48 protein-coding genes, 1 pseudogene and 1 riboswitch (1 of these 50 running past the window's edge) are annotated in these 57,671 nt (G+C 57.3%); of the genes and pseudogenes, 20 read left to right on the top strand and 29 right to left on the bottom strand.

Annotated elements, in window-relative coordinates; translation table 11 throughout:
- The 5 genes in view from parE to nudF are tightly spaced (at most 54 nt apart) and all read right to left on the bottom strand, a layout consistent with a single transcriptional unit that may run on beyond the window.
- A protein-coding gene (gene parE, locus ABEH87_RS15850) for a DNA topoisomerase IV subunit B (RefSeq protein WP_346577613.1) crosses the window boundary here: on the bottom strand, positions 1 to 1,361 show its 5' portion. The gene continues 535 nt to the left of window position 1, outside the view; the window shows 1,361 of its 1,896 coding nt (coding positions 1-1,361); it begins with the start codon at positions 1,359 to 1,361; the stop codon falls past the left edge of the window.
- A 54-nt stretch (positions 1,362 to 1,415) separates the two neighbouring features.
- Positions 1,416 to 1,994, bottom strand: coding sequence for an esterase YqiA (gene yqiA, locus ABEH87_RS15845; protein WP_346577611.1), 579 nt, complete (start codon positions 1,992 to 1,994; stop codon positions 1,416 to 1,418).
- 3 nt (positions 1,995 to 1,997) lie between these two features.
- A complete protein-coding gene (gene cpdA / locus ABEH87_RS15840) occupies positions 1,998 to 2,825 on the bottom strand; it encodes a 3',5'-cyclic-AMP phosphodiesterase (protein ID WP_346577609.1) in 828 nt (275 codons plus the stop codon).
- Positions 2,826 to 2,865: 40 nt separating this feature from the next.
- Positions 2,866 to 3,285 carry a DUF1249 family protein gene (locus tag ABEH87_RS15835; protein ID WP_346577608.1) on the bottom strand — a complete coding sequence of 140 codons (420 nt, stop codon included), beginning with the start codon at positions 3,283 to 3,285 and terminating at the stop codon, positions 2,866 to 2,868.
- The gene (nudF, locus tag ABEH87_RS15830; RefSeq protein WP_346577606.1) at positions 3,285 to 3,920 is read right to left on the bottom strand and encodes an ADP-ribose diphosphatase; all 636 of its coding nucleotides are present in this window, start codon (positions 3,918 to 3,920) and stop codon (positions 3,285 to 3,287) included. The genes ABEH87_RS15835 and nudF overlap by 1 nt, the downstream gene beginning before the upstream one ends.
- Positions 3,921 to 4,130: 210 nt before the next feature.
- Between nudF and tolC the strand changes: the two genes are divergently transcribed.
- The 3 genes from tolC (at position 4,131) to ABEH87_RS15815 (ending at position 7,573) form a co-directional block, all read left to right on the top strand.
- A complete protein-coding gene (gene tolC, locus ABEH87_RS15825; RefSeq protein ID WP_346577605.1) occupies positions 4,131 to 5,600 on the top strand; it encodes an outer membrane channel protein TolC in 1,470 nt (489 codons plus the stop codon).
- A gap of 143 nt (positions 5,601 to 5,743) precedes the next feature.
- Positions 5,744 to 6,406, top strand: a complete 663-nt coding sequence (locus tag ABEH87_RS15820; RefSeq protein ID WP_346577603.1) for a DUF1190 family protein — start codon at positions 5,744 to 5,746, stop codon at positions 6,404 to 6,406.
- Positions 6,407 to 6,412: 6 nt separating this feature from the next.
- Positions 6,413 to 7,573 carry a glutathionylspermidine synthase family protein gene (locus ABEH87_RS15815; RefSeq protein WP_346577601.1) on the top strand — a complete coding sequence of 387 codons (1,161 nt, stop codon included), beginning with the start codon at positions 6,413 to 6,415 and terminating at the stop codon, positions 7,571 to 7,573.
- 91 nt (positions 7,574 to 7,664) lie between these two features.
- Here ABEH87_RS15815 and ygiD read toward each other — a convergent pair whose 3' ends face one another.
- Both ygiD and ribB read right to left on the bottom strand, forming a co-directional pair.
- Positions 7,665 to 8,450: a 4,5-DOPA dioxygenase extradiol gene (ygiD, locus tag ABEH87_RS15810; protein WP_346577599.1), complete on the bottom strand. Its 786-nt coding sequence runs from the start codon at positions 8,448 to 8,450 to the stop codon at positions 7,665 to 7,667.
- 189 nt (positions 8,451 to 8,639) lie between these two features.
- A complete protein-coding gene (gene ribB, locus ABEH87_RS15805) occupies positions 8,640 to 9,296 on the bottom strand; it encodes a 3,4-dihydroxy-2-butanone-4-phosphate synthase (protein WP_346577597.1) in 657 nt (218 codons plus the stop codon).
- A gap of 108 nt (positions 9,297 to 9,404) precedes the next feature.
- Positions 9,405 to 9,555: riboswitch (FMN riboswitch) on the bottom strand.
- 161 nt (positions 9,556 to 9,716) lie between these two features.
- On the opposite strand from ribB, the gene ABEH87_RS15800 reads away from it, so the two are divergent.
- Positions 9,717 to 10,004, top strand: a complete 288-nt coding sequence (locus ABEH87_RS15800; protein ID WP_346577595.1) for an accessory factor UbiK family protein — start codon at positions 9,717 to 9,719, stop codon at positions 10,002 to 10,004.
- 44 nt (positions 10,005 to 10,048) lie between these two features.
- Here ABEH87_RS15800 and hldE read toward each other — a convergent pair whose 3' ends face one another.
- From hldE to ABEH87_RS15785, 3 genes are all read right to left on the bottom strand, one after another.
- Positions 10,049 to 11,485 (bottom strand): bifunctional D-glycero-beta-D-manno-heptose-7-phosphate kinase/D-glycero-beta-D-manno-heptose 1-phosphate adenylyltransferase HldE, encoded by a 1,437-nt coding sequence (gene hldE, locus ABEH87_RS15795; protein WP_346577593.1) that lies wholly within the window; start codon positions 11,483 to 11,485, stop codon positions 10,049 to 10,051.
- Between the two features lie 88 nt (positions 11,486 to 11,573).
- Positions 11,574 to 14,408 (bottom strand): bifunctional [glutamate--ammonia ligase]-adenylyl-L-tyrosine phosphorylase/[glutamate--ammonia-ligase] adenylyltransferase, encoded by a 2,835-nt coding sequence (gene glnE, locus ABEH87_RS15790; protein WP_346577592.1) that lies wholly within the window; start codon positions 14,406 to 14,408, stop codon positions 11,574 to 11,576.
- A gap of 35 nt (positions 14,409 to 14,443) precedes the next feature.
- Entirely contained in the window at positions 14,444 to 15,748 is a 1,305-nt protein-coding gene (locus tag ABEH87_RS15785) for an inorganic triphosphatase (RefSeq protein ID WP_346577590.1), read from the bottom strand.
- A 255-nt stretch (positions 15,749 to 16,003) separates the two neighbouring features.
- Between ABEH87_RS15785 and ABEH87_RS15780 the strand changes: the two genes are divergently transcribed.
- Positions 16,004 to 16,624, top strand: coding sequence for a TIGR04211 family SH3 domain-containing protein (locus ABEH87_RS15780; RefSeq protein WP_346577588.1), 621 nt, complete (start codon positions 16,004 to 16,006; stop codon positions 16,622 to 16,624).
- Between the two features lie 139 nt (positions 16,625 to 16,763).
- Positions 16,764 to 17,984 (top strand): multifunctional CCA addition/repair protein, encoded by a 1,221-nt coding sequence (locus tag ABEH87_RS15775; protein ID WP_346577586.1) that lies wholly within the window; start codon positions 16,764 to 16,766, stop codon positions 17,982 to 17,984.
- Between the two features lie 76 nt (positions 17,985 to 18,060).
- On the opposite strand, the gene bacA is transcribed toward ABEH87_RS15775, so the two are convergent.
- Together bacA and folB are read right to left on the bottom strand one after the other, a co-directional pair.
- The gene (gene bacA, locus ABEH87_RS15770) at positions 18,061 to 18,882 is read right to left on the bottom strand and encodes an undecaprenyl-diphosphate phosphatase (RefSeq protein WP_346577584.1); all 822 of its coding nucleotides are present in this window, start codon (positions 18,880 to 18,882) and stop codon (positions 18,061 to 18,063) included.
- Positions 18,883 to 19,024: 142 nt separating this feature from the next.
- Positions 19,025 to 19,384: a bifunctional dihydroneopterin aldolase/7,8-dihydroneopterin epimerase gene (folB, locus tag ABEH87_RS15765; RefSeq protein WP_346577583.1), complete on the bottom strand. Its 360-nt coding sequence runs from the start codon at positions 19,382 to 19,384 to the stop codon at positions 19,025 to 19,027.
- Positions 19,385 to 19,491: 107 nt separating this feature from the next.
- On the opposite strand from folB, the gene plsY reads away from it, so the two are divergent.
- Complete coding sequence (gene plsY / locus ABEH87_RS15760) at positions 19,492 to 20,097, top strand: glycerol-3-phosphate 1-O-acyltransferase PlsY (protein ID WP_346577581.1); 606 nt, start codon at positions 19,492 to 19,494, stop codon at positions 20,095 to 20,097.
- Between the two features lie 84 nt (positions 20,098 to 20,181).
- Here plsY and tsaD read toward each other — a convergent pair whose 3' ends face one another.
- Positions 20,182 to 21,195 carry a tRNA (adenosine(37)-N6)-threonylcarbamoyltransferase complex transferase subunit TsaD gene (gene tsaD, locus ABEH87_RS15755; RefSeq protein ID WP_346577579.1) on the bottom strand — a complete coding sequence of 338 codons (1,014 nt, stop codon included), beginning with the start codon at positions 21,193 to 21,195 and terminating at the stop codon, positions 20,182 to 20,184.
- A 304-nt stretch (positions 21,196 to 21,499) separates the two neighbouring features.
- Here tsaD and rpsU point away from each other — a divergent pair, with 304 nt between their 5' ends.
- From rpsU to rpoD, 3 genes are all read left to right on the top strand, one after another.
- Positions 21,500 to 21,715, top strand: coding sequence for a 30S ribosomal protein S21 (gene rpsU / locus ABEH87_RS15750; RefSeq protein ID WP_001144069.1), 216 nt, complete (start codon positions 21,500 to 21,502; stop codon positions 21,713 to 21,715).
- Between the two features lie 110 nt (positions 21,716 to 21,825).
- Positions 21,826 to 23,571, top strand: a complete 1,746-nt coding sequence (dnaG, locus tag ABEH87_RS15745) for a DNA primase (RefSeq protein ID WP_346577577.1) — start codon at positions 21,826 to 21,828, stop codon at positions 23,569 to 23,571.
- Between the two features lie 374 nt (positions 23,572 to 23,945).
- Positions 23,946 to 25,787 carry an RNA polymerase sigma factor RpoD gene (gene rpoD, locus ABEH87_RS15740; protein WP_346577575.1) on the top strand — a complete coding sequence of 614 codons (1,842 nt, stop codon included), beginning with the start codon at positions 23,946 to 23,948 and terminating at the stop codon, positions 25,785 to 25,787.
- 50 nt (positions 25,788 to 25,837) lie between these two features.
- On the opposite strand, the gene mug is transcribed toward rpoD, so the two are convergent.
- The 4 genes from mug to ABEH87_RS15720 form a co-directional block, all read right to left on the bottom strand.
- The gene (gene mug, locus ABEH87_RS15735) at positions 25,838 to 26,356 is read right to left on the bottom strand and encodes a G/U mismatch-specific DNA glycosylase (protein WP_346577573.1); all 519 of its coding nucleotides are present in this window, start codon (positions 26,354 to 26,356) and stop codon (positions 25,838 to 25,840) included.
- 53 nt (positions 26,357 to 26,409) lie between these two features.
- Positions 26,410 to 27,444, bottom strand: a complete 1,035-nt coding sequence (locus ABEH87_RS15730) for a tartrate dehydrogenase (protein WP_346577571.1) — start codon at positions 27,442 to 27,444, stop codon at positions 26,410 to 26,412.
- A 133-nt stretch (positions 27,445 to 27,577) separates the two neighbouring features.
- On the bottom strand, positions 27,578 to 29,122 hold the full coding sequence (locus ABEH87_RS15725) for a methyl-accepting chemotaxis protein (protein WP_346577570.1): 1,545 nt from the start codon (positions 29,120 to 29,122) through the stop codon (positions 27,578 to 27,580).
- Between the two features lie 124 nt (positions 29,123 to 29,246).
- Positions 29,247 to 30,167, bottom strand: a complete 921-nt coding sequence (locus ABEH87_RS15720) for a LysR family transcriptional regulator (RefSeq protein WP_346577568.1) — start codon at positions 30,165 to 30,167, stop codon at positions 29,247 to 29,249.
- A gap of 150 nt (positions 30,168 to 30,317) precedes the next feature.
- Between ABEH87_RS15720 and ABEH87_RS15715 the strand changes: the two genes are divergently transcribed.
- Positions 30,318 to 30,707 (top strand): tautomerase family protein, encoded by a 390-nt coding sequence (locus ABEH87_RS15715; RefSeq protein WP_346577566.1) that lies wholly within the window; start codon positions 30,318 to 30,320, stop codon positions 30,705 to 30,707.
- A gap of 57 nt (positions 30,708 to 30,764) precedes the next feature.
- Here the strand turns inward: ABEH87_RS15715 and ABEH87_RS15710 are convergent, their stop codons facing one another.
- Positions 30,765 to 31,916 carry an autotransporter domain-containing protein gene (locus ABEH87_RS15710; protein WP_346577565.1) on the bottom strand — a complete coding sequence of 384 codons (1,152 nt, stop codon included), beginning with the start codon at positions 31,914 to 31,916 and terminating at the stop codon, positions 30,765 to 30,767.
- 548 nt (positions 31,917 to 32,464) lie between these two features.
- Between ABEH87_RS15710 and opgB the strand changes: the two genes are divergently transcribed.
- Both opgB and ampH read left to right on the top strand, forming a co-directional pair.
- Complete coding sequence (gene opgB / locus ABEH87_RS15705; RefSeq protein WP_346577563.1) at positions 32,465 to 34,759, top strand: phosphatidylglycerol--membrane-oligosaccharide glycerophosphotransferase; 2,295 nt, start codon at positions 32,465 to 32,467, stop codon at positions 34,757 to 34,759.
- Positions 34,760 to 34,855: 96 nt separating this feature from the next.
- Complete coding sequence (ampH, locus tag ABEH87_RS15700; protein ID WP_346577561.1) at positions 34,856 to 36,031, top strand: D-alanyl-D-alanine-carboxypeptidase/endopeptidase AmpH; 1,176 nt, start codon at positions 34,856 to 34,858, stop codon at positions 36,029 to 36,031.
- Positions 36,032 to 36,083: 52 nt separating this feature from the next.
- Here ampH and ABEH87_RS15695 read toward each other — a convergent pair whose 3' ends face one another.
- Positions 36,084 to 36,398: a helix-turn-helix transcriptional regulator gene (locus ABEH87_RS15695; protein ID WP_346577560.1), complete on the bottom strand. Its 315-nt coding sequence runs from the start codon at positions 36,396 to 36,398 to the stop codon at positions 36,084 to 36,086.
- Positions 36,399 to 36,517: 119 nt separating this feature from the next.
- Here ABEH87_RS15695 and ABEH87_RS15690 point away from each other — a divergent pair, with 119 nt between their 5' ends.
- Both ABEH87_RS15690 and nlpA read left to right on the top strand, forming a co-directional pair.
- Positions 36,518 to 36,775: a helix-turn-helix transcriptional regulator gene (locus ABEH87_RS15690; protein ID WP_346577558.1), complete on the top strand. Its 258-nt coding sequence runs from the start codon at positions 36,518 to 36,520 to the stop codon at positions 36,773 to 36,775.
- Between the two features lie 138 nt (positions 36,776 to 36,913).
- Positions 36,914 to 37,723 (top strand): lipoprotein NlpA, encoded by an 810-nt coding sequence (nlpA, locus tag ABEH87_RS15685; protein WP_346577893.1) that lies wholly within the window; start codon positions 36,914 to 36,916, stop codon positions 37,721 to 37,723.
- 47 nt (positions 37,724 to 37,770) lie between these two features.
- Here the strand turns inward: nlpA and ABEH87_RS15680 are convergent, their stop codons facing one another.
- The 3 genes from ABEH87_RS15680 to ABEH87_RS15670 form a co-directional block, all read right to left on the bottom strand.
- The gene (locus ABEH87_RS15680; RefSeq protein ID WP_346577556.1) at positions 37,771 to 38,328 is read right to left on the bottom strand and encodes a YecA family protein; all 558 of its coding nucleotides are present in this window, start codon (positions 38,326 to 38,328) and stop codon (positions 37,771 to 37,773) included.
- Positions 38,329 to 38,534: 206 nt separating this feature from the next.
- A complete protein-coding gene (locus ABEH87_RS15675; RefSeq protein WP_346577554.1) occupies positions 38,535 to 39,026 on the bottom strand; it encodes a type II toxin-antitoxin system YhaV family toxin in 492 nt (163 codons plus the stop codon).
- Positions 39,027 to 39,039: 13 nt separating this feature from the next.
- The gene (locus ABEH87_RS15670; protein ID WP_346577553.1) at positions 39,040 to 39,384 is read right to left on the bottom strand and encodes a type II toxin-antitoxin system PrlF family antitoxin; all 345 of its coding nucleotides are present in this window, start codon (positions 39,382 to 39,384) and stop codon (positions 39,040 to 39,042) included.
- Positions 39,385 to 39,596: 212 nt separating this feature from the next.
- On the opposite strand from ABEH87_RS15670, the gene ABEH87_RS15665 reads away from it, so the two are divergent.
- Complete coding sequence (locus tag ABEH87_RS15665) at positions 39,597 to 40,415, top strand: GNAT family N-acetyltransferase (RefSeq protein ID WP_346577551.1); 819 nt, start codon at positions 39,597 to 39,599, stop codon at positions 40,413 to 40,415.
- Positions 40,416 to 40,466: 51 nt separating this feature from the next.
- Here ABEH87_RS15665 and malM read toward each other — a convergent pair whose 3' ends face one another.
- The 3 genes from malM to malK all read right to left on the bottom strand — a co-directional run bounded on the left by malM (position 40,467) and on the right by malK (position 44,005).
- Positions 40,467 to 41,360 carry a maltose operon protein MalM gene (malM, locus tag ABEH87_RS15660; protein ID WP_346577549.1) on the bottom strand — a complete coding sequence of 298 codons (894 nt, stop codon included), beginning with the start codon at positions 41,358 to 41,360 and terminating at the stop codon, positions 40,467 to 40,469.
- A 210-nt stretch (positions 41,361 to 41,570) separates the two neighbouring features.
- The gene (locus ABEH87_RS15655; RefSeq protein ID WP_346577891.1) at positions 41,571 to 42,866 is read right to left on the bottom strand and encodes a maltoporin; all 1,296 of its coding nucleotides are present in this window, start codon (positions 42,864 to 42,866) and stop codon (positions 41,571 to 41,573) included.
- 29 nt (positions 42,867 to 42,895) lie between these two features.
- Positions 42,896 to 44,005, bottom strand: coding sequence for a maltose/maltodextrin ABC transporter ATP-binding protein MalK (gene malK, locus ABEH87_RS15650; protein ID WP_346577548.1), 1,110 nt, complete (start codon positions 44,003 to 44,005; stop codon positions 42,896 to 42,898).
- 375 nt (positions 44,006 to 44,380) lie between these two features.
- On the opposite strand from malK, the gene malE reads away from it, so the two are divergent.
- The 3 genes from malE (at position 44,381) to malG (ending at position 48,153) form a co-directional block, all read left to right on the top strand.
- On the top strand, positions 44,381 to 45,595 hold the full coding sequence (gene malE / locus ABEH87_RS15645) for a maltose/maltodextrin ABC transporter substrate-binding protein MalE (protein ID WP_346577546.1): 1,215 nt from the start codon (positions 44,381 to 44,383) through the stop codon (positions 45,593 to 45,595).
- Between the two features lie 89 nt (positions 45,596 to 45,684).
- Complete coding sequence (malF, locus tag ABEH87_RS15640; protein ID WP_346577544.1) at positions 45,685 to 47,250, top strand: maltose ABC transporter permease MalF; 1,566 nt, start codon at positions 45,685 to 45,687, stop codon at positions 47,248 to 47,250.
- Between the two features lie 12 nt (positions 47,251 to 47,262).
- The gene (gene malG, locus ABEH87_RS15635) at positions 47,263 to 48,153 is read left to right on the top strand and encodes a maltose ABC transporter permease MalG (RefSeq protein ID WP_346577543.1); all 891 of its coding nucleotides are present in this window, start codon (positions 47,263 to 47,265) and stop codon (positions 48,151 to 48,153) included.
- Between the two features lie 585 nt (positions 48,154 to 48,738).
- Here the strand turns inward: malG and malQ are convergent.
- A complete protein-coding gene (malQ, locus tag ABEH87_RS15630; RefSeq protein WP_346577541.1) occupies positions 48,739 to 50,826 on the bottom strand; it encodes a 4-alpha-glucanotransferase in 2,088 nt (695 codons plus the stop codon).
- 9 nt (positions 50,827 to 50,835) lie between these two features.
- Positions 50,836 to 53,238, bottom strand: a complete 2,403-nt coding sequence (gene malP, locus ABEH87_RS15625; protein WP_346577539.1) for a maltodextrin phosphorylase — start codon at positions 53,236 to 53,238, stop codon at positions 50,836 to 50,838.
- Between the two features lie 322 nt (positions 53,239 to 53,560).
- Here malP and malT point away from each other — a divergent pair, with 322 nt between their 5' ends.
- Positions 53,561 to 56,287: an HTH-type transcriptional regulator MalT gene (gene malT, locus ABEH87_RS15620; RefSeq protein ID WP_346577537.1), complete on the top strand. Its 2,727-nt coding sequence runs from the start codon at positions 53,561 to 53,563 to the stop codon at positions 56,285 to 56,287.
- Positions 56,288 to 56,661: 374 nt separating this feature from the next.
- On the opposite strand, the gene ABEH87_RS15615 is transcribed toward malT, so the two are convergent.
- Positions 56,662 to 57,204, bottom strand: a complete 543-nt coding sequence (locus ABEH87_RS15615) for a hypothetical protein (protein WP_346577535.1) — start codon at positions 57,202 to 57,204, stop codon at positions 56,662 to 56,664.
- Positions 57,201 to 57,494: pseudogene (locus tag ABEH87_RS15610) on the bottom strand (tlde1 domain-containing protein); the annotation flags it as partial. The pseudogene ABEH87_RS15610 and the gene ABEH87_RS15615, both read right to left, overlap by 4 nt.
- Between the last annotated feature and the right edge of the window lie 177 nt (positions 57,495 to 57,671).

The following is a 57,671-nucleotide window of genomic DNA, read 5'->3' as shown; positions in this document are numbered from 1 at the left end:
TCAGAGGAGACTTCCCAGGTATTGAGGATCTTCCCCTTCAGCGGCATGATCGCCTGATATTCACGATCGCGCGCCTGCTTGGCCGAACCGCCTGCCGAGTCCCCTTCCACCAGAAACAGTTCAGTACGGGCAAGATCCTGCGCTGAACAGTCCGCCAGTTTGCCCGGCAGCGCCGGTCCGCTGGTCAGTTTTTTACGCACCACTTTTTTCGCCGCACGCAGGCGACGCTGGGCGCTGGAAATGGCCAGTTCCGCCAGCATTTCGGCGGCCTGCACGTTCTGGTTCAGCCACAGGCTGAAGGCATCTTTTACCACGCCGGAGACGAAGGCCGCGCACTGACGCGACGACAGACGCTCTTTGGTCTGCCCGGCAAACTGCGGGTCCTGCATTTTCACCGACAGCACGTAAGCACAGCGGTCCCAGATATCTTCCGCCGACAGCTTCACGCCGCGCGGCAGGATATTGCGGTATTCACAGAACTCGCGCATCGCGTCGAGCAACCCCTGACGCAGCCCGTTAACGTGGGTGCCGCCCTGCATGGTCGGGATCAGGTTAACGTAGCTTTCCGTCAGCAGCTCGCCGCCTTCCGGCAGCCACAGCAGCGCCCAGTCCACGGCCTCGACATCCCCGGCAAACGCGCCGACAAAGGCTTTTTCCGGCAGCGTTGGCAGGCCGTTGACCGCTTCCATCAGGTAATCGGTCAGACCGTCGGCGTAGCACCAGGTCTGCTCGGTATTATTCAGTTTGTCTTTGAAGACAATTTCGACGCCGGGGCACAGCACCGCTTTGGCTTTCAGCAGGTGGCTGAGACGCGAGACGGAAAAGCGCGGGCTGTCGAAGAAAGATTCATCCGGCCAGAACTGGACGCGAGTCCCGGTATTACGTTTGCCTACGGTGCCGGTGACCGTCAGGTCCTGCACCTTATCGCCGTTCTCAAACGCCATTTCGTACACTTCGCCGTTACGGCGAACGGTGACTTCCACGCGGCGCGACAGGGCATTAACCACAGAGATCCCCACGCCGTGCAGGCCGCCTGAGAACTGGTAGTTTTTATTGGAAAATTTGCCCCCGGCATGCAGACGGCAGAAAATCAGCTCAACGGCTGGCACCCCCTCTTCAGGGTGAATATCCACCGGCATGCCGCGGCCGTCGTCGATCACTTCCAGCGACTGGTCAGCGTGCAGAATCACTTCCACGCGTTTGGCGTGACCGGCCAGCGCTTCATCCACGCTGTTATCGATCACTTCCTGCCCTAAGTGGTTAGGACGCACGGTATCGGTGTACATGCCCGGACGGCGACGCACGGGTTCAAGGCCGCTGAGAACCTCAATGGAGTCAGCGTTGTAGCTGGATTGAGTCATCGTAACAATCTGATTGGTAGTGGCTAAAAATGATTGCCCAGACTCCGGCTTATCTCACTCCTGAAAACCTAAGAAGTCGAGCATCGCGGAGAAATGGCGTTCGAATCCGATAAAAGCATGATTTCCGCCCTCTTCTACCGTCTGGCGGCAGGCGCTGTAGTAGTCCAGGGCCTGACGGTAGTCGAGCACTTCATCGCCCGTTTGTTGCAGTAACCAGAGCAAATCCGGCGACTCTAACGGGTCAATCTGCATCACTTTTAGATCGTAAATATGGCGTGACTCTAACACATATTGCTGACCGGTGTACGGGTTCTCGTTGTGGCCAAGATAATCCGCCAGCAGCTCAAACGGACGGACGGCCGGGTTGACCACCACGGCCGGCAGCGTGAAACACTGGGACAGCCAGGTGGCATAATAGCCCCCCAGCGAGGAGCCGATAATCCCCAGCTGTTCACCCGCTGACTGCATGACAAAAGTTTCCAGCAGCGCGGCAGCCTCGGAGGGAAACGCCGGAAGCTGCGGCACGTGCAGCGTGATGTCCGGACGGTGTTCTGCCAGCCAGCGTTTGAACTGCGTTGCCTTCGCCGACTGCGGCGAACTGTTGAAACCATGCAGATAAAGCAGCGTGGCCATCGGTCAGTATCCTTCTGAATCAAGATCCGGGTTAAACATACGTGTCTTCAGACGCTGCACCTGCGTGTCGATACGACCGTCATCATACAGGTCAAGCCAGCGCCAGCCCGGAGACTCAGCGTCAATCGTAAAGTTGGTACAGTGAGGTTTGAACTGTACACAGGTGGATGGCGAAGCCAGCACGCGCCGCCCCTGCCAGTGAAGGTCGAGCTCCTGATGGATATGGCCACACAGCAGGGTTTTCGCCTGTGGATAGCGTTGCAGGACCACATCCAGCATATGCGGGTTACGCAGGCTGTGCTGATCCAGCCACGAACAGCCCGACGGCACCGGGTGGTGATGCAGCAACACCAGGGTATGGCGCTGTGGTTGCGCCGCCAGCGCCGCTTCCAGCCACTCCAGCTGGTATTCGCTCAGCTCACCGTGGGGGACACCGAATACCTGGCTGTCCAGCAGCACGATTTGCCAGTGCTCCCCGACCAGCACCTGCTTCTGGTCGGCAATACTGGAGGATGCCAGGGTGCTGAACATCGTCGGCTGAAAGTCGTGATTGCCGGGTAACCAGACGCAGGGAGCAGGCAGACGAGCGATGCCCTCAGCGAAATGCTGATAGGCCTCTGTCGAGTGGTCCTGCGCCAGGTCGCCGGTAGCAACAATCAAATCGTAGTGACGCCGATCCGCAGCGATAACATCCAGCACGGCGTCAAAACTGGCCCAGGTGTTCACCCCTAACAGCGTTTCATGTTTACCTGCAAAAAGGTGGGTATCCGTTATCTGTAAAATCCTGACTCTGGACCCACTCGCCACAGGAAGTTTTAACAGGCTATCCAATCAACGTCCTTAACTCGCTTTGAAATGTCGCAGCATTTTGCTAAACCGGAACCGCCATCGCGCCGTGGGATAAACAGTAGCGCAACCAGTCCGCTAAAAATTGGTTAATTTGGTGCTTCTCATCACGCTGATGCAGCTTTTTATTAGGATAATCATAACGTGCTTTAAAGCGATAGATCTGCTGAGTGGAACACACTTCCGCCACCATCGCATCATGGTACAGCCTGACGGACATCGAGGGCAGGCTCCAGTAACTCACGGCAGGCGCGGTTTGCCTGACTTCCACCAGCGTGGTGTAACGGGTCGATTCCTGAATAGTGATCAGATAGCGGGCACCGTTAACCTGATACGCCATCGACTCACCCACCCGATCCTCCTTCGGTAATAAACGCCGCAGCTGCGCAAAGTTAGTTTCGCAGACGCGCATCATTTCAGGAAAATCGGGGACATAGCGTTTCATTATTCAGTATTCCACTCTTGGCGTAGCTGTTTATGGTGCAACTGGAGCCATTGCAAAGCAATGACAGCGGCCGCGTTATCAATTTTCCCCTGTTCCACCCATTGATAAGCCTGACTGCGGCTCACCACATGCACAAGAATATCCTCATTCTCTTCCTCCAGACCGTGGGTTCCCTGTGCCACGCTGGCATCCACTTCGCCGACAAACACCGCCAGGCGTTCGCTGGTCCCTCCCGCGCTGGAGAGGTAATTAATAATCGGCTTAACCCGACCGGCAATCAGGCCCGACTCTTCTACCGCTTCTCTGCGCGCCACCTCTTCCGGGGTTTCACCCGGTTCGATCATCCCGGCGACCAGTTCAAGCACCCAGGGCGTCGAGCTGGTGTCGTAAGCGGCGATACGGATTTGTTCAATCAGCACCACTTCATCGCGCAGAGGGTCATAGGGTAGCAGCACCGCAGCGTGACCGCGCTCAAAAATTTCCCGCGTCACCTCTCCACTCATCCCTCCGTTGAAAAGACGGTGGCGAAAGCGGTAGCGCTCCAGCGAAAAAAAACCGCGATAGAGCGTCTCTCGTGCAATAATTTCTACATCGTTTTTGGTGAAAGTCACTGGGTATTCATGACCCGTTTCCATGACAACTTCTCCTGTGAAGTGGTGGCAAAAATGTAAAGTGCAATAGTATTCCGACAGTTGTCTGGTTCTTAACGACTTAATTAAGTAAATTAAGGCAGGATGGCACTTTCAGCCAACTTACCTTATCGGAACTCTCTGCTATCATCGGCGATAATTTTTGACCTACGTCAGCGCTACCATAGCAATTTTGCTGCACTACAAGGAATGCAAATGAACAAACTGCTCCCTTTACTCATCGGTCTGAGCCTGGGCGGCTTCAGTGTTGCCAGCCAGGCTGAAAACCTGCTGCAGGTATATCAGCAGGCGCGTTTATCAAATCCTGACCTTCGTAGCTCTGCCGCCGATCGTGACGCTGCTTTTGAGAAAATTAATGAAGCCCGCAGCCCGCTGTTACCTCAGCTCGGTCTGGGCGCGGACTACACCTATAACAGCGGCTACCGCGATGCCAGAGATACGCACAGCAACTCTAAAAGTGCCTCACTGCAGTTAACTCAGACCATTTTTGACATGTCAAAATGGCGCGCGCTGACGCTGCAGGAAAAAACAGCCGGTATTCAGGATGTCACCTATCAGACGGCTCAGCAAACGCTGATTCTGAACACCGCGACCGCCTATTTCAACGTGCTGAATGCCATTGATACGCTGTCTTATACCGAAGCGCAGAAGCAGTCGATTTACCGCGAACTGGATCAGACCACTCAGCGCTTTAACGTAGGTCTGGTTGCCATTACTGACGTGCAGAACGCCCGTTCGCAATACGACACGGTGCTGGCAAGCGAAGTCTCGGCGCGTAACGCCCTCGACAACGCGGTAGAAACGCTGCGTCAGGTCACCGGCAACTACTACCCAACGCTGGCCTCGCTGAACGTTGATGCATTCAAAACGGAAAAGCCTCAACCCGTTAATGCCCTGCTGAAAGAAGCCGAAAGTCGCAACCTGTCGCTGCTTTCTGCCCGCCTGTCTCAGGACCTGGCGCGCGAACAGATTCGCTCTTCAGAAACCGGCCATATGCCAACCCTGGACCTGACCGCTCAGACCGGGTTAAACAACACCCGTTACGGCGGTTCTCGTTCTAACCCAAACAACACGGACAACATCACCGGCAGCAACCAGGTCGGCCTGAGCTTCAACCTGCCCCTGTACAGCGGCGGGTCGGTGACCTCGCAGGTCAAACAGGCGCAGTATGCGTTTGTAGCGGCCAGCGAACAGCTGGAAAGTGCTCACCGCAGCACCATCCAGACCGTGCGCTCATCGTTTAACAACGTGAACGCCTCGATCAGCAGCATTGAGGCCTACAAGCAGTCTGTGGTCTCTGCGCAAAGCTCTCTGGATGCGATGGAAGCCGGTTACTCCGTGGGTACCCGTACTATCGTTGATGTGCTGGATGCGACCACCACGCTGTATAACGCCAAGCAGCAGCTGGCAAATGCCCGTTACAGCTACATGATTAACCAGCTCAATATTAAATCTGCGCTGGGTACGCTGAACGAGCAGGATCTGCAAACGCTGAATAACCACCTGGGTAAAGATATCGGTACCTCACCGGAAATCGTTGCCCCGGAAAACGCGCAGCAGACTGCCTATGCTGACGGGGCTGAAAACCAGCCTGCCAGCACTAAAGCGGCCACCACCACCCGCCCGGCAGCAACCCGCGCCAGCGGAAATCCTTTCGGTCAGTAGTCCCCAAGGGGGCAGCTCAGGCTGCCCCTTCACAATCAAACGTATAGCTACGTAAAGATCCCCTCCAGGTCAGCCCCCATCGCTTCATTTTTCACCGCTGTTCCCCTATCCTATACACTACTTTGGGCACAGGACGAAAAGTGATGAAACGGACTAAACAGATTAATCATGCCTCCTTTCGCAAAAGCTGGAGCGCACGTCATTTAACGCCGGTGGCGCTGGCGGTAAGTGCAGTATTTATGCTGGCCGCATGTGAACAGGCCGACGAAACCGTATCGATGTATCAGAACGCGGATGACTGCTCGGCCGCTAACCCTGGCAAGAGCGCACAGTGCACCACGGCGTTTAACAGCGCGAAAGAAGAAGCGGTGAAAACCGCACCGAAATATGCCAGCCGTGAAGACTGCGTGGCAGAATTCGGTGAAGGCCAGTGCCAGCAGGCTCCTGCTCAGGCTGGCGTCGGCACCACGAATGCAGAATCGCAGTCCAGCGGCAGCTTCTGGATGCCGCTGATGGCCGGTTATATGATGGGCCGTATGATGGGTGGCGGTATGGGTCAGCAGCAGCCGCTGTTTTCCTCAAAAAATCCGGCCAGCCCGGCAAACGGCAAGTTCGTTGATGCCACGGGCAAAAGCTATGGTGCCGCCACACCGGGCCGCACCATGACGGTTCCCAAGACCGCCATGGCACCGAAACCCGCCACCACCAGCACCGTAACACGCGGCGGCTTTGGCGAGTCTGTTGCCAAGCAGACATCCATGCAGCGTAGCAGTGCCACCGGCACCAGCCGCAGCATGGGGGGCTAAGCGCGCATGAAGCGTATTGCCATTACAGAACGTCCCGGCTGGCGGGAAAAAGCGACGGAATATGGTTTTCGTTTTCACACCATGCACGGGGAGCCGTACTGGTGTGAAGATGCTTATTACCAGTTTACGTTGCAGCAGATTGAGTCGCTGGAAGATGTGACCAGTGAACTGCACCAGATGTGTTTGCAGGCGGTGGAACTGGTGGTAAACAGCGAAGAGCTGCTGACCAAGTTCCGCATTCCAAAACACACCTGGGATTTCGTGCGCGAATCGTGGAAGAGCAACCAGCCGTCGCTCTACTCGCGCATGGATATCGCCTGGGACGGTCATTCACCGGCCAAACTGCTGGAGAATAATGCCGATACTCCGACCTCCCTGTATGAGGCGGCATTCTTTCAATGGCTGTGGCTGGAAGACCAGATTAATGCCGGACAGCTGCCAAACGGCAGTGACCAGTTCAACAGCCTGCAGGAAAAACTGATCGACCGTTTCGCCGAACTGCATCAGCAGCACGGTTTTAGCTGGCTACATTTTGCCTGCTGCCGTGATACGGATGAAGATCGTGGCACCGTTCAGTATCTGCAGGACTGCGCGACCGAAGCGGGTCTGCCGAGCGAATTCCTGTTTATGGATGAAATCGGTCTGGGCGAGAAAGGGCAGTTCACCGACCAGCATGACCAGGTGATCGGCAATATGTTCAAGCTCTATCCGTGGGAGTTTATGCTGCGCGAGATGTTTTCAACCAAGCTGGCCGATGCCGGCGTGCGCTGGCTGGAGCCGGGCTGGAAGAGCATTATCTCGAACAAAGCGCTGCTGCCGCTGCTGTGGAAGATGTTCCCGAACCATCCGAATCTGCTGCCGGCTTACTTCGCCGAAGACAACGTGCCCCATATGGACAAATATGTGGTCAAGCCGCTGTTCTCTCGCGAAGGTGCCAATATCCGCATCGTAGAAAACGGTCAGGAAATTGCGCGTGTTGACGGGCCGTACGGTGAGGAAGGGATGATCGTGCAACAGTTCCATCCGCTGCCAAAATTTGGTGACAGCTATACGCTGATCGGATCGTGGCTGATTAACGATCAGCCTGCGGGTATCGGCATTCGTGAAGATCGCGATTTGATCACGCAGGATCTGTCACGTTTCTATCCGCACGCGTTTATTGAATAATCGTGACCTGCGGCGGGCGGACCGCAACTGAAGGTCCGCCTCTGCAAATCACCCACGATGATGTTGCCAACAGGGTGAGCAAAATAGCCTGTTATCCCACCTGCACCGACAGCATACTTAACGACCCCATCACAACCCCATCCACCGGGACGGATATTGCTTCGCCTTCAGCGCGTGCGCCCAGCACATACAGCAGCGGCAGATAGTGTTCCGGCGTTGGGTTCGACAGTGCGGCCCCCTCATGCTGCATGAAGTTGATCAGCGGATGCTGCTCTGACTCGCCTTCCCAGTTGAGATTGTCACGCACGTACTGGTTAAACGACTCTGCCCACGGCCAGGCTTCCGCCTCGCCCTGCCAGCGCACCATGCGCAGGTTGTGTACCACGTTGCCGCTGGCAACAATCATTATCCCCTGCTCGCGCAGCGCAGCCAGTTTACGCCCCAGCTCAAAGTGGTAGGCCGGCGGTTTAGTGCCGTCAACGCTCAGCTGTATCACCGGGATATCCGCTTCAGGATACATCTTGATCAGCACGCCCCACGACCCGTGGTCTAAGCCCCACTCCTGATCCAGTTCGACCGCCACCGGAGCCAGCACATCTGCCACCTGCTGTGCCAGCAACGGCGCACCGGGGGCCGGATAGTGAGTATCAAACAGCGCCTGAGGGAAACCGCCAAAATCATGGATGGTGCGCGGTTTTTCCATCGCCGTTACCGCAGTGCCCCGCGTGTACCAGTGGGCCGACACGGCAATAATCGCTTTCGGGCGCGGCAGATTTTTACCCAGCTCACGCCAGGTTTCGGTCCAGATATTCTCTTCCAGCACGTTCATCGGGCTGCCGTGCCCAAGGAAAAGTGCAGGCATACGTGAGTGGCTCATAGTGTGACTCCGTGAAAGTTTCTGTGCAATGAGACTCACATTACGCGCTTTTTCATGCGGATGAACCTGGATAACCCTGACGAAGATATTCAGAAAATTTGAAGGAATACTGCAGAAGGAAGAGAGGTGGTTAGCGGCAGGGGTGCGCGAACAAATCAAACGCACCCACTGCCGGCAATATGACGGGGATCAGCTGGCCTGGCGAGTCTCATGGCTGCGGCGATAAGCCACCAGATCTTCAATGGTCACCACCGGCATATTGTGCTGCTTAGCAAACACAATCGCTTCCGGCGCGTGTGCCATGGAACCATCGTCGTTAGTCAACTCGCACAGCACACCTGCCGGCTTAAAGCCTGCCAGCGTCACCAGGTCGATAGTGGCTTCAGTATGGCCACCGCGGGTCAGTACACCACCGGCACGGCCACGCAGCGGGAATACGTGACCAGGACGGTTCAGGTCGCCCGGCTGAGTCTCATCAGCGATAGCGGTACGGATGGTGGTCAGGCGGTCAGAAGCGGAAACGCCGGTGGTCACCCCTTTGGCGGCTTCGATAGTCACGGTAAAACCGGTACCGTAAGCGCTGGTGTTGTCCTGCACCATCATCGGCAGGTCAAGCTGCTTCAGGCGGTCTTCGGTCAGACACAGGCAGACAATACCGCTGCCATGACGGATGGTCAGCGCCATCTGCTCAACGGTCATGGTTTCAGCAGCAAAGATCATATCACCTTCGTTTTCACGATCTTCATCATCTAAAACCATCACACCGCGGCCTTCGCGCAGTGCCTCAATGGCACGGGTTACACGCTGTTCAGGCGTGCCAAATTCAGAAAGTAGCGACTGATTCATGGTAAATAAACCTTAATAAATGTATGGGTTACCAGAACCAGGGCGTGCTTAGGAGTGTCATGCAGTGACAAAAAAATAACGCGAGGCAGGCAAAAGCCCGTCAAGATTCGTTACTCTCTCCCATCCGGACTCTAACCGTCGGCCCCGGAATTACACCGGATCTGCTGACCTTCAGAATTGCTTCTGAAGCGCTCGCGGGCTTTCAGCGCTAAGCTGATTTACCGCCGGTGGGGAATTTCGCCCCGCCCTGAGAATAAGCAAAACCATCATAACGCTGAAAAAGTAGCAGAGCAACGAACAAAAACACCAAACAGATAGTCATTACGTAACTAAGGCATTTCCTGTTTATTCATTTCAGGTTTCACCTTTTACCGTCTGGGATTACACTAAGGATAAATTCGCTGCTACCAGGAAGCCGCCATGATCGACGCAAAAAAAATTGAACAACTGGCCCGTCAGGTCCATGAATCCATGCCGAAAGGTATTCGTGACCTGGGTGATGATGTGGAAAAGAAAATTCGCCAGACTTTACAGGCACAGCTGACCCGTCTGGATGTGGTAAACCGCGAAGAGTTTGATGTACAGACTCAGGTTCTGCTGCGCACCCGCGAGAAGCTGGCCGCGCTGGAGCAGCGTCTGGCAGAACTGGAAAGCCGGGTTTCCCCTGCTCCGGTTCCGGTAGTTACCGAACCCAAAACCGCAGAATAAGCCACGTCTGCAATACGGCTGCCCTGACGGGCAGCCGTTGACGATCAGCTTTTTCCGCTGCCAGAGATTATCGTTTTGATGATGTTACTGGTCGAAATACCATCTTCGAAATTGAGCACCCGCACGTCACCGCCGTTCGCCCACACCTCTTTACTCCCGGCAATATCTTCCGGCTTGTAGTCACCGCCTTTCACCAGCAGGTCAGGCAGCACTTCAGCGATCAGGCGCTGCGGCGTGTCTTCTTCGAAACCCACGACCCAGTCCACCGCTTCCAGCGCGCCCAGCACAATCATACGGTTGATCAGCGGGTTCACCGGGCGGGTTTCACCTTTCAGACGCCGGGTCGAAGCATCGCTGTTAACGGCCACAATCAGGCGGTCACCCAGCTTACGGGCATTGGCCAGATAGGAAACGTGCCCGGCATGCAAAATGTCGAAGACGCCGTTGGTCATGACCACGCGCTCACCGCGCTGGCGGGCTTTCGCCACTTCAACAATCAGCTGCGCTTCGTCCATTACGCCAAAACCGGATTCCGGACGGGCGCGAATCGCATTTTCCAGCTCGACTGGAGAAACGGTTGAGGTCCCGATCTTACCGACCACCACACCCGCCGCGGCGTTCGCCAGGAAACAGCTCTCTTCCAGCGAATTGCCCGCTGCCAGCGCCGCTGCCAGTACACCGATCACCGTATCGCCGGCACCGGTCACATCAAACACTTCCTGCGCCTGGGTGGGCATATGGAACGGTGCTTTACCCGGCTGCAGCAGGGTCATACCGTGCTCTGAACGGGTCACCAGCAGCGCAGAAAGCGCATGCTGCTGCATCAGTGCCGTACCGCGTTCGACAATCTCTTCTTCTGTTTTGCACTTGCCGACTACCGCTTCAAACTCAGAGAGATTCGGCGTCAGCAGCGTTGCCCCGTGGTAGCGACCGAAGTCGGTCCCTTTCGGGTCCACCAGCACCGGAACGCCGGCTTTACGCGCCAGAGCGATCATGGTTTCCACGCTGGCCAGCGCACCTTTGGCATAGTCAGACAGCACCAGCGCACCGATCTCAGGCAGCGACTGCTGAATACGCTGATGCATCGGGGCCGGATCGACACCCTCAAAGCCCTCTTCGAAATCAAGGCGCAGCAGCTGCTGATTACGGGATAACACGCGCAGTTTAGTGATGGTCGGGTGGGTAGGAACAGAGACGAAATCACACTGAACATTGACGCCGGTCAGGGAGGCGCTCAGCGCACGAGCGGCGTCATCAACGCCGGTGAGACCGACCAGACGCGAGGCTGCGCCCAGCGCAGCGATATTCATCGCGACGTTAGCCGCGCCCCCCGGACGCTCTTCTACATGATCGACTTTTACCACCGGTACCGGCGCTTCAGGGGAAATGCGGCTGGTGGGGCCGTGCCAGTAACGGTCCAGCATCACATCGCCAACCACTAACACACCCGCACGCGTAAAATCAGGCAGTGTAATTTTCATTCCAGAGACTCCAGACTGCAGTAAAAATTAATGCGCGCGATAATAGCACAATTGTCCCGGTGACTAATCATCGCGTCTGCACGATAAATCAGGCGCCCAGCCACGCCTGCCAGCTGGCATTCACCACCGCTTTCTCACTGGCATATGCGTTTTCCTCCACGTGGCCCGGCAGCGCCTGTAAGGCCAGATGGTGCAGTGCATCGCGCAGCGTGACATAGGCATGGGTCAGGGCTTCTGCTTCTGCCGCTGCCATTTTTCCGCTGTTGGCCAGCAGCTCAAGAATGCGCACATTGTCAGACCAGCGGGTCAGCATCGGTTCCTGAGCGGCATAGCGCAGCACCAGATATTGCGTGATAAATTCAATATCGGTAATGCCACCCACATCGGCTTTGATATCCCAGCGCCCTTTCTGCTTATGCCCGAGGTGCGCGCGCATCTTCTCACGCATTTCACGCACTTCAATTTTCAGCGCGTCAGCCTCACGCGGCAGCGACAAAATGCCCCGGCGGATTTGGTCGAAACGCTGGCTCAGCGCCGCATCGCCAAACACGATGCGGGCGCGCACCAGCGCCTGGTGCTCCCATGTCCAGGCTTCATTACGCTGATAATCATCAAAGGCATCAAAGGTGCTGACCAGCATCCCCGCTGCACCGGACGGCCGCAGGCGGGCATCCACTTCGTACAGAATGCCGGAGGAGGTGCGGGTACTGAACAGGTGCATCACACGCTGGGCCAGACGCAGGTAAAACTGGCGGCCGTCGATGCTGCGTTCACCGAGCGTCACTGCCTCCGACGGGCAGTCATGCAGGAACACCAGGTCAAGGTCGGAACTGTAGCCCAGCTCCCAGCCGCCCAGCTTGCCGTAACCGACCACTGAGAAGCCGCGCTCGCTGTCGTGGGTCAGGTGCGAGGGGCGACCGTAGCGCTGCACCATCATATTCCAGGCCTGCTGCACCACGGATTCAATCATCGCTTCCGCCAGCCAGGTCAGGTGATCGCTGACTTTCATCACCGGCAGCGTTTTCGCAATATCCGCAGCCGCAATGCGCAGATGCTGCGCCTGCTTAAACTGACGCAGGGCTTCCAGCTGCTGCTCTTCATCCTCTTCCGGAATGCGCAGCAGATACTGCCGCAGTTCATCGCGATAGGCATCTGTCGCCGTGGGCTGGTACAGCGTGGCGGGATCGAGCAGCTCATCCAGCAGCAGCGGATGACGCGCCAGCTGGCTGGCCACCATCGGCGAGGCGGCACACAGCCGGATTAAGTGCTTCAGCGCCCCCTGGTACTCTGTCAGCAGCTCCAGATAGGTACTGCGCGTCAGCACACCGAGCAGCAGCGGCGTCAGTCGCCCGAGAGTGACGGGCGCATCCTGACGCGGCACCACCTCACTCAGCAGGCGCGGCATCAGCTGGTCCAGCGCCTGACGGCCACGTGGGCCAATCGTACGCTTATCCACATCCTGACGAAAATCTGTAATCGTTCGCAGCAGCAGCTGGCTTGCGGCGCTGTCAAGATGCGGAACCAGCGGTTCCAGCTCGGCTTCTTCCAGCTGATCCTGCCACAGCACGCCGTACTCACCGGCTTCGCGGCTATCGCCGTTTTCCGGCGCATCGTCTCCGATTAAGTCGTTAAAGATGGTACGCACTGCCAGCATATGGCGATCCAGCGCCTGGTGGAGCGCCGTCCAGTCAGCAAACCCCATCGCCCAGGCGAGACGAGCGCGATCCAGCTCACTGCCCGGTAGCGTCTGCGTCTGCTCGTCATTAATGCTTTGCAGCAGATTCTCCAGCCGCCGCAGGAACAGATAGGCATCATGCAGCTGGCCGATCTGGTCGGCAGGCAACAGATTCAGCTGGCCAATAGCCTCCAGCGTCGGCAGCAGGGATCGCAGCTGAAGTGAACGCTCACGTCCACCCCGAATCAGCTGGAACACCTGAACGATAAACTCGGTTTCACGGATGCCGCCCGCCCCCAGTTTGATGTTATCCGTCAGCCCACGACGCCGCACTTCGCGGGCGATCATGCTTTTCATATTACGCAGCGACTGGATGACACTGAAATCAATGTAGCGGCGAAAAACAAACGGCCGCAGCATCTGACGCAGCTCTTCGCTCCAGCGGTCATTGCCGCCGCCCATCAGGCGCGCCTTGACCATCGCATAGCGCTCCCAGTCCCGCCCCTGCTCCTGGTAGTAGTCTTCCAGTGCGGCAAAGCTCAGCACCAGCGGCCCGCTGTCACCAAAGGGGCGCAGGCGCATATCCACGCGATAAACAAAGCCATCGGCGGTGGGCTGATCAAGCACTTTGATCAGCCGCTGGCCCAGTCGGGTAAAGAACTGGGCATTGTCCAGCTCGCGGCGGCCCCCCTGGGTAGTACCGTTTTCCGGCCAGGTGAAGATCAGGTCGATATCAGAGGAGAAATTGAGTTCACCGCCGCCCAGCTTACCCATGCCGAGGATCAGCAGGGGCTGTGGCTCTCCGGCCGCATTCATCGGGGTGCCGAAATCGCGGCAGCAGGCATGCCACAGCCAGTCACGGGCCGCCACAATCAGCGTTTCCGCCAGCTCACTGAGCTGACGCAGCGACTGTTGGGTATCGCTGGTGCCGGACGTCTGCATCCAGGCGATACGCGTCAGCATATGGCGACGAAACAGGCGCAGTTCGCGCATCAGCGCGTTTTCATCCTGAACCGTGGACAGCTGCTCCTGCAGCCAGTCAGAATAATGGTGCCATTCATCAGGGAGAGGCGGCTGCTCCTGAAGCTGCTGCCACCATGCAGGAAATTTCGCCAGGTTATCACTGATAAAATCGCTGAAGGTCAGCACCGCCTGCTGCTGCGCGCAAGCCGTGCTGAACAAGGGATCCAGCATTGCACTTTGCTCAGCCATGGCCGCCGGCAGCGGCTGAGTGAAGGATGGCACCATACGATAAACACTCCCTATAGAGACCCTGTCAGGGGCTACTGACTGCCGTTTTTCCAGAATGCGGGCTGCTTCAGTGCCTGCTGGCGGTGGGCATCCAGCCAGACATCCTGCTGTTCCACAATCGCTTTATGCAGCTGCTGCCAGCTCTGAAGCCAGGCATTCACCGCGCTGACATCGTAAGCACCGGCCAGCAGATGCACCGCCAGCACCTGACGATGCAGACGCGTCAGTTTGTCCTGATATTCGCCGGAATGGTTGACGTGATCGAAAGTTTCTTTCAGGTCGGCGGCAATGCGGCCCAGCATGATGTCGCTGAAGCGTTTAAACGATCCCTGAAGCTTGGCGTCGGCTTTCTGGTCAACAAACTGACGCCAGCGCTCAGTAGCAATCCAGTTAGTAAGTGCTAACTGCGTTTGCAGCCAGAGGGCGCTGAAACACAGGGTCTGCGCATCAACCTTCTCGTCAACCAGGGCTTCTTCCAGCTGAGTCAGCTTCTGACGAAGCTCACTGCTGGCCTTGCGCGGCACCAGCGCACCATAGAGAGAGAAGGTCTGACGCAGCACTTCCAGCGCATCCTTCACCTGGTGCAGGGCGGCGCTGTTGCCGCGCAGCCACAGCTCTTCGTGATACTGCCACTGGCTTAACGCCAGCAGGAAAGCGGCGCGCATCCCCTCTTCAACCGTGGCTTTCGGCTTAACCTTCAGCAGCGGTACCGGACGCAGCGGGCGCGGTAAATAACCCTGTGCGAGGCCATAGCCGCGCGCAGCTTTGCTCAGGCTGCCCAGACGCAGACCATCAATGTTCGCCAGTTCGGCGGCGAAAGCCAGCAGATCGTCACGCTGGCCGCTCTTCAGTTCCAGCTCGATTTCCATCAGCGGCTCACGCAGCTCGCCAGAGATGACTTCACCGCGATCGTATGCCACTTCAATCTCGCTTTGCAGGTAAGTAACCACCCACTTTTCACGCACAAACTGAGTGCTGAACAGCGCTTTTAGCTGCTGCTGTAATGCCGGCAAGTCGGTTCCCGCAGGCCAGACATCGGCAGGCAGCTGCTGCAAATCCAGCTCGGGCTTGTCCAGATCCACATTATATTCCGGACGCTGATGCAGGCCACCGATGGTCTGACCGGCGGTTTTCAGCGTCATTTCGTAACGGTCACCAAAGCCACGGATGCGCAGCCCCATGTCCCAACGCCGTAACTGGCTGTCGGCCGTTTCGAAGTAAATATTGGTCAACGCCTGGCCGGCTGAGTGTTGATGCGGCCACTGGTTAAGCTGATGGGCGATTTTTTCGGCCGCTTCTGGCGCGGCAATGAACTTTAATTCGATTTCGAGAGTCATATTGTCTTATTTGATTCGTTAACGGCACAGTAAACGGTTAAGGTATCTGATTATGCTCGCAATGTTTGGCGAACGGTCGTTCCTCTGTAGTCATAAAGAATAATGCACAAGAGACGGCACTGTCTCTGCTTTATTATGCTTTCGCGTACAGCTTCTCAAACCGCCTGAGACCAGGATAGTTCTCATTCAGCTTTCTGTGAGGCCGTTCCAGACTGTGCAATTACTTTTTACAGCCCTTATGCAAAAAGAGTTCGAATGAAAATCACTTACCTCCTTGGTCTGACATTGCTCACAATGAGCGCTGCGGCAACCATCCACGCCGAAGAAAAACGCTACATTTCCGACGAGCTGTCCACCTGGGTTCGCAGTGGCCCCGGCAACGATTATCGTCTGGTCGGCACGTTAAACGCCGGCGAGGAAGTATCGCTGTTGCAAACCAACGACAACAGCAAATATGGTCAGATCCGCGACAGCCAGGGCCGTACCACCTGGATCCCACTGACCCAGTTGAGCCAGCAGCCAAGCCTGCGTACCCGCGTACCGCAGCTGGAACAGCAGGTAAAAGTCCTGACAGATAAACTGGCCAATATCGACGGTAGCTGGAATGAGCGCACCGCCGATATGCAAAAAAAGGTCGCCGGAAGCGATGACGCCATCAACAGTCTGAAAGAAGAAAATCAGCAGCTGAAAAACCAGCTGATTGTGGCGAAGAAAAAAGTCGATGCCGCCAACGTACAGTTGGATGACAAACAGCGCACCATCATCATGCAGTGGTTTATGTACGGCGGTGGCGTGGCGGGTGTTGGCCTGCTTCTGGGGCTGCTGTTGCCTCATATGATCCCGCGCAGGAAGAAAAGCGACCGCTGGATGAGCTGATTTTATCAGCCTGACACTGAGGGTATCTGCGGATGCCCTTTTTGCGTTTTGCCCGATTTATCAATTACGCAACATGAATGTTATAGTGTGACGATTAATCCTCAGTGTCATCTGACCAGCAGCCTTGTGGAGACCCGCAGTGAAAACATACCTTGTCGGCGGCGCCGTGCGCGATGGACTGCTGAATTTGCCGATAAAAGATAAAGACTGGGTGGTGGTCGGTGCCTCTCCCGGACAGATGCTGGAGCTGGGCTTTGAGCAGGTGGGCCGTGATTTTCCGGTGTTTCTTCACCCGAAAAGCCACGAAGAGTACGCGCTGGCGCGCACCGAGCGTAAATCAGGCAGCGGCTATACCGGTTTTGTCTGCTATTCCGCGCCGGATGTCACGCTGGAGCAGGATCTGGCGCGCCGCGACCTGACCATCAATGCTATTGCTCAGGATAACGACGGCCACTATTACGATCCTTACGGCGGGCGCGAGGATCTGCAACAGCGCCTGCTGCGCCACGTCTCGTCGGCCTTCAGTGAGGACCCGCTGCGCGTCCTGCGCGTGGCACGTTTTGCCGCCCGCTATGCCCACCTCGATTTCCGTATTGCCAGTGAAACTCTTGCGCTGATGAAGTCGATGGCGGAGAGCGGTGAGCTCGCTCACCTGACGGCGGAGCGCGTATGGAAAGAGACCGAAAGCGCCCTGCTGACGCGTAACCCTCAGGTCTTTTTCCAGGTACTGCGCGACTGCGGTGCGCTGGCCGTGTTGTTCCCGGAGCTGGATAACCTGTATGGCGTGCCCGCGCCAGCAAAATGGCACCCGGAGATCGACACCGGCATCCACACGCTGATGACGCTGGAAATGGCGGCAAAGCTCAGCCCCGATCTGGAGATACGCTTTGCCACGCTGTTCCACGATGTGGGCAAAGCGCTGACACCGCCGGAGAAATGGCCAAGCCATCACGGCCACGGTCCTGCAGGCGTCCCGCTGGTTGCCGCCCTGTGCGAACGCCTGCGGGTTCCCAACACGCTGCGCGATCTGGCACTGCTGGTAACGGAATTTCACGACCTGGTACACACCGTGCAGAACCAGCCGGCGACCACGCTGGTGGCGCTGTTTGACCGTCTGGATGCGTGGCGCAAACCGCAGCGCGTGGAGCAGATTGCGCTGACCAGTGAAGCCGATGCGCGCGGGAGAACCGGATTCGAAAACAACGCTTATCCTCAGGGTGATTACCTGCGTGAAGCCTGGAAGGTGGTACAGAGTGTATCAACCAGAGAGGTGGTGGCAGCAGGGTTCAAAGGTGTGGAAGTGAGAGAAGAACTCACGCGCCGCAGGGTGGCCGCGCTGGAGAACTGGAAAGCCATTTGATGTGGCAAAGGGCCGATCGGAAACAAGATCGGCCCCCGGAGCAACACGGGGTCAGGCAGGCCTGACCCGACGGATGTTACAGAACAAAGACGGCGTAAACCGCTGCCGCCACGATGAAGCGATAAATGGCAAACGGGATAAACGAAATACGCTTAATGATGTGCAGGAAGCTCTTAATAGCGATCAGCGCGACGATAAAGGCGGTGACAAAGCCGACGGCAAACATCGGGAAGTCCGCCATCGTCAGGAAGCCCATGCTCTTATAGAGATCCAGACCGGTTGCGCCAATCATCATCGGTACGGCCAGCAGGAATGAGAATTCTGACGCCGCATAGCGGCTCACTCCCATCAGCATTCCGCCCGAAATGGTGGCACCCGAACGTGAAAAGCCCGGCCACAGCGCCAGACACTGGAAACAGCCAATAATAAATGCCTGGCGATAGGTGATATCATCCACGCCCACGGCTTTTGGCTGTTTCGGCTTCAGCAGCTCTGCGGCAATCAGCAGCACACCCCCCACCACCAGCGCATACATCACGTTGACCGGATTAAACAGCGTCTTGATCTTGTCGTGCAGCAGCAGACCAATCACCACTGCCGGAACCATGCCGAGCAGAATATGAATCAGCGTCAGCTTACCCTGTCCTACGCCCTCATGTTTGACTTCACCGAAGTGAATGCCAATCAGGCCGAACAGACGACGCCAGAACATCACTACGACGGCCAGAATCGATCCGAGCTGAATCACAACTTCAAAGGTCTCCGCCTTCTCGCCTTCAAACCCCAGCAAATGACCGACTATGATCATATGACCGGTAGAAGACACGGGGAGAAACTCCGTCAGCCCCTCAACAATCCCCAGTATTGCTGCCACCCATAGCTGATGAATATCTGCCATCAAATCTACCTCTAACCCGGTTAAAACCATTAAAAAGGCGGTCGCTTAACGCTTCCGCCCATTGTGCCCTGATGCAATCAGGGCAACCTTATGACAGAGCATAATGTGGTTTGGTTTCATTGTGATGGCAATGAAAATGGATTTATTTCGGATTAGTCCCGCGTTCGATGATCACCCCAACCTGCTGCGCCTGGGCGACCGCGCCGGGTTTACTGACCTTAATTCTGACCCACGGTGAAGCGAATCGAGCCAGCAGCAGTGAGGCAATCTCCTCGGCCACGCGCTCGACCAGAGCAAATTTGCCCCCCGCGACGTGGTTAATAATCGCTTCAGAGACATCGGCATAGCTCAGGCAGTCGTTGACATCGTCACTGGCAGCGGCTTTACGGTTGTCCCACGCCATTTCGACATCGAACACCAGTTTCTGCTGAATCGTTTGTTCCCAGTCATAAACGCCAATGGTGGTGATGACGGACAGTTGATCAATAAATACGATATCCATGATACGGCTCTCTGTTTTTGTGGTTACCGGATACCATCCCCGGCGGTTTATGCGTATTATCCACAGATGCTGACTTTAAAACGACCCCCACAAGACGGAACGGTGTTATGAGTGTATTCGCGCTTGGCATGATCATTTTCGCGTATCTGTGTGGCTCCATCTCCAGCGCGATTCTGGTCTGCCGACTGTTCGGATTGCCGGACCCACGCCACCACGGTTCGGGCAACCCTGGCGCTACTAACGTGCTGCGCCTCGGCGGTAAAGCAGCCGCTATCACAGTGCTGGTATTTGATGTGTGCAAAGGGATGGTGCCGGTCTGGCTGGCCTATCATCTGGGTATCACGCCGTTTTATCTTGGTCTGACCGCCATCGCGGCCTGCCTCGGCCATATCTACCCGGTTTTCTTTCACTTTAAGGGCGGTAAAGGCGTGGCCACCGCCTTTGGGGCGATTGCACCGATCGGCTGGGACCTGACCGGGTTGATGACCGGCACCTGGTTGCTGACCGTACTGCTGAGCGGGTATTCTTCTCTCGGGGCGATTATCAGCGCGCTGATTGCCCCCTTCTACGTCTGGTGGTTTAAACCGCAGTTTACCTTCCCGGTCGCGATGCTTTCCTGCCTGATTCTGTTACGTCACCATGACAATATTCAGCGCCTGTGGCGCGGGCAGGAAAATAAGATCTGGAAGAAGAAGAAAAAGAAGCAACCGTAACGGCCGGGTGAGGCAGACCTCACCCCGACATAGCACGGTGAAACTGCGCAGGGGCCAGGGACACCTGACCCCACAGGGAAACGCTTAAATCGCGGGGAGTTCGGCCAGTGGCCAGCGCGGACGCACGGTCACACTTAACCCGGCAGGCACATCCCCTTTCAGGCGCACCATACCGGCATAGGCAATCATGGCGCCGTTATCGGTACAAAACTCAGGACGGGCATAGAACACTTCCCCGCCGCGCTTTTGCATCATCTCCGCCAGCTTGCTGCGCAGCGTGCGGTTGGCGCTGACGCCACCGGCAATCACTAACCGTTTGAAACCACTCTGATCGAGCGCACGACGGCATTTAATCGCCAGCGTATCCACCACCGCATCTTCAAAGGCACGCGCAATGTCAGCGCGGGTCTGATCGCTGTCGTCATTGTCGCGGATCGTATTAGCGGCAAAGGTCTTCAGCCCGGAGAAGCTGAAATCCAGCCCCGGACGATCGGTCATCGGACGCGGGAAGACAAAGCGCTTTTCCACGCCCTGCTGCGCCATTTTTGACAGCATCGGCCCGCCGGGATAGTCCAGCCCCAGCAGTTTGGCGGTTTTATCAAAGGCTTCGCCTGCCGCATCGTCCACCGATTCACCCAGCAGCGTATACTCACCAATGCCGGTCACGCTAATCAGCTGCGTATGGCCGCCGGATACCAGCAGCGCGACAAACGGAAACTCAGGCGGATTCTCTTCCAGCATCGGGGCCAGCAGGTGCCCCTCCATATGATGAACGGCGATAGCCGGTACATCCCAGGCAAAGGCCAGCGAGCGGCCAATGGTCGCCCCGACCAGCAACGCGCCCACCAGTCCCGGACCGGCGGTATAGGCAACGGCGTCGATGTCCTGGGCCTGTAATCCGGCCTCTTTCAGCGCCGCCTGGATCAGCGGCACGGTTTTACGCACGTGATCGCGCGAGGCCAGTTCCGGCACCACGCCGCCGTAGTCGGCATGAAGTTTGACTTGGCTATAAAGTTGATTGGCGAGCAAACCGGCCGCATCGTCATAAATGGCAATACCGGTTTCATCGCAGGATGTTTCAATTCCGAGAACACGCATGGCTTTTTTCACCTCATTCTTGCGGCGCGCAGTGTAGCATGAAGGGGCTTTTACGGGCGGCAAATTTAGCGAACCGTCGGTTATGCCTTGACCAATAAGGCGATTTTTTTTCCACTCCAGCGCCGTGATTCGTGTATAATCATTCCCCTGAAAAAAACCGGCAGCCGCACAGGCGCATCTGTTGGTTAGTTAATGCTATGGTGCTTTACAACGCAGCCTGTGTTGGAGTAAAATTCCGCACCATTTTGAAATGAGCTGACACCGATGTCAGCAGCAAAACCGAATTTATCGAGGTGAGAGTTACATGCCGGTAATTAAAGTACGTGAAAACGAGCCATTCGACGTTGCACTGCGTCGCTTCAAGCGTTCTTGTGAGAAAGCAGGCGTTCTGGCTGAAGTTCGTCGTCGTGAGTTTTATGAAAAACCTACTACCGAACGTAAGCGCGCTAAAGCGTCTGCAGTAAAACGCCACGCGAAGAAACTGGCTCGCGAAAACGCACGCCGCACTCGTCTGTACTAGTAGCCGGAGGGTACGCCCTCTCGTTATACAGACAAGTTAGTAGTTATCAGGCCGTGCTTCCGAAAGGAATGCGCGGCTTGTTGTCGTTTACGAGCTGAAAATCGGGGCTTATGGCAGGTAGAATTCCACGCGTATTTATCAATGACTTACTCGCACGCACGGACATCGTGGATCTTATTGATGCCCGGGTTAAGCTGAAGAAGCAGGGTAAAAACTACCACGCGTGCTGTCCTTTCCATAATGAAAAAACCCCCTCTTTCACCGTAAACGGCGAAAAACAGTTTTATCACTGCTTTGGCTGCGGTGCGCACGGCAATGCTGTCGATTTCCTGATGAATTACGATCGTCTGGAATTTGTTGAAAGTATTGAAGAGCTGGCAACGCTGTACGGGCTGGAAGTGCCGTACGAAAGCGGCAGCGGCCCGAGCCAGCTGGAACGTCATCAGCGTCAGAGCCTTTATCAGTTAATGGCCGGTCTGAACGATTTCTATCAGCAGTCCCTGACTCAAAGTTCGTCGGCAGGCGCACGCGATTATCTGGCGCAGCGCGGCCTGAGCGACGAGGTCATTAAACATTTTTCTATCGGTTTCGCCCCGGCGGGCTGGGATAACGCATTAAAGCGTTTTGGCCGTAATCCCGACGACCGTCAGTCTCTTATCGATGCCGGCATGCTGGTCACCAACGATCAGGGCCGTAGCTACGATCGCTTCCGTGAGCGGGTGATGTTTCCTATCCACGATAAACGTGGGCGGGTAATTGGTTTTGGTGGCCGTGTGCTCGGCGACGGGATGCCGAAATACCTGAACTCACCGGAAACCGATATTTTCCACAAAGGTCGCCAGCTGTATGGCCTGTATGAAGCACTGAAAAACTATCCGGAACCCGGCAAACTGCTGGTGGTCGAAGGCTACATGGATGTGGTGGCGCTGGCACAGTTTGGCGTTGATTATGCGGTTGCTTCACTCGGCACCTCCACCACAGCAGAGCATATCCAGCTGCTGTTCCGGTCGACCAACACGGTCATCTGCTGTTATGACGGCGACAGGGCAGGCCGCGAAGCCGCATGGCGCGCGCTGGAAACCGCTTTACCTTACATGAATGACGGGCGTCAGCTACGCTTTATGTTTCTGCCCGACGGCGAAGACCCGGATACGCTGGTGCGTAAAGAGGGTAAAGAGGCTTTCGAAACGCGGATGGAGCAGGCAATGCCGCTCTCCACGTTTTTGTTTGACACGCTGATGCCGCAGGTGGATTTACGCTCACCGGACGGCCGTGCCAGGCTCAGTACGCTGGCGCTGCCGCTGATTAGCCAGGTGCCCGGCGAGACGCTGCGTATTTATCTGCGTCAGGAACTGGGCAATAAGCTGGGTATTCTGGATGACAGCCAGCTGGAAAAACTGTTGCCCAGGCAGGCGGAAAATGCGAAACCACCCGCGCAGCCTCAGCTAAAACGCACAACCATGCGTATACTTATTGGGCTGCTGATTCAGAATCCGCAGCTGGCGATGATGGTGCCCTCTCTGGAGGGGCTGGAGCAGTCAGAACTAGCGGGTTTTCCGCTATTCGTCGAGTTAGTGAGCACTTGCGTAGCACAACCTGGCCTGACGACCGGACAGCTACTAGAGTTATATCGCGGAACAAAATTTAGCCAGAGCCTTGAAACCCTGGCTACATGGAACCACATGATCGTAGATGACGAAGTGGAAACCATGTTTAAAGATGCGCTGGGCAGTATGTATGACGATGCGCTGGAGCGCCGGCTGGAAGATCTTATCGCCCGCGACCGCACACACGTACTGAGCGCAGAAGAGCGCCGCGAGTTCTGGACGTTAAGCCAGGCGCTGAAGAAACAATAATTTGCCGGGGTCCACCCGCAGCAGCACAGAATTTGTAGGGGTCGACCTTTTGTTTCGGTCCACCCGCAGCAGCATAGAATTTGTAGGGGTCGACCTTTTGTTTCGGTCGACCCACAGCAGCATAGAATTTGTAGGGGTCGACCTTTTGTTTCGGTCGACCCGCAGCAGCACAGAATTTGTAGGGGGCGACCTTTTGTTTCGGTCGCCCCGCAGCAACAAAAATCCAAGCGGCTTAAGTGCCGAATTCAAGTCAGGCAGCCCCTGACGGCCGCCACGACGGGCAGCGGCAATAATCCAAACGCCCTCACTGTTATTGTTGGCACGTTAGCCGACCCGACACCAATCTAATTTAACAGAAGTGTGGATACCGTCTTATGGAGCAAAACCCGCAGTCACAGCTTAAGCTACTTGTCACCCGTGGTAAGGAGCAAGGCTATCTGACCTATGCCGAGGTCAATGACCATCTGCCGGAAGATATCGTCGACTCCGATCAGATCGAAGACATCATTCAGATGATCAACGACATGGGCATTCAGGTAGTTGAAGAAGCGCCTGATGCCGATGATCTGATGCTGAATGAGAACAACAACGACACGGACGAAGACGCTGCCGAAGCGGCTGCTCAGGTATTATCCAGCGTAGAATCTGAAATCGGACGTACCACTGACCCGGTGCGCATGTACATGCGCGAAATGGGTACGGTTGAGCTACTGACGCGTGAAGGCGAGATCGATATCGCAAAGCGTATCGAAGAGGGCATCAACCAGGTACAGTGTTCCGTTGCTGAATACCCTGAAGCGATTAACTATCTGCTTGAGCAGTACGATCGCGTTGAAGCGGGCGAAGCGCGCCTGTCTGACCTGATCACCGGCTTTGTCGACCCGAATGCCGAAGCAGAGATTGCCCCCACCGCCACTCACGTAGGGTCTGAACTCTCCGCTGAAGAGCGTGATGATGAAGAAGAAGACGAAGAGTCTGACGATGATACCGCGGACGATGACAACAGCATCGACCCGGAGCTGGCGCGTGAAAAATTCAACGACCTGCGTGTTCAGTACGAAAAAGCCCGTACTGTAATCAAAGCCAAAAGCCGCAGCCACGCTGATGCCATCGCTGAGATTCAGAACCTGTCTGACGTATTCAAGCAGTTCCGCCTGGTGCCGAAGCAGTTCGATTTCCTCGTCAACAGCATGCGCACCATGATGGACCGCGTTCGTACGCAGGAACGTCTGATCCTGAAGCTGTGTGTTGAAATCTGTAAAATGCCGAAGAAAAACTTCATCACCCTGTTTACCGGCAATGAAACCAGCGAAACCTGGTTCAAAGCAGCACTGGCGATGAACAAACCGTGGTCAGAGAAACTGAACGATGTTTCTGACGACGTGCACCGCAGCCTGCTGAAACTGCAACAGATTGAAACCGAAACCGGTCTGACAATTGAACAGGTTAAAGACATCAACCGTCGTATGTCGATTGGTGAAGCGAAAGCGCGCCGTGCGAAGAAAGAGATGGTTGAGGCTAACCTGCGTCTGGTTATCTCTATCGCCAAGAAGTACACCAACCGCGGCCTGCAGTTCCTTGACCTGATCCAGGAAGGCAATATCGGTCTGATGAAAGCCGTTGATAAGTTTGAATATCGCCGTGGCTATAAGTTCTCGACTTACGCCACCTGGTGGATCCGTCAGGCTATCACCCGCTCCATTGCTGACCAGGCGCGTACCATCCGTATTCCGGTCCATATGATTGAGACGATTAACAAGCTCAACCGTATTTCACGCCAGATGCTGCAGGAGATGGGCCGCGAGCCGACGCCGGAAGAGCTGGCCGAGCGTATGCTGATGCCGGAAGACAAAATCCGTAAGGTGCTGAAAATTGCCAAAGAGCCGATCTCAATGGAGACGCCGATTGGTGATGATGAAGATTCACATCTGGGTGATTTTATCGAAGACACCACGCTGGAGCTGCCGCTGGACTCTGCCACCTCTGAGAGCCTGCGTTCAGCCACCCACGACGTGCTGGCCGGTCTGACCGCGCGTGAAGCGAAAGTGCTGCGTATGCGTTTCGGTATTGATATGAATACCGACCACACGCTGGAAGAAGTCGGCAAACAGTTCGACGTGACGCGTGAGCGTATTCGTCAGATTGAAGCGAAGGCGCTGCGCAAGCTGCGTCATCCAAGCCGCTCTGAAGTGCTGCGCAGCTTCCTCGACGATTAATCAGCGTCGCGTCATAAGATGGCTCCTCTTTGAGGGGCCATTTTTTTTGGCTAACAGCCGCGAGCCTTTAACGCTAAATCCAGCTCAGCATAGGCGGCCGTCATCTCATCCTGCGAGGCGCGGTTCAGCCCGCTCGGGTTCGGTAATACCCAAATCTCCGTCCTGCCCACCGTTAGCGGCTGCCTGCCCCACTCCACCTTCGTGCGGCGAAACGCCTGCTGATAGGCCTGCTTGCCCAGCACCGCCAGCGCTGCCGGCTGGTAGCGTTCAATCTTCTCCATCAGCGCCTGTCCGCCGCTGCGCAGCTCACTGCCGGCCAGTTCGCTCGCCACCACCGTCGGCCGCTCGACCAGCATGGTGATGCCGCAGCCGGTCTCCAGCAGCCGCTGTTCCTGCTCCGGGCGCAGCTGCGTATAAGTGAACCTGGCCTGGAATATCGTTTTCCAGAAGCGATTACCCGGATGGGCAAAATGATAGCCGGTATGTGCGGAGGATTTGCCGGGGTTGATGCCGCAGAACAGCACCCGCAGACCGGGCTGGATAATGTCGGTAATGCCGTGTGCTTCCATGATGTGATGGCTCCATAACAGCAGGCTCCCGGAAACGGGAGCCTGAAGGTCAATCATAACGCAGCGATAACGGCGGCGGTAATCTCTTCGGTTTTCATCCCGCGGTTCACCTGCTGCTGTGCGGTAACGTTTTCCACCGCCTGTATCATGCCGGCCGCCGCTGCGCTTTCGCCCAGGTGCTCCAGCATCATCGCCGCCGACCAGATGGCGGCAATCGGGTTAGCAATCCCCTGCCCGGCAATATCCGGCGCGGAGCCGTGGACCGGTTCAAACATCGACGGCACGTTCGGGTCAGGATTAAGGTTAGCGGAGGCCGCATAGCCCAGCCCGCCCTGAATGGCCGCCCCCAGGTCGGTGAGGATATCGCCAAACAGGTTGGAGGCGACAATCACATCCAGCGTTTCCGGGTTCATCACCATACGCGCCGCGATGGCATCAATATGATAGCGATTTACGCTGACATCCGGATACTCACGGGCAATCTCTTCGGTGACTTCATCCCACATCACCATGGTGTATTTCTGCGCGTTAGATTTGGTCACCGACGCCAGCCGTTTGCTGCGCTTCTGCGCCATTTCAAAGCCGAAACGCAAAATACGCTCCACGCCCCGGCGGGTAAAGATCGAGGTTTCAACCGCGACTTCCGCCGGTGTGCCCTGATGAATGCGCCCACCGGCGCCGCTATACTCACCTTCGGTGTTTTCACGAATGCAGAGAATATCAAACTCGCTTTTGCGCAGCGGCCCTTCCACTCCCGCCAGCAGGCGATGCGGACGCACGTTGGCATACAGGTCGAACTGTTTGCGGATCGGCAGCAGCAGGCCGTGCAGCGAGACGTTGTCTGCCACCTTTTCCGGCCAGCCCACGGCCCCCAGCAGGATAGAATCAAACTGACTCAGCGTCTTAATGCCATTCTCCGGCATCATTTCACCGTGCTCGAGGTAATACTCGCAGGACCACGGGAACCACTCGCCGCTCAGGGCAAAATCAAATTTAGCCGCGCTGTGTTCCAGCACCTGCCAGGCCGCTTTCGTCACATCAACGCCGATACCATCGCCAGGGATCACCGCTACTTGATAGCTTTTCATGACTCTCCTCAGATTAAAACATCACCATCAGAATGACATCTTCGCCCAGGCGGCTAATTTGTGCTGCTATTTTCTGGCTGCACGGCGGCAGATGCTGCCGAATACGCAGCCTGCACGCCGTCAGTTCACAGCATTAGCGGAAAACGCTGACCGCTTCCACCAGACGCCCCGCCTGATCTTTCATGCGCTGTGCGGCCAGCGCACCGTCGCTGACCAGCGCGCTGTTGTCGTGCGTCAGGCGATCGAGGGCTTCGACGGCCTGGCCGACTTCATTCAGCCCGCTGCCCTGCTCTGCGGTAGCAATACTGATCTGCTGTAGCAGCTCGGTGACATTCTGCACTTTCTCGACGATATCGCCGATCGCTTTTCCGGCCTCATGAACCTGACCGGCCCCGGACTGCACTTTCAGATTACTGGCGGCGATCAGCTGGCGGATTTCGCTGGCCGCCCCCGCGCTGCGCTGCGCGAGACTACGCACCTCCCCGGCCACCACGGCAAAACCTTTGCCCTGCTCACCGGCACGTGCCGCTTCGACGGCAGCGTTCAGCGCCAGAATATTGGTCTGGAACGCAATGCTGTCAATCAGGCCGGTGATTGTGGCGATCTGGCGGGAACTTTCGGCAATTTCATCCATAGTGACGACCACGTTTTGCATCACTTCACCGCCTTTAACGGCGGCATTGCTGGCGGTGCGCGAGAACTGATTGGCCTGCTCGGTGCTCTCCCCGTTGCGCTGCACCGTGCTGGTCATCTGATTCATGGTGCTGGCCGTCTGCTGTACGCTGGCCGCCGTCTGCTCGGTGTGGCTGCTGATTTTGTCATTACCGCGCGCCAGTTCATCGCTGGCGCGATGTACGTCCAGTACTTGATCGCTGACGTCATTCAGCAGCCAGCGGAACATCAGCCCCAGCTGCCCGACCGCGCGCAGCGTGGTGCCAATCTCATCCACCCGGTCCATATGATCCACCTGCGGGTTAGCGCCGGTCGCCACGTTGAGCGCCTGACGGCAGACGGCCGCCATCGGTCGGGCAATCTGCCGCTGCAACCACTGATCGACGCCCAGCGCCATCAACGCGGAGAACAGGGTAAAGCCCCCCAGCGCCACACCGTCAATCCCTGCCACCGCTGCTGCCGCCACCAGCGGCAGCCACAGCGCCAGTACCGCACTGCGAATTCGCCAGCGCAGTGACAGGGTTTTCATCAGGCTTAACCCACTCAGCCAGCCGCGACGCAGCAGCAGACCCCGGTGTAACCGCCAGCCCGTCATCCGCCCCTGATTCATCTTCTGATACAGCGCTTCTGCCCCGCGCACTTCTTCCGCTGAAGGCTTGATACGCACCGACATATGCCCCTGAATTTCACCATTGCGGATCACCGGCACCACATTGGCACGTACCCAGTAATGGTCACCGTTTTTACGACGGTTTTTCACCAGCCCGGTCCACGGCAGTCCCTGATTTAGCGTGGCCCACATATCGGCAAAGGCCGCTTTTGGCATATCAGGGTGACGTACCAGATTGTGCGGCTGGCCGTCAATTTCGCTGCGGTCGTAGCCGCTCACTTCGATAAACGCGCTGTTGGCGTAAGTGATGATGCTACGGGCATCGGTGGTAGTCATCAGGGTAGTATCGTCGTCGAGCAGATACTCCTGCTGAGTCACGGGCTGGTGGGTATGCATATAACGACCTTGTTATGTTTGTAGGAATCTTGCAGGAATTAAGCAGGGGTTGTCGGCAGGATGTGACTAAAGCTTTAACAATTTTAATCTGATTTGTGCAGTAGCGCACAGCTACTGCACTCCCTCAGGCATGGACAAACGCTTCACGCAGCCAGTGGATAAAACCACTCACCGCACGCGGAACCTGCGCCGACCACGGGCGCACCACGTACAGCCTGTCGGCAAAGGCTCCCACCGTTTGCCACTGCGGCAGTAATTGCACCAAAGAGCCTTCCTTTAGCGCCGCCTGAGCGCTGAAGTCCGGCAGCAGCGCAATGCCCAGCCCTTCCAGCGCCGCATCGCGAACTGATTCACTGTTATTAGTGGCAAACGGCCCGCTGACGTTGACCGTTATTCGTTCGCCGCCCGCCTGCGGCTGAAAGTTCCAGCGCGGCAGCTCCACTCCGCGAGGATAATAGAGGCACTGGTGCCCGCTCAGCGCCTGCGGGTCGGCAGGATGACCGTAGCGGGCAAGATAGTCTGGAGATGCCACCACCACCGCATGGGTGCGGCACAGCGGCAGTGCGACGTGTGTTTCCGGCAGGCTGTCACTGTGGCGGATTGCCAGGTCAAAACCTTCGCTGGCCAGCGACACCAGACGGTCGGACACTTCCAGCTGCACGCGGACCTGGGGGTGAGCCCGAAGAAAGGCGGTGATATGGGGCACCAGCTGCTGGCGGGCAAACGCCACGGGAGCCGTCACGCGCACCAGCCCGCGCAGCGGCCCGGCAGAATCGCGCACGCTAAAAAAACTCTGCTCAATCTGAGCAAAGGGCGCACGAAGATCGTCCACCAGCTTCTCCCCGGCGCTGGTCAGACGCACGCTGCGCGTGGTGCGGGTGACCAGCGGCACTCCGGCCAGCTGCTCCAGCTCTTTGATCTTCTGCGACATCGCCGCCTTGCTCACTTCCAGCCTTTCGGCGGCGGCGGTAAAACTGCCCTGCTCAGCCAGCACGGTCAGCCAGTGCAGGTGGGTCCACAGCGCATCGGTCTTCAGCTCTTTCATCGGCATTGTTCACTATAGTAAATAATCAATTCAAGTATAGCGCTTTTTCCCGCTGAACATTGTGGGTAGATTGGTCTTCAGAGACAGACGTGGACATTCGTCCCCAGCCTGTTTAACACAATGAATTTTCATAACAATGCCGGGGTTTTTATGCCATTACTGCAATTTGATGTCATTCAGGGTCGTTCAGAATCAGAACTGAAAACACTGCTGGATGCCGCGCACCGTGCGGTACTGGCGGCGTTTAAGGTGCCGGAGCGCGATCGCTACCAGATTGTTCACGAAAACAAAGGCTATCAAATGGTGTTCGAGGATACCGGCCTTGGACTACAGCGCAGCGATAATCTGGTGATGGTGCGGGTCTTTACCAGCCCGCGCAGCAGCGAACAGAAGCAGTTCTTCATGGCTGAGCTGTGCCGGGAATTTAAGGAAAGCTGCGGGATCCTGCCGTCGGATGTGATGATAACGTTTATTACCAATGACAAAGGTGACTGGAGCTTTGGCAACGGCGTGGCGCAGTACCTGACCGGCGAGCTGTGATGCCGTTACACCAATGAATATCACTCCCCGGCATTACGCCGGGGAGCGGTTCACGCCTTAGAAATCATAACGCAGACGGACCAGATTCATATCACCCAGATCGTCGGTGCTGGAGGTAAACACGTGTTCATAGTCAACACGGAAACCATAATCCAGTTTGAAGGTCACGCCGACCCCGTTATCGATGCGATGGTAGTCACGCCCGGTCACATACTGCATACGGTCGCCCATCACGTAAGGCATCACAGACTTCAGCCCATACGCCTCCACCGGCACGGTGTAACCGGCAAGATACTCAATCCCCCACGCATCGCCGGAGAAGTAGTTGTTCACCTCCGCTTTTTTGGTGGTGAGGAAGTTATCGTACCAGCCGCCGCCGACCGTGAGGGTCCAGTTGTCCGGCTTCCAGCTCAGCGCCGTACCGAGGATGTGCTGATCGTAAGACTTCTCATCGCTGTTGCCCGGATTGCGCATCTGAGCGCGGGTATAGTTCCACGCCGTGCCCCACGTCAGGTCTTTCGTGATGTGGTAATCCACCCCCAGCGACCCGCCGCCTTCACGCTTGTAGCGCAGGCCATTGCCTGGCAGATATTCCCCGTCAGAGAACAGATAAGACGCGTACACATCGGCATCACCGAAGGTGTTTTTGTACTTCAGCATCTTACGTCCACGGTAAGAACCGTCATAGTCGCCGTTAATGCCGTTACCCGGTGCCTGACCGAGCATGTCGTAATCCCAGATATCGGTTTTTACACCGACCACATCGTAATAGACGCTGTTCTGCTGGCCAAAGGTCAGCTGGCCCCAGGTATTACTTTTCAGGCCGGTATATAACATACGGCGTGAAGTATCATTGGCACCCTTAGCATGGTGATTATCCCAGTTAAATACGGCAGGAATATTGACGCCCAGTTCGTAATAACTAATCCAGCTAATATCATCGAACAGATAATAGTCAGCCGCAAAACGGAAACGTGTGCCACCGTCAAAACCATTACGCTTATAGGAACCTTTATCGCCATCGCCGGTCATATTATTGAACTGGGGGCGAATGCTGCCGCCTACGGTAAAATTCAGACGGCTTAACGGGTCCCCGGCCTGCGGGTCTTGTTTTAATAAGGTAATTTCAGCCTGGGCAGCGAACGAAGCACTGCCGACAATCAGCCCCAGACCAATGGCCTGAGTTAAAACGCGCATTTTTGTTAACATTTTGTATCCCTGCGTAATATCGTCAAATAAAAAGCAGGAAAAATAGTATCCTGAACCCGGGTAAAAAATATCTCTCCTCAGTACAGTTTTGTGCTGTTATACGCGGGAAAACATTAAGTAAAAATTACATTCTGTGTTTGTATTAACAGTATTAAGCAATCTGTGCTGATTTTATTGAGCAACTCTAAACAAAACGGTTTTAACTTTTTAAAAATCGTAGCCTAAACGCATGACGTTAATATCCCCCATGTGAGCTGCGGCGGCCGTTCGCAGCTTTTCCCCGCGCTCCCCCACAGACAGGCCCCCTCGTTTGACGTTCAAAAAATGCAACCTGCCCCCGTGAGGCTATAAACGCATTACTGCGCAGCGCTAAGTTAAACGAAAGCTAAACGGAGGGGATCGAATCGCGGGCATCCTCACTTTTTCCTGTCACCGCTAAATGTTGCCAGGGATAATTCGCTGCGTTAAATTAATTCGTTACACTTCAAGATTTTCACCTCGCAGATACCTGACAAGGATTGCGTCACAGACAAGGTAAGAACGATCTCATGGTTTCAGAATGGCTATCGTTACTCTTTTTTATTGCATCAGCAGCGCTCTACACATGGAAGGCAGGACGCCATAAGCTGTGGTTCTCTGCCGTTCTGACACTGCTCGGCGTCTATATCATTCTTAATGCCTCGCTGCTGGCCAGTAACTATTTTACCGGCGAAGGCATTAACGACGCGGTGATTTACACCATTACCAGCAGCCTGAGCGGAGCCGGACTGCAGAAGTATATTCTGCCCGCCCTCGGTCTTTTAGCCGGATTGCTGTTACTGTTTTTATTGCTGTCGTGGGTGTTGCGCCTGCGCAAAAGCCACGACTACAGTCAGCTATACAGTGTCCTCGCGCTGATCCTCGCGCTGGCCTCCATTAAAACCACCCCGGCTTATCAGCAGGTGGCCGCCTTAATTAAGTCGCAGGTCAGCAAAGGTGACTCGGACTTTGACAGCCACTATAAAGTGCCGGGCAAGACGCTGCGCGGTGACCGCCCGAATCTGGTCTATATCTATGCTGAGAGCCTGGAACGCACCTACTTTGACGAGCAGGCCTTCCCGCAGCTGGCTCCGGAACTGAGCGAAATCAAAAACAACGCGCTGGATTTCAGCAACACCGAGCAGCTTCCCGGCACCGAATACACCATTGCCGGCATGGTGGCGTCGCAGTGCGGCATTCCGCTGTTTGCCCCGTTTGACGGTAACGCCTCCAGCTCGCTGTCCAGCTTCTACCCGCAGAATATCTGCCTGGGGGACATTCTTAAATCTTCCGGCTACCAGAACTACTTTTACCAGGGCGCCAGCCTGAGCTTCGCGGGTAAGGATCTGTTCCTCTCCTCCCACGGCTTTGACCACGCCTATGGTTTTAACGAGCTTTCAGACCAGGTAAAAGACCCGAAATACCGCAATGACTGGGGCTGGTATGACGATACCGTGCTGGATATCGTGTTCGACAAGTACCTGGAACTGGCGCAAAAAAACCAGCCTTTCTCGCTGTTTGCGCTGACGGTGGACACGCATCACCCTGACGGGTTCATCTCGCGCAGCTGCCAGCGTAAGTCTTATCCCTTTGACGGCAAGGAAAATAAGTCCTTCGCGGCCGTCGCCTGCGGCCAGGAACATATTGCGAAGTTGATCGAAAAGATCCGCGCCACGCCGTACTTTAAAAACACCATTATCGTGGTCAGCTCCGATCACCTGGCGATGAACAACACCGCCTTTAAGTACCTGAACCAGCACGATCGCCGCGATCTGTTCTTTATGCTGCGCGGTGATGACGTCAGCAGCCGGGTGATTAACGTGAAGCGCAGCACGCTGGATAACGGCGCAACGGTGCTGGATGCGATGGGCGGCGATAACTTCATCGGCCTGGGGCGCAGCAGCCTCTCGTCAACCTCGCTCTCTGAGACCTACCTCAATATTAAAGAGAAGATTAACGAGTGGAAGCCCGACGTCATCCATCTGTGGAATTTCCCTAAAACCATTACTGATTACAAAATTGATGAAGGCAAAAACACCTTCAGCTTCTCCGGTACTCACTTCAAACTGCCGCTGCTGCTGGCCGTGATGCCGGACAAGATCGAACCGAAGCTGGATGCTTATCTGGCTACGCCGCTGAAGCAGCAGCTGGCGAAATTTGCCCCTGATGACAAATTTGTCTGGATTGATCGCTGCTACAAGATAGGTAGCGTATGGGATGAGAAGCTGGCGATGGACAACGGCCTGTGCGTCGCTAACGGTACGCTGAATGCCGCACCAACGCTCTCTCAGGTTCAGCCCGGTAGCACACAGGGGAAGATTGTCTTTACCACCAGCGCCGCAAAAAGCGATGAACAGTATCAGCGCAGTGTGACCCGCCTTCAGGTGGCCGACGTTGACCTGAAGTACCGCTCTGACAGCATCCTGTTTAACCTGCCGGGCCTGCCACAGCAGGTGCAGAAAGTGTCCGGGCTCTCTTACGTTGAGCGCTGGGGCCGCTGGTCAGATGCCAACCTGCTGCCGCAGGTCACGGTGGAGTATCTGGAACCGCTGCCCGCCGCCTTTACCCTGACGCTGACCGCACGCGCTTTCGGTGCTAACGCTCTGCGGCCGACCGTGATAAAAGTGGGGGACTGGCAGCAGCAGGTCACCTTTGGCGAGCAGGACACCACCCTGACGCTTCAGGTGAGCAACCCCGCACGGGCGCGATCGATTGTCATTACGCCCTCTGAACCGGAGGAGTCCAGCGTCGGCCTGACTGACGGTTTTGTGGCACGAAAACTGGGTATCGGCCTTGTCAGCCTGCGGGTCACACCGCAGCCCTGACAGGGCACGTTTTCCCCACAGGAAAGACTTGCAGTTAACATCAGAAAATCTAGTATAAGCGCCTGGCCTGTTCACTTTTAAAGGGATGCCCGCCCGTTGAAATTTCCGCTCTATGCTTTTCTGCTGCTTCCTGCGCTGGCCCTGCCACTGCAAAGCCAGGCAAAAACACAGCCTGACCCGCTGCTGGCGTCCCAGACGGTGGAACGTTACGCCGATAATATCTTCTACAACACCAAAGCCAGCGGGATGGCGATGGTGGCGATTGATGCTAATCAGCGCATTTTCGTCAGCCGGGGATCGGTGCGCCCCGGCAGTCAGCAGCACCCGCAGAAAGACTCCCTGATCCGCATTGCTTCGCTGAGCAAGCTGATGACCAGCGAAGTGATGGTGAAACTGTCCGAACAGGGACGGCTGAAGCTGAACGACCCCCTGAGCAAGTATGCGCCACCCGGCAGCCGCGTTCCGGGCTACAACGGCCAGCCCATCCGTCTGATTCACCTGGCCACGCACACCAGCGCCCTGCCGCGCGAACAGCCGGGAGGAAAAGCCAACCGCGCGGTGTTCACCTGGCCAACCAACAGCCAGCGCTGGAACTGGCTGCGCAATGCGCAGCTGAAATGGGCGCCGGGTGAGCGGGCGGGCTATTCTAACCTGGCCTTCGATCTGCTGGGTGATGCGCTGGCCCGTGCCGGAGGCAAACCCTATCCGACGCTGTTACAGGAGATGGTCACCCGCCCGCTGGGCATGAAGGACACGACCTTTACTCCTTCTCCCGAGCAGTGCGGCCGTCTGATGATCCCGGCGAAAAGCCCAAGCCCGTGTAATAACTCGCTGGCCGCCATTGGCAGCGGTGGCGTCTACTCCACCCCGGATGATATGGGCCGCTGGATGCAGCAGTTCCTGGCATCGGACGTACACAGCCGCAGTCCGCAGGCCGATCGTCTGCAAACCATGATCTATCAGCGCAGCCAGTTAACCAAAGTGGATGGCATGGACGTACCGGGCCGTGCAGATGCACTGGGTATGGGCTGGGTTTATATGGCTCCACGCGACGGTCGCCCCGGAATTATTGAAAAAACCGGTGGTGGCGGTGGCTTTATCACCTATATGGCGATGGTGCCGCAGTACAGCGTCGGGGTATTCATCGTGGTCGCCCGCTCACCGGAGAGCCGTTTTACGCCAATGAGTGACGGCGTGAACAATCTGCTCACCGAACTGATCGGCAACACCTCCGGCAGCGCTCAACTGGCTGCCAGTATTATGGCCAACTGATCCTCGCCTGATGTAACGTGACGGCGCCGCAACGAAAGCGCCGTCACTCTACCTATTCCTCAGATCGAAGGTTGTCATCCTCTGCTGACTGCGGCTCGGGTTCACGCTTGCGGGCTCGCCGTAACAACTGTTCACGCGCCAGCAGCCTGCCACGTTTGTCGTAGTAACGGCTGGGCCAGATCTCCGAAGGGTGCATTCCCAGCGCAGCAGCAATAATAAACTCACCTTTTGGCCACGGTCTTTTCAGGGCATTGGCCAGCGTACCTGAACTTAATCCCACACGCCGCGACAGTTCCGCCAGCGACGTCTGCCTCTTTTTAATCGCCGCAATAATGTCGGCGGGGTGCATATCAGTTTTCTTCCTCATGCCTTCCTCTGCTGTCATTGATTCCTGATATCTTTCATCCCCTATACTAAGTATTACTTAGTACATTTTACACGAGCAGCTAAGAGAATCCTGTTAATTGTTCAGAAGTCAGGATCGACATGCTGCCACATCGTTTGAAAGAAGCCCGAAAGAAGAAAGGGATATCACAACAGAAACTCGGGGTCTTAGCCGGGATTGACGAATCCAGTTCCAGCGCACGGATGAATCAATACGAGCAGGGTACCCATACGCCGAATTTTGATCTGATGTGCCGCGTGGCGGACATTCTGGACGTCCCGGTATGCTTTTTTTACACCGTGGAAGATGAGCTGGCGATCAGAGTCTGCCAGTGGCATGATGAAAGCAAAAAACGTTAAACCCACCCCACCCCCGCCTTACAATTTCTGATTATAACGCCGTCCTTTTTATCATAAGCCTCTTTGTTGACTCAGCCGCCCGTTTGCGGTTGTCTGTTATGTCTCCAGCTTATTGAAATTAAGGAAAATATCGTGAATCTGTCCCTGTCCCGCACCCTGGCACTGAGCGCACTGCTCGTGGGTTTTCTCCTCTCTGGCTGTGACCAGAAAAAAGACGATGCCCACCATATTAAGGTCGGAGTGATTAACGGCGCTGAACAGGATGTGGCCGAGGTGGCCCAAAAAGTGGCGAAGGAGAAGTACGGGCTGGAGGTGGAGCTGGTCGGGTTCAGCGGTTCACTGCTGCCGAACGATCCGACGGCACACGGCGACCTGGATGCCAATGTGTTTCAGCATCGTCCGTTCCTCGAACAGGACAACAAAGCTAAAGGCACCACCCTGGTGGCGGTGGCCAACACGTTTGTCTTCCCGATGGCCGGCTATTCAAAAAAAATCAAACAGATTAGCGAGTTAAAAGACGGCGACACCATAGCCATTCCCAACGACCCGACGAATCTGGGCCGGGCGCTGCTGTTGCTGCAGAAAGAAAAGCTGATCGCGCTGAAAGCGGATACCGGGCTGCTGCCGACGGCAGTCGACATCACCGCGAATCCGCGACATCTGAAAATTATGGAAATGGAAGGCGCGCAGCTGCCGCGCGTGCTGGATGACGCCCAGGTGACGGTGGCAATTATCAGCACCACCTACCTGCAACAGACCGGCCTGAACCCGGTACGCGACAGCGTGTTTATCGAGGATAAACAGTCGCCTTACGTCAATATCATCGTCACCCGCGCAGACAATAAAGACGCGGCCAACGTGCGCGACTTTATCAAATCCTACCAGTCGCCTGAAGTGGCGGCAGCGGCAGAGAAAATCTTTAACGGCGGCGCGGTGCCGGGCTGGTAATCGTTGAGGCGTCAGCCACGCAGGCTAGCGTGTGGCTGACAGATTGCTTAATGCAGCAGCCATTTGGCATGCAGGCTGATGGCGGCAGGACGGATCGCCTCAATGCTCTGCTCGTACTCTTCCGGCGACAGTTTTTCCAGCCGGGAGAGGTTCTCCTCCTCACCGTGCAGGGCAATCACCGCCAGCGCAGGCTGCAACGCCACCGGCAGCGACGACCAGTCGCTCAGCGCCACACCTTTCATGTAGCCACAGCACCAGTCTTCCACCACGGTAAACTCCTGACCTTCCACGCTGTTCAGGCCAAACAGCGGTTCGAACTGGTCAGGGTAACCCTCCAGGCGATCGGCAATGTCGTTCATATGCTGAGCGATGAGATCCATAAACTGTTCGAACTCTTCGTCGGATTCCCACTCAGGATCGTTCTCTTCGCCGCCCCAGATCACTGGCAGCCAGTTCTGCGGCTCCACCAGCACCGGACCTGAGAGGATTGCCGTGAACAGCCCGTCCAGCTCAGAGGCATCCACCACGGACTCGTCGCTGCCGTATTTCAATAAAACGTCATCTAAAAATTCCAGCTCTTCTTCCGTCAATGGTCCTTGTTGCATGCTGTTACCTCGCTGCGAATATCAGTTTTCACCCGGCGTTTACCGGTTTATGAGGGGTATTCTGGTAGGCATAGCGGGAAAAAGCCACAGCCGGGACGTTATATTTCATTGGGTGGAATATCTCTTTGGTTGAGCAGCAAGCAGGTGCGGGATGAACGCCCGTCAGATTCAATGAAAAATCCCGCAGGGATAAGGCTTAAAAACGATCAGAGGAAGTCAGAAAGAGTATCAGGATCGTTTTTCTCAGTCGCTATTTGCGCCTGTTTAAAAAGTTCATCCCAGTCCCCGGGCGGTTTGCCCGCAGCCAGCATCCTGGCGAAAACTTTATAGGCGTCTGTCCTGCTGTCACAGGCGCGCAGCGGGTCAAATCCATTTACCCACGCAATAACGATCGCTTTCTGTTTTTCACTACAGCGGAAGAACAGACGAAACTGATGCATGAACTTTGCACGAAACCAGTTTTTATGTTCGTCGCCCAGTGTGCCACCCTGACGAAATTGCGGGCCGAGAGGGTCAGCAGCAATCCGTTCTTTGATAACAACTTTAATGGCTACCAGCAATTTTGTTGCTGCTTTTTTATGATAATCGGCCGGGTGTTTTGCTTTAATCGCGGCAACATCAGTCGAGAGCGTGAGTATCTGATCAAGAAAACACTGGTCAAAGTAGATCTTCCAGCCGTTAAGTACCAAAGGTTCCATCTCTGTTATTCCCTCACTCATCATCCGTGAGCGGAGCGTCCAGATCCACATTAATTCCGGCGGTGAGCTCTTCAATACCCGACCAGAGGTCAGCAGTTACCGGTTGAATTCGCTGTGGATTTTTCACCATATCCTTTTCCAGAAACGACAGAAACTGGTTCACCACCGGATCATCATGTTCTTCACCCTGATATCGTGACATGACTACCTTGCCACCGGGCATCAGGGAATACTGGATAGTTTCCCCAGGTTTCAGGTGCAGCGCATCACGAATCGCTGCAGGAATAGTAGTCTGACTGCGCTCAGTCAGTCGAGATTCAGCGCGCAGGGACACGTCCGCTTCGTTATATGACATCATTCAATTTTCTCCCGGATTCCCGGTACTGGGTGGCAGACCGGGCTCTCGCTGTCTGAAACGTAATATAATGCATACGCATTGGCAATGCAAATGCATTACCTGCGCTGAAGTTGCTCTGTACCGGGATAAATAAGTTTATAGTGATTTGTGATTTTCCATGCGATCGTGCTGACCTGAAGGGAAAAATCTCCCCCCACCCACGGAGCCCGACTATGTCCCCTGCATTCCTCCCTGCGCTGAACTTCAGCATCGTACAGCTCAGTGACATCATGAACGCCTGCTTTCAGCAGTATGTTATTCCGCTGTCGGTCACCCCGGACTATTTTGCCCGGCGCTTCGGGTCGGAAGGGCTGAATTTTCATCAGTCCGGCGTCTGGATGCAGGGGGATCAGGCCGTTGCCATTGCACTGGTCACCACGCGCAGCCGTGGGGCGAGGATCGCGGCTTTTGCCATCACCCCGGACTTTCGCGGTCAGGGTCTGGCGAAGCCGATGATGGCGGGGCTGCTGTCCCGGCTGGCGGCGGAAAACGTCGGGCAGATTTCGCTGGAGGCGATTGCGGACAATACGGCGGCAGTCGCGCTTTATCAGGCGCAGGGTTTTCAGATTAAGCAGACGCTGCTGGGGTTTACCGGGCCGGCTTTGTCAGCAGGCTCAGCGGCCGGGCTTGCCGTCACCTCCACCGATGCGCTGTTACGCGTGATCTACCGTGCCCCACAGGAAGAGATCCCGTGGCTGCTGGACCCGATTTCATTTCCGGCGCTGCCCTGTGAAGTGGTTAGCGGGGGTGAACATGCGTGGGCGGTGATTGACCGGCTGGCGGGAACGCCACAGCTGCGCTATCTGTTCGTTGACCCCGCGTTCCGCCGTCAGGGACGCGCCAGTGCCCTGCTGGGTAGGATCAACGCGCAGTATCCGGGGATCCGCACGCCGGTGGCAGTACCAGAAAAGTTCGCTGCACTGTTCCGCCGGGCCGGGTATGCCCAGCTGGCGCTGAAACAGTATGAGATGTTTTTAAGTCAGGACAGATAATCCCGATCCCGTCGATCCCCCCACGGGTGAGGATCGACGGCTTGCCCACGGTCAGCGCTTCACGCTGTCGATAAACGTCTGACGAGCCGTTTTCGACCCGAGACGTTCCGCTTCATCCAGCAGTTTCAGCGCCTTATCGACATTGCCCGCCTTCACTGCTTTTTTAATCGCGTCGTTAAAGTAGCTTTCCGAATCGTCGAGCATCGGCGCATCTGGCTTCACCGGGGCTGCTGGTGCCGCCGCAGGGGCGGTGCTGCCCACCACGACAGGCGCGGCGGCAGGGGCGGATGACGGGAAGATCTGCCCAATCATCACGTTGCCGGTTTTCTGCTCGGCGGTCACTTTCAGGCTCAGCGTGCCGGTCGGCGTATGGCGCGCCACCGGATCCGGGATATCCGGCACCGCATTACCCACCCCCGCCGCATAGGCTTTCGCCGGGTTGACCATCTGCGTGCTACCCGCCAGATCCTGACGCGTGGTGTACACCAGCAGGAAAATTTGTTTCTGACCCAGCGCAGGCGTCAGCTTCAGCGTGCCCTCCAGACGGTCGCTGGAAACGATGCCCGGCTGCTGGTACGGGAAATAGCTGGAAGGGTAAAAGGCCGCCGGGCGCATCTGTTCATCCAGCACCAGCACATTCGGGGCATACACCGTTTTACCGGCGGCAATACTGGTCAGGGTGATTTCCAGCGATCCTCTGTCGGCAGGCAGCGCAAACGCCGCAACCGCCCCCTGAATATCCCCCTGATTAATCTCACGGCTGGCGGTTCCCAGCGTCACATCCTGTGTGACCGGCGGCACCAGCGGCGTCCATGAAAGATTACGTAAGGTCTGACTGGCGATCGCCGGTGCGGTATTGGCATCGTTCTGCGCGGCATACACCCCCGCAGGCGCCGCCGCCATCAGGCTCAGCGACAGACACAGTGACAGCAGATTTCTTCTCATCGTTATTTCCTTTTGATCACCATAAAGGCTGGCGGCTATCAGCTGAAAGCCGCCAGATCTTCAGGGCCGTGTAGAACACCGCTTTTCCCTATAGCATTCGTGTTGTGGCAAGGCGGCAACCGAACTCATCCCCGGGAGCGTAGATCACTACGTGACCGGGATGGGTAAGGACAGCCAACGCACCCACGGCGCGAAGGATGACGGGAAAAGTTACCACCAGATTTCCATCTGCGCGCCAAACGTCACTTCATCGTCATTGCCGCGGCTGAAAGTACGCGCGCTGGTATCGTTCATCGCCAGGCCATTGCTGGTGCCTGCGTCGGTGTCATAGCCCCATTTTTCATCCCAGTTCGCATAGGTGGCAAACACGCGGATCGCCGGACGCGACCAGATGCTGTTACCCGCCTGCCACTGCTGGGCCAGCGTCACCTTGTACTGACCGTTGCGGTCGCCGGTGCGCTGGGACTTCACGTTGTCGTAGCCGACTTCCAGCAGGGTGCTCATGATCGGCGTCCATTTGTACATCGGGCGCATCCCCACAGTGTACCAGGTAGTGCCGTTGTTGTTATCACGGTCAACGTCCTGGTACATGCCGACATACATCAGGCTCCAGGTGTCGTTGAAATCAATGGCACCGTGGTCAATCACGCGGACCATGCTGCCGTTGTTGTTGATCGCCGAGCCGTTAGCGTGGCCGTTGGCGGCCCCCTGGCCCGGATCGGTCATCGCGTCAGCGGCATACTGCACCACAAACTTGTTGAAGCCGTTATAAATGCTCTGCGTGTGTTCCGCCGTCAGCAACCAGCCGTCTTTGGTGGCATCATTAGCCAGAGAGTAGCCGTCACGCGCATTGGCACGACCGTAATCCACCCCTAACTCCAGCACGCCGCCGGGGTTGGTATTCAGCCCGGCCAGGCGCACGTCGAACACGTCATTAGAGGTGGCGACCTCATTACGCTGGTCGGCGATATAGCCGAACGATCCGCCGCTTTCGGTGTTACGCGTCGCGGCCAGAGACAGCTTACCAAACCCCAGATCGATATCTTCCAGACCGGCACCCGGACCGGAAATATCCCAGTAGTAGAAGTCAATCATGTGGACGTCGTGACGCTGATAGAAGCGCTTACCGGCCCAGATCGTCGAACCCGGCAGCCATTCGATCAGGTTTTTTCCCTTCACGTTCGCTTCACGGAAAGCCGGATCGGTTGACTCCCAGTCGTTCTGCTGCGAAACGGAGTAGGCCACGTTAGTATCGAAGTAGAAGCTCTTATCCCCTTCCTTCCACACTTCCTGACCCAGCTTCAGCTCGGCATACGTCTCGCATTCGTTACCCAGACGGTATTTGCTGTCGGCACCGGTGGCTTTGAAGCACTGCTGCTCGCCGCCGCTGCCTGACCAGCCAATCCCGGAACGGGCATAACCGGTAAAATCAACCGCCATCGCTTGTGTAGAAAGGATACCGGCAGCCACTGCCAGCGACAGGGAAGCACTACGCATTGTTCTCATCATTTTCTCCTGTAGGGGATCGCGTGCTTTCAAACGCCGGGTTCGGGGTGTAACCGACGACATGCCGTTCCATCTTCGCGGAACAGATGGCAGCGGTGTGGCGGCAAACCGATGGCGAATGTTGCACCTTCTTCTACCAGCACCACGTCGTTCTGGCGGTACACCAGGTTCTGACGGATGGCCGGAATTTGGATGTGAATCTGGGTTTCGTTGCCCAGCTGCTCAACGACCTGCACCTCACCGGACAGCGTCACTTCAGCGATGTCGCCCGGCAGCAGATGTTCAGGGCGCACGCCCAGCGACAGATTGCTGCCGACCACCACGTCCGTGCCCTCTACCGTCAACCAGACCTGCTGACGGTTGGGCAGCTCAACCTGCACGCGCTGAGGTTCGACGCCGGTGACTTTGACCGGCAGGAAATTCATTTTTGGCGAACCGATAAACCCGGCGACAAAGCGGTTGGCGGGGTAGTGATACAGCTCAAGGGGCTTGCCGACCTGCGCGATATGCCCGGCGTCGAGCACCACAATTTTGTCGGCCAGCGTCATCGCTTCGACCTGATCGTGCGTGACGTAGATCATGGTGCGCTTCAGGCGCTTGTGCAGGCGGGAGATCTCAATGCGCATCTGTACGCGCAGAGCGGCATCCAGGTTAGACAGCGGCTCATCCAGCAGGAAAACCGTGGGTTCCGCCACCAGCGTGCGGCCAATCGCCACGCGCTGCCGCTGCCCCCCCGACAGGGCTTTCGGGCGGCGTTCGAGCAGGTGCGCCAGCTGGAGCACCTCGGAAACCTGATTCACCCGCTGACTGATTTCTGCTTTTTTGGTTCCGGCCAGCTTCAGGCCGAACGACATGTTCTCGGCCACCGACAGGTGGGGATATAACGCGTAAGACTGGAACACCATGCCGATACCGCGCTCGGCGGGCGGCACTTCATTCATGCGTTTATCGCCAATCTTCAACTCACCGGACGTGATGTCCTCCAGTCCGGCAATCATGCGCAGCAGCGTTGACTTACCGCAGCCGGAAGGGCCGACAAACACCACGAATTCGCCTTCCTGGATCGCCAGATTGATGTCGCTGGAAATCACGGTTTTGCCAAAGGCTTTACAGACGCTGCTAAGGGAAACGCTCGCCATACTGAACTCCTGTACCTGAAGCCTGCGAGAAAACTCGATGCAGCGAAGAGTGAAGGATTCGCGATTAAGCGTAATCATCCGTAACAAAATTTTTCATGGGGGAGACGCAGGGAGGACGAGGGCGTCACGCCTGCGGCTGAAAGTTCACGGCAGGCGGCAAATTCGTGATCGGGGTGGCAAAAAACGAAGGGGAATGTCGGGCGATAACCCCCTTAACGTCTGAGAGTGTCGGCGGGATCACACTCTGAGAGGCGGGGGCGTAGAGGGGGGGATGATGAAGCCTGACCGGGTTGAATCCACACTGACGCCCTACCCTGTCATTCCGTCTGTGACATTAGCAATACCGACTCCTAACAGGACTAAAAGGATTGGATTATGACTCTCAACATTAAGGCTCCTTCCATTAAAAAAGTCGTTAAACATACCCTGGCCCTCACCGCGCTCGCCTCCATGGTGTTGTCCTCTTCTGCGTTTGCCAAAATAGAAGAAGGGAAGCTGGTCATCTGGATCAACGGTGACAAGGGCTATAACGGCCTGGCAGAAGTCGGTAAGCAGTTTGAAAAAGACACCGGGATTAAAGTCACGGTAGAACACCCGGACAAGCTGGAAGAAAAATACCCGCAGGTTGCCGCCACCGGCGGTGGCCCTGACATTATTTTCTGGGCGCACGACCGTTTTGGCGGTTATGCCCAGTCCGGCCTGCTGGCGGAAGTCAGCCCGGATAAGGCCTTTAAAGATAAACTGTTCCCGTTCACCTGGGATGCGGTGACCTTCAACGGCAAGCTGATCGGCTACCCGGTGGCGGTGGAAGCGCTGTCGCTGATTTATAACAAAGACCTGATCAAAGACGCTCCGAAAACCTGGGAAGAGATCCCGGCGCTGGACACCGCCCTGCGCGCCAAAGGCAAAAGCGCCATCATGTGGAACTTACAGGAACCCTACTTCACCTGGCCCATCATTGCCGCTGACGGCGGTTATGCGTACAAGTATGAAAACGGCAAATACAACATCAAAGACACCGGCGTGAATAACGAAGGTTCCCGCGCCGGCTTACAGTTCATTATCGACCTGGTGAAAAACAAACACATCAACGCCGACACCGACTACTCCATCGCTGAAGCGGCCTTTAACAAGGGCCAGACCGCGATGACCATCGACGGGCCGTGGGCGTGGTCCAACCTTGATAAGAGCAAAATCAACTACGGCGTGACGCTGCTGCCCACCTTCCACGGCAAACCGTCCAAGCCGTTCGTTGGCGTGCTGACCGCCGGGATTAACGCCGCCAGCCCGAACAAAGAGCTGGCGAAAGAGTTCCTGGAGAACTACCTGATCACTGACGACGGTCTGAGCGCCGTCAACAAAGATAAACCGCTGGGTGCGGTCGCGCTGAAATCGTACCAGGAAAAACTGGAGAAGGATCCGCGCATCGCCGCCACCATGGCGAACTCGAAAAACGGTGAAATCATGCCTAACATCCCGCAGATGAGCGCGTTCTGGTACGCCGAGCGCAGCGCCATTATCAACGCGGTGAACGGCCGTCAGACCGTCCCCCAGGCGCTGAAGGACGTCGAAACCCGGATTACCAAATAAGCCACGTTAACTACCTGATGCCGTTGAGGTAATGAAATAAACGGTGCGGAGCCTGCGGGCTCCCTGCCGTTATCAGAAGGATAGCCCCTATGCCAGTAGCCCAAACCGGTCTGACCGCTGAAAAAAAACGGCCCTTTAGCCACGCGCTTAAATGGCTGACCATCGGCCTGCTCGCCTGCTTAACCGGTTATCTGATCGTGCTGATGTATGCGCAGGGTGAATATCTCTTTGCCGTTCTGGCCCTGATTCTTTCCAGTAGCGGCCTGTATATTTACGCAAACCGCCGCGCCTATTCGTGGCGCTATGTGTATCCCGGCCTGGCCGGCATGGCGTTATTTGTGCTGTTCCCGCTGGTCTGCACCATCGCCATTGCCTTCACCAATTACAGCAGCACCAACCAGCTGACGTTTGAACGCGCGCAGTCGGTGCTGATGGAGCGTGAGTTCCAGGGCGGGAAAGCGCTGAACTTTGCCCTCTATCCGGCGGGCGACCGCTGGCAGCTGGCGCTGACCTCCCCGGACAGCCCTGACGTGCTGGTCTCGCCGCCTTTCGCCTTTGACGCTGCCAGAACGCAGACGCTGACCATGACGCCACAGGCCGTGCCCGCAGGGGAGAAAGCCGGGCTGCGCGTCGTCACGCAAAACCGCCAGGCGCTCGGCCAGCTGATGGCTGAGCTACCGGATGGCGCGACGCTGCGCATGAGTTCGCTGCGCCAGTTCTCCGGCACGCAGCCGCTGTATCAGCTGGATAAAGCCAGCCAGCAGCTGACCGATGCGCAGTCCGGCGTGGTTTACCGGCCGAACAGGGAGAGCGGCTTCTACCAGGCGGTCAACGCACAGGGTGAATGGCAGGCAGAAAAACTCAGCCCCGGCTTTACCGTCGGCATCGGCTGGGACAACTTCCTGCGCGTGCTGCACGATGACGGTATCCAGAAGCCTTTCCTGTCGATCTTCGTCTGGACGGTGGTGTTTGCGCTGCTCACCGTGGTGCTGACCGTCGCCGTGGGTATGGTGCTGGCCTGCGTGGTGCAGTGGGAAGAACTAAAGGGCAAAGCGGTGTACCGCATCCTGCTGATCCTGCCCTATGCGGTACCCGCGTTTATTTCCATTCTGATCTTCAAAGGGTTATTCAATCAGAGCTTCGGGGAGATCAACCTGATGCTCAACGCCCTGTTCGGCATTAAACCGGCGTGGTTCAGCGACCCGTGGACGGCGAAAAGCATGATCATCATCGTCAATACCTGGCTGGGGTATCCCTACATGATGATCCTGTGCATGGGCCTGCTGAAGGCGATCCCGGACGATCTGTACGAGGCCTCGGCGATGGACGGTGCCACCCCGATGCAGAACTTTTTCCGCATCACGCTGCCGCTGCTGATCAAACCGCTGACGCCGCTGATGATCGCCAGCTTTGCGTTTAACTTTAATAACTTCGTGCTGATCCAGCTGCTGACCAACGGTGGGCCGGACATGCTCGGCACCACCACGCCAGCCGGGCATACCGACCTGCTGGTGAGCTACACCTATCGCATCGCCTTTGAGGGCGGCGGCGGGCAGGACTTCGGGCTGGCGGCGGCGATCGCCACGCTGATCTTCCTGCTGGTTGGCGCGCTGGCGGTCGTTAACCTGAAAGCATCACGTATGAAATTCGACTAAGGAGCAACAATAATGCCGATGGTAAAACCGAGGTCGCAAAAAGTCAGGCTGCTGGTGACGCATCTGTTACTGCTGAGCTTTCTGGCGCTGATCCTGTTTCCGCTGCTGATGGTGTTCACCATCTCGCTGCGGCCGGGTAACTTTGCCACGGGGAGCCTGATCCCGGATCAGGTCTCGTGGGATCACTGGAAGCTGGCGCTGGGGATCAGCGTGACCAACAGCGACGGCAGCCTGACGCCGCCGCCGTTCCCGGTACTGCTGTGGCTGTGGAACTCGATCAAGATCGCCGGGATCACGGCGGTCGGCATCGTGGCGCTGTCCACCACCTGCGCCTACGCCTTTGCGCGCATGAAGTTCCGTGGCAAAAGCGCGCTGCTGAAGGGGATGCTGATTTTCCAGATGTTCCCGGCGGTGCTGTCGCTGGTGGCGCTCTACGCCCTCTTCGACCGTCTGGGGATCTACATCCCGTTCCTCGGGCTGAACACCCACGGCGGGGTGATCTTCGCCTATATGGGCGGCATTGCCCTGCACGTCTGGACGATCAAGGGCTATTTCGAAACCATCGACAGCTCGCTGGAGGAAGCCGCCGCGCTGGACGGTGCCTCGCCGTGGCAGGCGTTCCGCCTGGTGCTGCTGCCGCTGTCGGTGCCGATTCTGGCGGTGGTGTTTATTCTGTCGTTTATCGCCGCGATCACCGAAGTGCCGGTCGCCTCCCTGCTGCTGCGCGACGTCAACAGCTATACGCTGGCGGTCGGCATGCAGCAGTATCTTAACCCGCAGAACTACCTGTGGGGTGACTTCGCCGCCGCCGCCATCCTCTCAGCCATCCCGATTACGGCGGTGTTCCTGATTGCCCAGCGCTGGCTGGTGGGCGGCCTGACGGCGGGTGGAGTGAAAGGTTAATCGATTTCATTGTCAATGCGCTTAGTCCCGGCAACGGGTGTAATACTTGTTAGAATCCCTGTGTCCTGGGCGGCTGAATAAGCCGCCCTTTTTTATGCCGGATCAACACTGGCCGACCGGAAAAGAAGGTCGGGGCGCTGGCCGACCGGAAAAGAAGGTCGGCCACTACGGGGGGGGGGGGGACGGATGACGTGGGCTCCGGGCGGCCATGCACATGGTGGTCTTTGTCGGGGCCGACCTTTTGTTCCGGTCGGCCCGGGCGGATTGTCGCAGGCTTCGCTGGCCGACCGGAAAAGAAGGTCGGCCACTACGGGGGGGGGCGGATGACGTGGGCTCCGGGCGGCCATGCGCATGATGGTCTTTGTAGGGGCCGACCCTTTGTTCCGGTCGGCCCCGACGGGTGGCGTCGATTCCGGGCGACCATGCCATGGTGACCTTCGTAGGGGCCGACCTTTTGTTCCGGTCGGCCCGGGCGGATGGCGTGGATTCCGTGGGGATTACCACAGGTGGCGTCGCGACCCGTTTTCACCCAACAAAAAAGGGTTTCCCCTTACCGGGAGAAACCCTTTCCAGACGGCGTTAACCTCAGCTCACCGATACCTTACGCCGCCGCTTGTCCAGGTCCTTAATCAGCTTATTGACGCGATCGTCGGCGAACATCTCCTCCAGGGTGTGCGAGAGCTTGCGCCGCCAGTTAGGATACTCATCGCTGGTGCCCGGCACGTTCACCGGCGTGGCCATATCCAGCCAGTCTTCCGGCTGAAGCCCCAGTAGCGCACAGGCGCTGTCGGCCACGTAGCGCTGTAACCCGCGGTTAATCACCGGCGTCATCGCCATCAGATCCGCATGGCTGCCGGTTTTCTTTGGAATGCAGTCGTAATGATGCAGCCCGTCAAGCAGCCCCTGACGTGCCCGCGCCCGGTCGAGATACAGCGCCTGCAGCACGCTTTCATCGCGATACAGCCCAAGCGTTTTCCCCAGCGCCAGATCGTCCGCCTGCCAGTAGCCGCGCAGCGTGGGCAGATCGTGCGTGGTGATCGTCGCCATCGCCTGCACCGGATAGGACTGCGGCGCACGGAAGTGATTCTCCTCATCGCGCTCGAAATAGAGCACCTTGTAGGAGTACACCCCGCCCTCGCGCAGCTTGCTGACGATCTCCACCGGCACCGTACCCAGATCTTCGCCGATCACCATACAGCGGTGCCGCTGGCTTTCCAGCGCGAGGATCGCCAGCAGATCGTCCACCGGGTAGTGAACATATGCGCCTTTATCCGCCGTTTCCCCCGCCGGGATCCACCACAGGCGCAGCAGCGCCATCACATGATCGATGCGCAGCGCCCCGCAGCTGGTCATGTTGGCACGCAGCAGATCGATAAACGGCTGATAGCCGCGCTGCACCATCACATGCGGATCCATCGGGCGCAGATCCCAGTTCTGGCCCAGCGGGCCGAGAATATCCGGTGGCGCACCGACCGACGCTTTCAGGCAGTAAAGCCCGCCGTCGCTCCAGGTTTCCGCGCCGCCGCCGACCACGCCGACCGCCAGATCGCGGTACAGCCCCATCGGCATCGCCTGCTGCTGGCTGGTGTGGTAGCACTGCGTGAACTGGGTTTCCGCCAGCCACTGTAGCCACAGATAAAACGCCACCTCCTGCGCGTGCTGCTCGCAGAACGCGCGCACGGCCGGGCCGCGCGCGTCATGATACTGAGCGGGCCAGTGGTTCCAGCCGGTGGCGACCGCGTTTTCCTGCGCCAGGTGCGCGTACAGCGCGTCGAAGGCGGCCTGTAAATAGAGGCTTTCCCCGCCCTGACGGGTGAAGTTTGCCAGCGCTCTGACCTGCGCATCCTGAGGCTTGCGCCCGAGAAAATGCGCGTACGCCAGCTTCAGCCCTTCCAGCTTGAGCGGCATCACGTTGGCGTAATCCACCGCGTCAGCGGCGCGTGCCGCCTTTACGCGCTGCTGCGTATCCGGCTGCTGCCACCAGCGCTGTGCCGCCTCGCTCTGCCTGAAATCTTCCACCGCACCAACGTCGATATAGACAACGTTCAGCCAGCGGCGCGATGACGGGCTGTAAGGGCTGGCCGCCGCCGGGTTAGCCGGATAGAGCGCATGGATCGGGTTCAGCCCGACGAAGGCGCCGCCGCGTGCGGCAATGTTCTTCAGCAGCAGATTCAGGTCACCAAAATCTCCGATGCCCCAGTTGCTGTCCGAGCGCAGCGTATACAGCTGTACGCAGGCCCCCCACAGCTTTTTCCCCGCCAGCAGCGCGTCCGGTTCATAGCAGCGTTTCGGGGCGACAATCACCCGGCACTGCCACTCTTCGGCCTCCTGCGTCAGGGTCAGCTGGTGGTAGCCGGGCGGGATTTTCCCGGCCAGCGCCAGCGTCATCTTCCCGCTGATGCGCCCGCGCTGCGTCGCGCCACTCTCCAGTTTCAGCGTCCAGAAGTATTCACCGTCGCCCTCTACCGGCAACGCCAGACGCTGCCCGGCGACAAACACTTTTACTCCCGGCACCGGCGCGGCAGGCTGACGACGATCCGCCGCCCAGCCCATCGCCGTTAACAGCTCGCGTTTGGTTTCCGGCGCAGTCGCCTGCTGCTGGCCGTGCGCATTGATAAAACCGGAGGCGATCCCCGCCTCCCTGGCCGCCTGCTCCAGTGTGTTGTTCTCCATGCGGGCTCCTTAGCGTTTTGCCTGCCAGATACGCTGCTGATAGTCGCGAATGGAGCGATCAGAGCTGAACATCCCGACGCGGGCGGTATTGAGGATGGTTTTGCGCGTCCACTCATCGCGATCGCGGTACAGGACATCGACCTTCTGCTGTGCAGCGCAGTAATCCGCAAAGTCGGCCAGCACCAGATAGGGGTCGCCGCCGCCGAGCAGGCTGTCGAGCATCAGGCTGAACGCCTGTTTATCCCCGTTGCTGAAGAAGCCGTTTTCCAGCTCTTTCAGGATGCTGTCCAGATGCCTGTCTTTTTTGCGGATCGTCAGCGGATCGTAACCCTGCGCCTGCAACGCTTTGACCCGATCGACGGTGTTACCGAAGATAAAGATGTTCTCTTCGCCTACCTGCTCAGCGATCTCCACGTTGGCCCCGTCGAGCGTGCCCACGGTCAGCGCACCGTTAAGCGCCAGCTTCATATTGCCGGTGCCGGAGGCCTCTTTGCCCGCCGTCGAAATCTGCTCGGAGACGTCCGCCGCCGGGATCATCAGCTCGGCCACCGACACGCGATAGTCCGGGATAAACACCACTTTCAGGCGGTCGCGCACCAGCGGGTCGTTATTGACCTTTTCCGCCACCTGGTTAATGGCGTAAATGATGTTTTTCGCCAGGTAATAGCCCGGTGCCGCTTTGGCACCAAACAGGAAGACGCGCGGCACCATGTCCATTTCCGGGTTATCGCGCAGCTGGCGGTAGAGCGACAGAATGTGCAGCAGGTTGAGATGCTGACGCTTGTACTCGTGCAGGCGTTTAATCTGCACGTCGAAGATCGCCTCCGGATTCAGCGTCAGCCCGGTAACCTGCTTCACGTACCCGGCCAGCCTGACTTTGTTGTCCCGCTTGATCTGCTGATAGCGCTGGCAGAACGCCGCATCGTCCGCCGATTTTTCCAGCCCTTTCAGCGCGTCCAGATCGTTCACCCACTCCGTTTTCAGCGTGTCATCGATCAGCGCAGAGAGCGCCGGGTTGCACTGCTTCAGCCAGCGGCGCGGGGTGATGCCGTTGGTGACGTTGTGGAACTTATTCGGCCACAGCTGGTGATATTCCGGGAACAGATCTTTCACCACCAGCTCAGAGTGCAGCGCCGCCACGCCGTTCACCGCAAAGCCGCTGACCACGCACAGGTTTGCCATGCGCACCTGGCGGTTCTGATGCACCGAGAGTTTTTCCCACACCGCCTGGTTGCCCGGCCACTGCTTCGCCACTACCTTTTTGAAGCGGGCATTGATGGCCTTAATCAGCGAGAAGTGGCGCGGCAGCAGGCTGCGCACCAGCTTCTCATCCCAGCACTCCAGCGCTTCCGGCATCAGCGTGTGGTTGGTGTAGGCAAACGTCTTCTGAACGACAGCCCAGGCTGCATCCCACTCCAGCTGGTGCTCGTCGATCAGAATGCGCAGCAGCTCAGGGATGGCAATGGTCGGATGGGTGTCATTGAGCTGGATCACCTCATACTCTGGCAGATCCTGGATTTTGCGGCCGAGGAAGTGATGGCGGCGCAGAATGTCCGCCACCGAACAGGCGCACTGAAAATACTGCTGCATCAGGCGCAGGCGCTTTCCGGCGTCGTGGTTGTCGTTCGGATACAGCACTTTCGTCAGCTTCGCGGCGTCAATGCCCTTCTGCTCCGCCTTCAGGAATGCGCCGTCGTTAAACAGGGTGAGGTCGAATGGGTGCACGTCGGTGGCCTGCCACAGGCGCAGCGGCTGGGTGACGCCGTTCTGATAGCCGACCACCGGCAGATCCCAGGCTTCGCCGCGCAGCGTGAACGCGGGCTGCCACTGCTCCGCGCCCTGCGCATCTTTCACCAGCCGGCCGCCAAAGGCCACATCGACCGCCAGCGCGCTGTTGTGGCTGAACCACGGATAGCTTTCGCGCTGCCAGTTGTCCGGCGCTTCCTGCTGCTGCCCGTCCTTAAAGGACTGACGGAACAGGCCGTACTGATAGTTTAAACCGTAGCCGGTAGCCGGCTGCCCGACGGTGGCCATCGAGTCGAGGAAACAGGCCGCCAGACGCCCCAGCCCGCCGTTGCCGAGCGCCGGATCGGTCTCCTGCTCCAGCACATCGGCCAGCGCCACGCCCTGCTCTTTCAGCACCTGGCTGACGGTGTCATACCAGCCGAGGTTAATCAGGTTGTTGGCGGTCAGGCGGCCAATCAGAAATTCCATCGAAATATAGTTCACATGCCGCTGCGGGTGCGGCGTCGCCGCCGGTGCAGGCCGGGCGCGCAGCTGCTCCGACAGCGCCGCACTGGTCGCCTGCCACCACTGGTGCGGCGTCATATCCTGCGCCTGCTGTAAACCGAACCCCTGCCACTGGCGTTTTAGCGCGGCGATAAACTGCGTTTTATCTAAAGTCACCTGCATCACATGCCTCTTTATTCGGGAATCTGTAGGAGAAAATGGAGTGTTATTAAGCGCTATGCTGCCGCCTTCCGCGCGCAGCGGCATCCTCCCGCCAGCGATTAGGCAGGGAGGAGAAACGGGGCGTAGCCGGAGGGGACGAACGGTCAGAAGGCGTACCCGAAAATTTGCCTTTAGAAATGTGATGCAGAGCAAGATAACGGCATGTAAATACGTAACATTGTTGCATTCAATGTTTCAAAGGAGGACTTTAGAAAAAGTGATTTATTACGTGCTGCGAAATAAATATTACGCCCTCTGACTACCGTCAAAAGAATCCAAAAAAATGCTGATCCCATCAAAACTGAGCCGCCCGGTACGGCAGCAAAATACCGTGGTGCGCGACCGACTGCTGACGAAGCTTTCGGCAGCACCGCACTATCGTCTGACCCTGGTCGCCAGCCCGGCGGGCTACGGCAAGACGACGCTGGTTGCCCACTGGGCGGCAGGTAAGAGCGATCTGGGCTGGTATTCTCTTGACGAGAGCGACAACCTGCCGGAGCGTTTTGCCAGCTATCTGATCGCCGCCATCCAGCAGGCCTGCGGCGGCCACTGCAGCAAAAGCGAGGCGCTCAGCCAGAAGCATCAGTACGCCAGCCTGCCGGCGCTGTTCGCCCAGCTGTTTGTGGAACTTTCCGACTGGCACCGCCCGCTGCTGCTGGTGATTGATGACTATCACCTGATTTCTAACGAGGCGATCCACGACGGGATGCGCTTCTTCCTGCGCCATCAGCCGGAGAACCTGTCGCTGGTGGTGCTGTCGCGCACCCTGCCGCCGCTGGGCATCGCTAACCTGCGGGTGCGCGAGCAGCTGCTGGAGCTGAACGCCGCCCATCTGGCGTTTACGCACCCGGAGACGCAGCAGTTTTTCGACAACCGCCTGAAGGACCCGATCGACCAGGCCGACAGCAGCCGCCTGTGCGATGACGTCGCCGGCTGGGCCACCGCCCTGCAGCTGATTGCGCTGTCGGCACGCCATTCGGGCACGCCGTCGCGCCAGTCCACTCAGCAGTCTGCGCGCAGACTTGCCGGGCTGAACGCCAGCCATCTTTCCGACTACCTGGTGGATGAAGTGCTGGACCGCGTCGATGCCCCGACCCGCGATTTCCTGCTGCGCTGTTCGCTGCTGCGTTCGATGAACGATGCGCTGATTGTGCGCCTGACCGGCGACCACAACGGCCAGCAGCGCCTGGAGGAGCTGGAACGCCAGGGCCTGTTTATTCACCGTATGGATGATACCGGGGAGTGGTTTAACTTCCATCCGCTGTTCGCCAGCTTCCTGCGCCAGCGCTGCCAGTGGGAGCTGGCGGCCGAGCTGCCCGCCATCCATCGCGCCGCCGCCGACGGCTGGCTGGCGCAGGGCTTCCCGGCGGAGGCGATCCACCACGCCCTGGGCGCTGATGATATCGACATGCTGCGCGACATCATGCTGCAGCACGCCTGGTCGCTGTTTAATCAGAGCGAGCTTGCCCTGCTGGAAGAGTGCCTGGCCGCCCTGCCTTACGACCGCCTGATCCAGAGCCCGAAGCTGGTGCTGTTGCAGGCCTGGCTGGCCCAGAGCCAGCACCGCTACGCCGAGGTGGACACCCTGCTGGCGCAGGCGGAGAGCGAGATGCAGAAGCGGGACATCGTGATGGATCAGGACCTGAACGCCGAGTTCAACGCGCTGCGCGCGCAGGTCGCCATCAACGACGGGCGCCAGGACGAGGCGGAGCAGCTGGCCGCCGAGGCGCTGCGTTTTCTGCCTTACGAGAGTTTTTACAGCCGCATTGTCGCCACCTCCGTCACCGGGGAGATCCAGCACTGCAAGGGTGACCTGGCCCGTGCCCTGCCGCTGATGCAGCAAACGGAGCAGATTGCCCGCCGCCACGAGGCCTATCACTACGCGCTGTGGGCGCTGCTGCAGCAGAGCGAGATCCTGATCGCTCAGGGCTTTTTGCAGGCCGCGTTTGAGATGCAGGAGCGCGCCTTTGAGCTGGTGCGCGAGCAGCATCTGGAGCAGCTGCCGATGCACGAGTTTTTGCTGCGCCTGCGCTCGCAGCTGCTCTGGTCGTGGTCGCGCCTGGACGATGCCGAAGAGGCCGCGCGCCAGGGTTTGGAGATCCTCACCAACTTCCAGCCGCAGCAGCAGTTACAGTGCCTGGCGATGCTGGCGAAGTGTTCGCTGGCGCGCGGGCAGCTGGACAACGCCCACCGTCATTTACAGCGCTGCGAGGCGCTGCTGAAAACCGGGCAGTATCACATCGACTGGCTGACCAACACCGATAAACCGCGCGTCACCTACTGGCAGATGACCGGCGATAAAGCGGCGGCGGGCCAGTGGCTGCAGCAGGCGCGCAAGCCCGATATGGCCGACAACCACTTCCAGCAGGGACAGTGGCGCAACATCGCCCGCGTGCAGATTCTGCTGGAGAAGTTTGATGAAGCCGAAGTGGTGCTGGATGAGCTGAATCAGAACGCGCGCCAGCTGCGCCTGACCAGCGACCTGAACCGCAACCTGCTGCTGAGCAACCTGCTTTACTGGCACACCGGCCGCAAAGCGGAGGCGCAGCGGGCGCTGATTGAAGCGCTGGGGCTGGCGAACCGCACCGGGTTTATCAGCCACTTTGTGATTGAAGGGGAGATGATGGCGCAGCAGCTGCGTCAGCTGATCCAGCTTAACCTGCTGCCCGACCTGGAGCAGCGCCGGGCGCAGCAGATATTGCGCGAGATTAACCAGCATCATCGCCATAAGTTTGCGCATTTCGACGAAGGTTTTGTCAACAAGCTGCTGACGCATCCCCAGGTGCCGGAGCTGATCCGCACCAGCCCGCTCACCCAGCGTGAATGGCAGGTGCTGGGGCTGATTTACTCCGGCTACAGCAACGACCAGATCGCCGGGGAGCTGGACGTCGCCTCCACCACCATCAAAACTCACATCCGCAACCTGTACCAGAAGCTGGGCGTGGCACACCGTCAGGAAGCGGTGCAGCAGGCACAGCATCTGTTGCAGGTGATGGGGTACGGGGCGTAAGGGCAGCGCAGAACGCTCCGTGCTCTCATATTCCCGCCCGGGTTTCGTAGGGGGCGATCTTCTCTTTCGATCGCCCCGTAGGACGGCGACTGCTCATCCTGGGTCGCTCAGCCCGCGCAGCGGGAAAGCGAAACGCTCTTGACGTTGACCCGGATATTCGTGCCGACCATTACCAGGAGTGAGGCACGCATCGCCGGGCTCAATATCACCTTGCATTAATGGCATATAACTCGATGGTGGGGATGATATCCCCCCTCAGACGTGTATAAAACTGAGTTGCTGAAATCATAGACCCGCCCGGTGATCCTCACCGTCACCCGGTCGCCAATTTTAGTTATTTGCGTGTTATCACGGTCATTACTGTTGAAAGCATGTTATTGCTCAATCTCAGCCTTGCCTGGCCGTATCATTCGGCGTGCTTGATCTCCCGCTTTCACTTCCTCAACCAGCGCCTCCATCGTCCACAAACAGTCCGCCCCCTGCGGCCCGACATCCAGCAGGGCCAGCCGGGTCTGCTCATAGACAGAGGGCTCCTCCACCGCATCACCCGCTTTATTTAGCGGTGGAACGCAACTGGTGCCGATACCCTGCTGGAACGGGTAAGCGTGCTGGTGCTTATCGAGGATGGCCAGCACAGCCAGCGTCTCTTTTGCATCAGGGAGTAGCGCATGATAGAGCGCTTCACCCAGCTGAATCGCGTGCTGCCTGTCCATCACCGGGGCGAGTTCAGGGGCCAGCGCTATCCATTCATGCTTACCCGCAGAGATATTGCTTAACGTCTCCTGCCAGGCTGCATCAGAGATTTTCCGGGCGAACGCGTGCTGGCCATCGTTGTGGATATCACGCTGTATCTCGGCGGGAGTTATGGCGGCGCAGGTGAATGCGGTCAAGGAAAATAAACATAACCACCACTTCATCGTACAACCTCTAATGTCGTATCGCCAGATTCTATGATTAAAAGGCGAACAGAAGGATCTATCACAATGCATCCAGCAGAGGCAAAGCCCTGTATTCCATTACGCTTATCGCCATGAATGCGGAATAAGCTTCTACCAAACGTCTCACCTGAAATTTGTGTCAATTCGATTGTCCATGGCCCCTTAGAACGGGTATAGCCACCAATCCGATATGTACCACGAGGCAAAGGTCCCATCCCTTTAACATGCTCCCTTTCCGGGTTGTTCTTATTTGTCAGGTTTCCTGAATATTGACCCGCTCCCCGTATGTGATCCATTCATAATCAGGAATAACCGGCTTCTGACCCGCTCCCCGTATGTGATCCATTCATAATCAGGAATAACCGGCTTCATTCTGGCTGCATATTCTGGCAACCGGCAGATTTTTCGGCAAATTCAGAGGGCGTCATCCAGCCCAGTGCAGAATG

The organism is Erwinia sp. Eh17-17, assembly GCF_039675725.1.
In the GTDB taxonomy this organism is placed as follows: domain Bacteria; phylum Pseudomonadota; class Gammaproteobacteria; order Enterobacterales; family Enterobacteriaceae; genus Erwinia.
Note: the sequence above shows the minus strand (reverse complement) of the source record. Positions and strands in the feature narration are given on the sequence as shown.

Bases quoted from the DNA above. Each gene is read 5' to 3' on its own strand.
- yqiA (WP_346577611.1), bottom strand. From the start codon at position 1,994: ATGGCCACGCTGCTTTATCTGCATGGTTTCAACAGTTCGCCGCAGTCG.
- ABEH87_RS15835 (WP_346577608.1), bottom strand. From the start codon at position 3,285: ATGAAACGCTATGTCCCCGATTTTCCTGAAATGATGCGCGTCTGCGAA.
- nudF (WP_346577606.1), bottom strand. From the start codon at position 3,920: ATGGAAACGGGTCATGAATACCCAGTGACTTTCACCAAAAACGATGTA.
- tolC (WP_346577605.1), top strand. From the start codon at position 4,131: ATGAACAAACTGCTCCCTTTACTCATCGGTCTGAGCCTGGGCGGCTTC.
- ABEH87_RS15820 (WP_346577603.1), top strand. From the start codon at position 5,744: ATGAAACGGACTAAACAGATTAATCATGCCTCCTTTCGCAAAAGCTGG.
- ABEH87_RS15815 (WP_346577601.1), top strand. From the start codon at position 6,413: ATGAAGCGTATTGCCATTACAGAACGTCCCGGCTGGCGGGAAAAAGCG.
- ygiD (WP_346577599.1), bottom strand. From the start codon at position 8,450: ATGAGCCACTCACGTATGCCTGCACTTTTCCTTGGGCACGGCAGCCCG.
- ribB (WP_346577597.1), bottom strand. From the start codon at position 9,296: ATGAATCAGTCGCTACTTTCTGAATTTGGCACGCCTGAACAGCGTGTA.
- ABEH87_RS15800 (WP_346577595.1), top strand. From the start codon at position 9,717: ATGATCGACGCAAAAAAAATTGAACAACTGGCCCGTCAGGTCCATGAA.
- hldE (WP_346577593.1), bottom strand. From the start codon at position 11,485: ATGAAAATTACACTGCCTGATTTTACGCGTGCGGGTGTGTTAGTGGTT.
- glnE (WP_346577592.1), bottom strand. From the start codon at position 14,408: ATGGTGCCATCCTTCACTCAGCCGCTGCCGGCGGCCATGGCTGAGCAA.
- ABEH87_RS15785 (WP_346577590.1), bottom strand. From the start codon at position 15,748: ATGACTCTCGAAATCGAATTAAAGTTCATTGCCGCGCCAGAAGCGGCC.
- ABEH87_RS15780 (WP_346577588.1), top strand. From the start codon at position 16,004: ATGAAAATCACTTACCTCCTTGGTCTGACATTGCTCACAATGAGCGCT.
- bacA (WP_346577584.1), bottom strand. From the start codon at position 18,882: ATGGCAGATATTCATCAGCTATGGGTGGCAGCAATACTGGGGATTGTT.
- folB (WP_346577583.1), bottom strand. From the start codon at position 19,384: ATGGATATCGTATTTATTGATCAACTGTCCGTCATCACCACCATTGGC.
- plsY (WP_346577581.1), top strand. From the start codon at position 19,492: ATGAGTGTATTCGCGCTTGGCATGATCATTTTCGCGTATCTGTGTGGC.
- tsaD (WP_346577579.1), bottom strand. From the start codon at position 21,195: ATGCGTGTTCTCGGAATTGAAACATCCTGCGATGAAACCGGTATTGCC.
- rpsU (WP_001144069.1), top strand. From the start codon at position 21,500: ATGCCGGTAATTAAAGTACGTGAAAACGAGCCATTCGACGTTGCACTG.
- dnaG (WP_346577577.1), top strand. From the start codon at position 21,826: ATGGCAGGTAGAATTCCACGCGTATTTATCAATGACTTACTCGCACGC.
- rpoD (WP_346577575.1), top strand. From the start codon at position 23,946: ATGGAGCAAAACCCGCAGTCACAGCTTAAGCTACTTGTCACCCGTGGT.
- mug (WP_346577573.1), bottom strand. From the start codon at position 26,356: ATGGAAGCACACGGCATTACCGACATTATCCAGCCCGGTCTGCGGGTG.
- ABEH87_RS15730 (WP_346577571.1), bottom strand. From the start codon at position 27,444: ATGAAAAGCTATCAAGTAGCGGTGATCCCTGGCGATGGTATCGGCGTT.
- ABEH87_RS15725 (WP_346577570.1), bottom strand. From the start codon at position 29,122: ATGCATACCCACCAGCCCGTGACTCAGCAGGAGTATCTGCTCGACGAC.
- ABEH87_RS15720 (WP_346577568.1), bottom strand. From the start codon at position 30,167: ATGAAAGAGCTGAAGACCGATGCGCTGTGGACCCACCTGCACTGGCTG.
- ABEH87_RS15715 (WP_346577566.1), top strand. From the start codon at position 30,318: ATGCCATTACTGCAATTTGATGTCATTCAGGGTCGTTCAGAATCAGAA.
- ABEH87_RS15710 (WP_346577565.1), bottom strand. From the start codon at position 31,916: ATGTTAACAAAAATGCGCGTTTTAACTCAGGCCATTGGTCTGGGGCTG.
- opgB (WP_346577563.1), top strand. From the start codon at position 32,465: ATGGTTTCAGAATGGCTATCGTTACTCTTTTTTATTGCATCAGCAGCG.
- ABEH87_RS15695 (WP_346577560.1), bottom strand. From the start codon at position 36,398: ATGAGGAAGAAAACTGATATGCACCCCGCCGACATTATTGCGGCGATT.
- ABEH87_RS15690 (WP_346577558.1), top strand. From the start codon at position 36,518: ATGCTGCCACATCGTTTGAAAGAAGCCCGAAAGAAGAAAGGGATATCA.
- ABEH87_RS15680 (WP_346577556.1), bottom strand. From the start codon at position 38,328: ATGCAACAAGGACCATTGACGGAAGAAGAGCTGGAATTTTTAGATGAC.
- ABEH87_RS15675 (WP_346577554.1), bottom strand. From the start codon at position 39,026: ATGGAACCTTTGGTACTTAACGGCTGGAAGATCTACTTTGACCAGTGT.
- ABEH87_RS15670 (WP_346577553.1), bottom strand. From the start codon at position 39,384: ATGATGTCATATAACGAAGCGGACGTGTCCCTGCGCGCTGAATCTCGA.
- ABEH87_RS15665 (WP_346577551.1), top strand. From the start codon at position 39,597: ATGTCCCCTGCATTCCTCCCTGCGCTGAACTTCAGCATCGTACAGCTC.
- malM (WP_346577549.1), bottom strand. From the start codon at position 41,360: ATGAGAAGAAATCTGCTGTCACTGTGTCTGTCGCTGAGCCTGATGGCG.
- ABEH87_RS15655 (WP_346577891.1), bottom strand. From the start codon at position 42,866: ATGAGAACAATGCGTAGTGCTTCCCTGTCGCTGGCAGTGGCTGCCGGT.
- malK (WP_346577548.1), bottom strand. From the start codon at position 44,005: ATGGCGAGCGTTTCCCTTAGCAGCGTCTGTAAAGCCTTTGGCAAAACC.
- malE (WP_346577546.1), top strand. From the start codon at position 44,381: ATGACTCTCAACATTAAGGCTCCTTCCATTAAAAAAGTCGTTAAACAT.
- malF (WP_346577544.1), top strand. From the start codon at position 45,685: ATGCCAGTAGCCCAAACCGGTCTGACCGCTGAAAAAAAACGGCCCTTT.
- malG (WP_346577543.1), top strand. From the start codon at position 47,263: ATGCCGATGGTAAAACCGAGGTCGCAAAAAGTCAGGCTGCTGGTGACG.
- malQ (WP_346577541.1), bottom strand. From the start codon at position 50,826: ATGGAGAACAACACACTGGAGCAGGCGGCCAGGGAGGCGGGGATCGCC.
- malP (WP_346577539.1), bottom strand. From the start codon at position 53,238: ATGCAGGTGACTTTAGATAAAACGCAGTTTATCGCCGCGCTAAAACGC.
- malT (WP_346577537.1), top strand. From the start codon at position 53,561: ATGCTGATCCCATCAAAACTGAGCCGCCCGGTACGGCAGCAAAATACC.
- ABEH87_RS15615 (WP_346577535.1), bottom strand. From the start codon at position 57,204: ATGAAGTGGTGGTTATGTTTATTTTCCTTGACCGCATTCACCTGCGCC.